This window comes from Flavobacterium sp. GW823-FHT04A11, assembly GCF_058796535.1.
In genome coordinates this window covers 1,960,831-2,018,501 of the sequence record NZ_CM179503.1, presented here as the reverse complement: position 1 = coordinate 2,018,501, position 57,671 = coordinate 1,960,831, and the positions used below count along the sequence as shown (strand labels likewise).

The following is a 57,671-nucleotide window of genomic DNA, read 5'->3' as shown; positions in this document are numbered from 1 at the left end:
AAAGTTCACTCATTTGCACAGACAATGCCATTCGGCCGCCCATCCAGCTTACTGTTCTGGAGTTTTTTTTAGGATCGGCTTTTCGAACCAAAACCTGCATATTTTTTACCCGAAATAACTCGAGTCGCTTTCCGGCAAAAGTAAATACATCTCCAGGTTGCAGTTTTGAGGCAAACCATTCTTCGATCGTACCGATAAAACCACCGCTTAAAAATTTGACATTGAGAGCCGCATCACCCACTATAGTTCCAATTTGCATTCTGTGATGCATGGCAATCATTCTGCTGTTGATTTTAAAGCGTCCATCTTCTTCAACCTCAACTTTTTTGAATTCATCATACGCCTGTAAACTCTGACTGCCGTTGGTAATAAAATTAAGAATCCAGTTCCAGTTTTCTTTTGTTATATTTTGATAACAGAATGTTTTTCTCACTTCTTCAAAAATTTCATCCGGATAAAAACCATCAGAAACCGCTAATGTATTTAGGTATTGAACCAAAACGTCCCAACTACTCAAATACGGAATTCGATCTTCGACAATAGTTTTGGCTGCTGCTTTTTTTAGTGCCGAAGCTTCGATTAATTCTATGGCATGTGTAGCTAGAAAATAAATTACACTTTCTTTTCCGGGTTGATGACCGCTTCTTCCGGCTCTTTGCAGAAATCTTGCGACACCTTTCGGTCCGCCAATTTGAATAATCGTTTCAACCGGTGCAAAATCAACTCCTAAATCAAGACTTGATGTGCAAACTACCACTTTTAATTCTTCATTTCTAATGGCATTCTCTACCCATTGTCTGGTTTCCCTACTAATACTTCCGTGATGCATCGCCATTTCTCCGGCAAATTCAGGATATTTTTCCAGAATGGCCTGATACCACATTTCGCAGGCAGAACGCACATTGGTAAATATTAAAGTCGTTTTGCTTCTTCTTACTATTTTCGCAACTTCATCAATTAAATGCAAACCCATATGACCGCGCCACGGATAACTGTCCATTTTTTCAGGTAAAATAGAAAGCACTTTTATTTTCTTGTTGATATTGGCTTTTATCAAAACCGAATTTTGATAAGCCTCAGAATTCAATCCTAATAAAACCTGTTGTGCTAATTCGAGATTTCCGATTGTTGCAGAAATTCCCCAGATTCGCATTTTTGGAGCAACCGTTTTTAATCGCGATAAAGACAGTTCCATTTGAACACCGCGTTTTGTACCTAATAATTCGTGCCATTCGTCAACCACAATTGCAGAACAATTGGCGAAAGTTTTTGCAAATTCTTTTGAGGCCAGAAGCAATTGTAAACTTTCCGGAGTCGTAATAAGTAAATCGGGCATTTTTTTGCTTTGCTTCGCTCTTTCGCTTTGAGATGTATCTCCGGAACGAATTCCAACAGTCAACGGCAAATTCAAATCTTCGACAATTCTTTCGGCAGCCTGTTTTATTTCTACCGAAAGTGCGCGTAAAGGCGTAATCCAAATAGCTTTTAATCCCGGTTTGTGTTTATTTTTAAAATCAGGATTTTTTTTCATGTAATCGAGAACTATCGGAAACCACAAAGCATAGGTTTTCCCGCTTCCGGTTGGCGCGTTTAATAAGCCATTTTTCCCTTGCAGAAATGCTGTCCAGGTTTGGGTTTGAAACGGAAATGATTTCCAACCCTGATCCTGAAACCATTTTTCGGCAATTATATATAGTTCTTCTCTGTTCATTTTATATTTTGACTTATTCGGTGTAATTCTAATGCAGTTTTTTTGCCACAGATTAAAAGATTCAAATGATTTTTTGCTTATTTTTTTTTCACGCAGATTTAGCAGATTCAGCGGATTTTTAATTTTTAATTCTCAATTTTTAATTCTTTTATTATGAAATCATACTTTTTAAATCTTCTATTGAATTGGCTTCATCTATTTTCTTATCATGTCGCCATCTCAAAATTCTGGGAAAACGCGTTGCAACACCGCTTTTGTGCCTTTTTGAAAGTGCAATTCCTTCAAAACCAATTTCAAAAACCAGTTGTGGCGTTACACTTCTAACAGGACCAAATCGCTCCAAAGTATTTTTCTTTATAAAATCATCTACTCTTCTGAATTCAGCATCGGTTAAACCGGAATAGGCTTTTGCGAAAGTTACCAGTTCTTTTTCGCCTTTATCATTCGTTTGCCAAAGCGCAAAAGTATAATCGGTAAATAAGTTCGAACGTCGTCCGTGACCGCGCATGGCGTAAGTTAAAACGGCATCAATTACTAAAGGTTCAATTTTCCATTTCCACCAATCGCCTTTTTTCCTTCCCACCAAATAAGGAGAATCATTTCTTTTTAACATCAAACCTTCACTTTTCATCTCGCGGGCACGCATTCTTTCGGTTGTTACATCTTCCCAGGAATGGAGTAAAACTCTTTCTGATAATTGAAAATAAGGCGTTTTATCTTTTATGGAATCATATAATTGTTCTAATAACAATCTACGTTCTGCATAAGGTAAATTGCGAATATCCTGTCCTTCCCATTCTAAAATATCATACGCTTTTAAGATTACGGGAACCTTTTCGAGCAAACTTGCCGATATTGTTTTGCGTCCAATTCTGGTTTGCAAATCATTAAAAGTTCCGATTTCACCTTCGGGAAAAGCTAAAATTTCTGCGTCAATTACGGTTCCGTCCGGAATTAAACCAACGAAATTTTTGAATTCAGGATATTTATCAGTTACCAGCTCCTCGCCTCTTGACCATACATAAATTTCGCTTTCGCGGATGATCGTCTGTGACCTGATTCCATCCCATTTATGTTCGATAGACCAATCTTCGGGATTTCCCAAATTATCCACTTCACCTTCAATAGGATATGCCAGATAAAACGGATAAGGTTTTGATAAATAATCACTGTTTTTTTCGTCAAGAATCAATTCCTGAAAAGTGATTGTGTTGGGATCCCAGTTTCCCATTAATTTATAAGCCAAAGCATCTTCATCAACATTTTCAGCCTTAGAAAGTGCTCTTGTCATTAGTTTTTGGCTTACGCCGATTCTTAAACTTCCGGTAATTAATTTGGTAAAAACGAAGCGTTCGTAATAATTCAGCGCCAGCCAATTCTGATGCAAGTATTCTTTTTTCTCAGCATCTGATTTCTTTTTTAAAGCAATAATTTCCTGAAGATATTCGGTTAAACTTTTATCTGAATGTTCTTTTGTGGTGGGAATTATCAAAGCAATAGTTTCGGCCAAATCACCTACAATATGATAACTTTCTTCAAAAAGCCAAAGTGGAATATTAGCCAATTCGTTTGCCCAAATTCGCAACAAAGTAGTATTAACCGGTCTAGGCGGACGACGGTGAGAAAGAATCGCTATGGTCCATACTTTATCTTCCGGCGATGCATTTTTAAAATACATTGTCAGCGCATCGACTTTTACATTCGTTTTATTCGAACTATCGAGTGTTTTTATGAGTTGGGCAAAGTTTTTCATCTACAATTCATTATTTTCAGAAATAAGCGAAGTTTCACTTTGATCTGCTTCGGCTTCCTTTTCATCTTTTTCCATTTCTGCTGCTTCGCCTTCGTATTGCGTTTTTTCAGTTCTGGCATCGTAACCCAATTCTCTCAGATATTTAGAGAAAATATCGGTATAACCATGCGTGCAGATTATTTTTTCTGCTCCTGTTGCTTTTATGCTGTCGAGCAAAGAATACCAATCGCAATGATCGCTTAATACAAAACCTTTGTCAATAGCGCGTCTGCGTCTTGCTCCGCGAAAAGCCATCCAGCCACTTGCAGAACCAGTAACGAAAGGTGTCATTTTTCTGATCCAGATACTTCCGTGTGCGCTTGGCGGAGCGAGAACCATATTTCCTAATAAATCTTCTTTTTTGGTTTCGCGGGTCACCAAAGTTGTTGGCGGAAAATCAACCATAGGCCTTAAAACATTTGTCATATTTTCGATTGCGCCATGTGTGTATATTTTACCTATGTCGGTGTCCAGATATTTTAAAAGTCGCTGTGCTTTTCCTAAAGAATAACCAAAGAGAATAGAAGTTTTTCCTTCGGCTTTGTTTTCTGCCCACCAATTATTTATTTCTGATATTACTTCTGCTTGCGGAGTCCAGTTAAAAGCAGGTAATCCAAACGTACATTCGGTTATAAAAGTGTCACATTTTACCACTTCGTACGGAGTTGAAATTCCATCGTCTTCTGTTTTATAATCTCCTGTAAAAACCCAGACTTCTCCTTTGTGTTCTACACGAATTTGTGAGCTGCCAATAATATGTCCTGCAGGATGAAGCGAGAATTTTACATTGTTTATTACAAAGGTTTCATTCCACTCTTTTCCGGTTACATTTATTTCTCCCAAACGATGGCGAATAATAGGAATATTGGTATGATGTGTAATATAATTTTGATGTCCCCAACGCGAGTGATCGGCATGACCGTGTGTAATAATGGCATTTTTTACCGGTCGCCACGGATCGAGATATACATCGGCCTGCTGGCAGTAAATTCCTTTATCATTAAAAGCTAAAAGAGGGATTTTCATAGTATTACCATTTTAAGAATTTCTAAAATATTATGGCAGAATTGTATCAAATTTAATTATTAAATAATTGAGGCTCTTTACAATTTGGCCCGATTAGTTTATTTAATTACAACTTTTAATATTGTGTTATGATATAATCAAAATATCATTTGTACTTTTGTAAAAAATTAAATAATTCGTAATTTTAAATACTTTCAACCCATGTTAAAAGGATTCTTTCATGTACCAAAAGCGGTAAACGAGCCAGTAAAAGGATACGCACCGAACTCACCAGAAAAAGCAGCTGTTCAGGCAGCATACACTTCAATGTGGAACTCTAAAATTGATGTTCCATTATACATTGGTAGTGAAGAAATCAAAACCGGAAATACTAAAAACATTACAGCGCCTCACGATCACAAACATATTGTAGGAACTTACCATTTAGCTGAAAAACAACATATCGAAAAAGCAATTGCAAATGCTCTTGAATCAAGAAATGCATGGGCAAACATGGCATGGGAACAGCGTGCTGCTATTTTCTTAAAAGCTGCTGAACTTATTGCAGGACCATACAGAGCACGTATTAACGCTGCTACTATGATTGGTCAATCTAAAAATATTCACCAGGCTGAGATTGATGCTTCTTGTGAATTGATCGACTTTTTACGTTACAACGTAGAATTCATGACTCAAATTTACAACGATCAGCCAAAATCTGATTCTACAGTTTGGAACCGTTTAGAATACAGACCTCTTGAAGGATTTGTTTATGCTATCACTCCTTTCAACTTTACTGCTATTGCTGCAAATCTTCCTGCAAGTGCTGCGATGATGGGTAATGTTGTAGTTTGGAAACCAAGTGACAGTCAGGTATTTTCTGCAAAAGTTATTATTGATGTTTTCAAAGAAGCGGGAGTTCCTGATGGCGTTATCAACGTTGTTTTTGGAGATGCTTTAATGATTACGGATACTATTTTGGCAAGCCGTGATTTTGCCGGAATTCACTTTACAGGCTCAACTCACGTATTTAAAGATATCTGGGCAAAAATTGGTGCAAACATCAATAACTATAAAACATATCCAAGAATTGTTGGTGAAACTGGTGGTAAAGATTTTATCATTGCACATCCAACTGCAAACGTAAAACAAGTGGCTACAGGAATTACTCGTGGAGCATTTGAATTTCAGGGACAAAAATGTTCTGCAGCTTCAAGAGCTTATATTCCTCAAAGTTTATGGCCAGCTGTAAAAGAGCAATTAATTGCTGATGCAAAATCAATGAAAATGGGTTCTCCGGAAGATTTCGGAAACTTTATTACAGCCGTGATTCACGAAGGTTCTTTTGATAAATTAGCTAGTTATATCGATCAGGCTAAAAAAGATGCTGATGCTGAAATTATCATTGGCGGTAATTATGATAAATCAGTTGGATACTTTATTGAGCCAACAGTTATTGTAACTACAAACCCAAAATATACTACAATGGAAACTGAGTTATTTGGACCAGTTATTACTATATATGTATATGAAGATGCAAAATGGGAAGAAACTTTAGAATTAGTTGATACTACTTCTGAGTATGCTTTAACAGGAGCTGTATTTAGCCAGGATCGTTATGCTATTGAGGTAGCTACAACTAAATTGCAAAATGCTGCCGGTAACTTCTATATTAATGATAAACCAACCGGAGCTGTTGTAGGAATGCAGCCTTTTGGTGGAGCAAGAGCTTCAGGAACTAACGATAAAGCAGGTTCTGCATTGAACTTATTGCGTTGGGCTTCTCCTAGAACTATCAAAGAAACTTTTGTAACTCCTGAAGATTACAGATATCCGTTTTTAGGATAATCTTTAATTAGGTTAATCAATTATAATACACAATCCCCAATTATCATTTAGATAATTGGGGATTTTTATTCTTAAAACACTAGTATACAAATCATTATATTTTTTGTAGTATTTTTCTTATTCAATTAATATTCAATGAGTTAGCAATTTAAAAAAGCTTAATTTATCATTATAAAAACTTTTAGTATCTAATTAAAAATAGGCTTGTATTTACTTTTGTCCCGTATTAAATCGCAAGAAAACAGAAGAATAAATTTTTACAGATTTAAAACATGACAATCTAAATAACAGCTTATGAAAAATTTAAAAAATGTTCCCGAAATAATTCTCAAATCAAAATCGATAGGTCATCGAATTGATTTTAAATGGAGCAAAAGCAAAATGGAAAAATTTCTTGATCCGGAGGAAGAAAATGAAGAACTTGAAAATGCACTGGCTCAAATTGGACACAAAGCGTCTGTTGGGTTAACAGCCGCACTTTTAGAATGGATTCACTGGCGTTTTACAGGTTATACAAAGGCAGCAAATGATATAGAAAAACGTATTGAAGCTATTTGGTGCTCTGTTAATAATCCGGAAAGTGCAAAACCTTTAGATTTCGACACTGATTTAGATCTACCGGTAAGAAGTTGCGTAAACGGACCAGTATGGCTGGCACTAATGACTGCAAAAATGGTTGATGTGAGATACAGAAAAGGATCTTATTTTTTACAAAGTGAAATTGTCGGCTTAGTACTATTGGCTCGTCATGTTTCTCCAAGAAAGAAAGTTTTTGACAGATGGTTCAGCAATACAATAATCGAATTAATGCGCTTATATCCATGTCAATATAGAAACGAAAAGCTGGATGAAAGTGACGAAGCGGTTTACGATTCATCAAATGAACCTTTGATTTGCAGAGAATTTTTCTTTGATTCTAAATTCAGATATTCTGTTGAATCTACAAAAGAAGCGCTAAACAATTTCATTCATAATGTAGATCATAAAGCCAATTCATTTCTTCACCTACCAGAAATGACTCATTAAAACACCCTTATTGCCCTCAAAATAAAAAAACCGAATCTAAAATTTAGATTCGGTTTTTTTATTTTCTGTTTCAACAACCTGAAATTGTTAAGGTTTAAACTTTAAAGGAAGATGAACAACCTTTTTGGTTTCAAAAAATTCATCATCAAATATTGTGGCTAAATCGTACAGAGACGCATTTGGAAAATCCTTTAATTCTTCTGCAAGATCTCCGCCTTTAAGATAAAGAATTCCGTTTTTCAATGTATGTTTATGCTGTTTCTTTATTTTATCTTTAATCCAGGAAACAAAATCCGGCATATTGGTTACGGCACGGCTTACAATAAAATCAAAATCGCCTTTTACCAATTCAGCACGCTTTTGTTCTGCTTTTACATTTTTCAATTCTAAGGCATCAACAACTCCCTGAACCACTTTTATTTTTTTGGCGATCACATCAATTAAATAAAAACGGGTTTCCGGAAAAAGAATTGCTAACGGAATTCCGGGAAAACCTCCTCCGGTTCCAACATCAAGAACTGTTGCACCTGGCTCAAATTTCATGACTTTTGCAATTCCTAACGAATGCAAAATATGTTTTGTATATAATGAATCAATGTCTTTGCGCGAAATCACATTGATTTTTTCATTCCAATCGTGGTATAAAAAGTCTAATTTTTGAAATTGTTCGATTTGAAGTTCGGTCAAATCCGGAAAATATTTCAATATCTCATCCATTGCTGTAAATTTTTAACAAAAGTACTACTTTACGATTGAAATATTTAACTCAATTTTGCAAATCGAGAATTTATAATAATTACCTTTGAAATCTATTTAAAATAATTATGAATAACACTGCACCTACATTTGCAAGGCAAGACAATCTGAAGTTCTTTAGAACACTTAACTCTCGGGTAAACAATTATTTCAAAGAAAATAATATTCAGAAAACCGGAAACTGGAAGTTACATCTAAAAGCTGTTATTCTATTTGCTGTTTTTCTGACTCCTTATTTTTTAATCCTTACACTCGACATGCCGTTCTGGGTTATGATGCTTTTATCAATCGTAATTGGTATTGGAATGGCAGGTGTTGGAATGAATGTTATGCACGACGGTAATCACGGTTCTTATTCGACTAAAAACTGGATCAATAAATTCATGGGCGGAACAATTTATGTTTTGGCCGGAAACGTTTATAACTGGCAGGTTCAGCATAACGTTTTGCACCATACATATACAAATATTCCGGGACACGATGAAGATCTTGATGCCGGAAGAATTATCCGTTTTACAAAAGATGCAAAATGGCATAGTTTTCACCGTTTTCAGCATTATTACTCTGTTTTCCTGTACGGATTACTGACTTTTAATTGGGCTATTACTACCGATTTTAAGCAAATGAGAAACTATCTTAAAAGAAAATTATCATACGGGGAACCAAAAAGTCCAAAAATTCTTTGGACAACTCTAATTATTACTAAAGTAATTTATATTTCGATCTGGATTGTTCTGCCAATGGTAATAGGAATTACATGGTGGAAAGTTCTAATTGGCTTCTTTATAATGCATTATACTGCAGGATTAATTTTAAGTATTGTTTTTCAATTGGCACACGTTGTGGAAGAAACGACAAATCCTTCTCCAAACGAATTAGGCGAAATGGATAACACATGGGCAATTCACCAATTGTTTACTACAACCAATTTTGCACCAAAAAATGCAATCGTAAACTGGTACACAGGCGGATTAAACCACCAAATCGAACACCATATTTTCCCGAATATTAGTCATATTCACTACGGTAAAATTGCAAAAATCGTAAAAGAAACTGCAAGAGAATGCAACTTACCATATTATGAATACAAAACAATGACAAGTGCTGTAATTGCTCACTTTAAGCATTTACGCGAACTGGGAATGAAACCTGAACTGGCATAAAAATCAAAAATCTATTAATAATTAACCTTCCTTAATTAAAGTTGAAATTAAGGACATTCAAAATTTTTATAATGAATCATATTCTTTCAGACAGAATCAACAACTTAGCGACATCACAAACTTTAGCAATGGCTGCTTTAGCACGCGAATTAAAATCGCAGGGAAAAGACATTATCAGTTTAAGTTTAGGTGAACCTGACTTTAATACGCCGGATTTTATTAAAGAAGCTGTTAAAAAAGCAGTTGATGAAAATTACAGCACCTATTCTCCGGTAGAAGGTTATTTAGAATTGAGAGAAGCAATTTGCAGAAAATTCAAAAGAGACAATGATTTAGATTACAAACCAACTCAAATTGTAGTTTCGACAGGAGCAAAACAATCTTTATACAACATTGCTCAAGTAATGTTAAACGATGGTGACGAAGTTATCTTGCCGGCACCTTACTGGGTTTCTTATTTCGAAATTGTAAAACTTTCAGGCGGAGTTCCGGTAGAAGTTCCAACATCTGTAGATACTGATTTCAAAATTACACCAGAGCAATTAGAAGCTGCTATCACACCAAAAACAAAAATGATGTGGTTCAGTTCTCCTTGTAACCCATCCGGATCTGTATACAGCAGAGAAGAGTTAACAGCTCTTGCAAAAGTTTTAGAAAAACACCCTAATATATATGTAGTTGCAGATGAGATTTATGAGCATATTAATTTCTCAGGAACTTTCTGCAGCATCGGTTCAATTCCTGGAATGTTCGAAAGAACAATTACTGTAAACGGAGTTGCAAAAGCATTTGCAATGACAGGATACAGAATTGGTTACATCGGAGCTCCGGAATTTATCGCAAAAGCGTGTACAAAAATTCAGGGACAAGTAACTTCAGGAGCAAACTCTGTGGCACAACGCGCTACTATTACTGCTGTTGATGCTGACCCAAGCGTATTAAACCACATGGTTCAGGCTTTCCACCAACGCAGAGATTTAGTTGTTGGATTATTAAAAGAAATTCCAGGCGTAAAAATCAACGTTCCGGAAGGAGCATTTTACGTTTTCCCGGACGTTTCTTCTTTCTTCGGAAAAACATTAAGAGGAACCGAAATCAAAGATGCAAACGACGTTTCGATGTATCTTTTGGCAGAAGCTAACGTTGCAACTGTAACAGGAGATGCTTTTGGAAATCCAAACTGTATTCGTTTCTCTTACGCAACAAGCGACGATTTATTAAAAGAAGCTTTACGCAGAATCAAAGAAGCTTTGGCTCTGTAATTAAAATAAATTATTAAAACGGCTTAAGGTTTAAAGTTTCATCACTTTTTACTTTAAGCCGTTTTTTTATGCAGTTATTTTGGGCGTGTCCGCCGCGGCGGGTCGGGCTATTCGCTGCAAGTCCTCGCACTTCCTTCGTCAGGCTGTGGGCTTTCCACTTCTATCCCTCACGCAAATTGTAAAACGAGAAAATTTCATCAATTAAGCAATCAAATAATTCGTGAAAATTGATGTAATTCGTGGCCAACAAAAAAATCATTTCAAAATTCCCATTCCACAATTTTATAAATCCCTCATGTAATTCTATAATACATAAGGCTTTATAAAATCCCAACTTTGTATTATACATTAATTTAAATATTATTTATTATGATACATACAGATGAAACTACGACAGAAGCAGTTAGTACATTAAATGGATTAATCTCTATTTTGGAAGATGGAAAACTAGGTTATACAAACGCCGCAGAACATGTAGAAAATCAAGCAATCAAAGCTGAATTTTTAGATTATGCACGTGAAAGAGCTTTATTTATTGTTGAACTGCAAGACGAAATCAACAGACTTGGAAAATCAACAGATACATCCGGAGGCGGACCATTAGGAGCTTTACACCGTGCATGGATTGATATTAAATCATCTTTTACAAGTGGTGACACAGAAGCAATTATCAATGCATGTGTAACCGGAGAAGAAGCCGCTATTGAAAAATACAAAATGGCTTTAGAAAAAAATGAACTTGACGGAAGTCAAATTGCAATTGTTTCAAAACAATTAAACAGTATTCAATCTACTTTAGATAGAATTAAAATGAAATCGAATTAATTTATAGATATTTTCGAAAGAAAACCTTCTCAGTTAATAATTGGGAAGGTTTTTTTATTAAAATGTTTTTATTAAATTTGCGAATCGCGAATCGCGAATTAAAAACATAATTATGAAAAAACATAATGGAATGCGACCTCATGATATAGTTATATTATTAAAAATAATTAGCTATGGTGATGAAAATTGGCTGATGAAAGATTTAGGGTATGATCTCTACATTAGTTTAAGCGAAATTAGCGAATCACTGAATAGAAGTGTGCTTAGTGGTTTAATTTCAAGCAATAAAAAAAGAATTATGAAATCTTCCTTATTAGATTTTCTTATTTTCGGATTAAAATATGTTTTCCCTCAAAAGCCCGGACCATTAGTCAGAGGCATTAAAACCTCTCATAGTTCATTACCGTTATCAAATATAATTTTAAGTGAAGAAATTTATGTATGGCCTTATTTGGAAGGAAACAGTAGAGGCTTCTCCGTAGAACCTTTACATCCTAATGTCCCTAAAGCCTGCCTTAAAGATCCAAATCTGTATGAATTATTATCATTGGTTGATGCAATAAGATTAGGCAATAAAAGAGAATTTAATATTGCAGTTGAAGAATTAAAACAAAGAATTTCATAATGAAAAATACAATTATAAATAAAGAAATTATTAAAAAGATTGCTAATGCTTTAGGCGATTTAAACAATGAAGTTATTTTTGTTGGTGGCGCAACTGTAAGTCTATACATTAATGATGAAGCTGCCGAAGATGTAAGACCAACTAAAGATATAGATATTAGTGTGAGCGTTGTATCTATTAATGAGCTAGAGAATATAAGAGAAAGATTAGCTTTTAAAGGATTTTTACAATCCGCAGAATTAGATGTAATTTGCAGATTTAAATTTGAAGAAATATTAGTAGATGTGATGAACACAAACCCAATTTCATGGGCGCCAGCAAATAAATGGTTCAAAAAAGGATTTGAAAATATGGAGAGAATTAAAATTGAACAAAACACAATTCAAATCATGCCCTTCAATTATTTTTTAGCAAGTAAGTTTACTGCATACGAAGACAGAGGTGGTAATGACCCTCGATTCAGTCATGATATAGAAGACATCACCTATATCTTGGACAATAGAACAGATTGGGAAAATTTATTAATAAACGAAAAAGATGAAGAAGTTAAAAGCTATATTATTGAAAATCTAAAACTGATTAAAGAAAATTCTAAATTTCAGGAAGCATTTTTAGGCAATTTATTTTATGAATCAGCGGAAGAACGTTTCAAATTAATTTTAAATAAAATTGATTCAGTCTTAAATTAACTTTTTTTTGCTAAATCAAAATACAATCATTCCATATAAATTAACTATTTCAAAAAAAGTCACTTCAGCATTAGCAAACTCGAAATATTTATAAGAACTTTGCAAACTTTTTTCCGTGAATACCACAAAGCCTAAAGTTTTAAAAATGAAGAAGAAAATTGAAATATTAGCTCCTGCTAAAGATTTAATTGGAGGAATGGCAGCCATCAATAGTGGCGCCGATGCAGTTTATATTGGTGCACCGCAATTTGGCGCACGATCAAATGCCAATAACTCAATTGAAGATGTTGCGGCATTAGTAAAATATGCACACTTATTTAACGCTCAGGTTTTTGTGGTAATGAATACCATTTTATACGACAATGAACTCGAAACATGTCGTCAAATGATCTGGGAATTATACGAAATTGGAGTTGATGCCCTGATTATTCAGGATATGGCAATTATGGAAATGGAACTTCCTCCTATCGTACTTCATGCCAGCACACAAGCCAACAATCGTGACGCCGATAAAATTAAATTTCTTAAAGATGCCGGAATCAAACGTGTGGTTTTAGCCCGAGAATTAAACCTGCATCAAATTAAAGAAATCTACGATCATGCAGATGTTGAGTTAGAATTTTTCGTAACCGGAGCTTTATGTGTTTCTTTTAGTGGAAACTGTTATATGAGTGTAGCAAACGGAGAACGCAGCGCCAATCGTGGTTCTTGCGCTCAAAACTGCCGTTTACCTTATAACTTAATCGACGGAAACGGAGAAACTTTAATTAAAAACAGCCACTTACTTTCTATTAAAGATTTAGATATTTCAGATCAAATTCCGAATTTGATTGATGCCGGAATTGTATCCTTTAAAATCGAAGGTCGATTAAAAGATGTTGTTTATGTAAAAAACAATGTATCGTTTTTACGTCAAAAACTAGACAGTTTCTTAGAAGGAGAAGGAAGGGATAAATATATGAAAGCTTCATCAGGAAACTGTACCTATACTTTTGACTCTTCTTTAAGCAGAACTTTCAACCGCGGTTATACTGACTATTTTGTAAACGACAGAAATAAAAGTATCGGATCTTGGGAAAGCCCAAAATCAAAAGGACAGTACATTGGTAAACTAGTTAAAACGATAGGAAACGCTTACGAAATCGAAAATGGTAAATTCCTAAACAACGGTGACGGACTTTGTTTTATCAACGAAAATAACGAAGCAGACGGAATTTATGTAAACAAGGCAGAAAACGGAATAATATATCCAAATGTTTTAAAAGACATTAAACCGGGAACTTTTATTTACCGTAATAACGACGCTGCTTTCATCAAAATTGTAGAAAGAGAAGACAGTGCCGTTCGAAAAATCAGCACAACATTATTGCTTACAGAAAATGAAAACGGTTTTGAATTAATCGCAACCGATGAGGACGGATACGTAAGCACCGTAAATTTAGAGCATTCAAAAGAGCAGACTAAAACAGGCGAATCAATCGAGGAAAACATCAAAACGCAATTGGCAAAAACAGGTTTTACACCTTATACGGCTAATGAAATCAATATAATGTTTTCTCAAAACTGGTTCCTTCCTATTTCTAAAATCAACGAAATGAGAAGAACGGTTTACGATCAATTAACCGAAATTCGTCTGGCAAATTACAAACGCGAAGAGCACCAATTGGTAAAAACGTCGCATCCGTATCCTGAAACAAAATTGGATTTCATGTACAACGTTTCAAACAAAACAGCTCGTAAATTCTACGAACGTCACGGTGTAACAGAAATCGAAAAAGCATTCGAATTGCAATGGGATCCTGGAAAATCTCGTGTTATGACAACTAAATACTGCATTAAATACGAATTAAAAAAATGCCCAATACATCAAAAAGACATAATGGGTGTTAAAGTAAAAGAACCATTGGTATTAAAACAAGGCGAACTTGAATACAAATTAAAATTCAACTGCAAGCCCTGCGAAATGGAAATTTGGGAAAAAGACGCCGAATTTGAAATCGAGGAAGATCATTTTCATTAATAGCTAACCGCAAAGTTCGCAAAGAATTACGCAAGGTTCGCAAAGGTTTATTTTAAAATCTTTGCGAACCTTTTTATTTTGGGCGTGACCACAAGGGTCGGGCTATCCGCTGCAAGTCCTCGCACTTCCTTCGTCAGGCTGTGGGCTTTTCACTACTATCCCTCACGCAAAACGTAAAACAAGAAAATTTTTGTTTACAATTTAAATCTCCGCAATCTGCAAAATCTGCGTGAGAATAAAATCCATTTTTTTATCTTTACTCTCAAAACTAAATTTAAATGGAAGTCAAAAACAAGATTCAAAAACACGCCATTATTGCTGGGATTTTTGTGACCGCTTTTTTTCCACTTCTTATTTTTTCAAAAACTCTTTTCATCAATTTATGTATCCAAATATGCGATTTCGGCATTTTTTGGAATCCAATTTTCTGGGGCATCTTATTTCCTCTATTTATAATTTTTCTCTTTTGGAATACAGCTAAAAAGCTAAGCTACTCATTAAATCAAATCACTTATTTTAAAGCTTGCTCTCAATTTTCTTTCGTAGTAAGTTCAAAAATCATATTCGCTCTTTTTACGCTTTATATAATCGGACAATTTGTTAACGGATTGTCTGTTGCACTAGAATCACAAATTCCCTATATAATTTTATTTTCAATATTAATGATTTTATTTCTATCATTTTTATTGATGATTTTAACTTTTATAAGCAGTTTACTTATTGTAAAAGCAAGCCAAAACCCTCAAACTTTAAATCAAACAAAATGAAAATACTACTCCTAGGTTCAGGCGAATTAGGCAAAGAATTTGTCATTGCCGCACAACGAATCGGACAAACCATAATTGCTGTTGACAGTTACGAAAATGCACCCGCAATGCAAGTCGCACACGGCTTTGAAGTTATCAATATGCTTGATGGCGAAGCACTTGACCGAATCGTAGCCAAACACAAACCAGATTTTATAGTTCCTGAAATTGAAGCCATTCGCACGGAACGTTTTTACGATTATGAAAAGCAAGGAATCACAGTTGTTCCATCTGCGAAAGCGGCCAACTTTACGATGAATCGTAAAGCCATTCGTGATTTAGCTTCAAAAGAATTGGGTCTAAAAACAGCTAAATATCAATATGCAACTTCGGCAGAAGAATTACAAAAAGCCGTTCAGGAAGTTGGAATTCCATGTGTAGTAAAACCTTTAATGTCTTCTTCCGGCAAAGGACAATCGACTATAAAAACTGAAAGTGATATCGAGAAAGCGTGGCAATATGCCGTTGCAGGATCTCGTGGTGATGTTATCGAAGTAATTGTAGAAGCTTTTGTTGATTTTCATTCAGAGATTACACTTTTAACGATTACGCAAAATGGTAATCCAACGTTATTTTGTGCGCCTATTGGGCACAGACAAGAACGCGGCGATTATCAGGAAAGCTGGCAACCTGCTTTAGTTTCAGAAAGAGACTTGTACGAAGCGCAGGATATGGCAGAAAAAATTACCGAAGCGCTTGGCGGTGCAGGACTTTTTGGAGTGGAATTTTTCCTGACTAATGAAGGTGTTTATTTCTCTGAACTTTCCCCTCGCCCACACGATACCGGAATGGTAACTTTGGCCGGAACGCAAAATTTCAACGAATTTGAATTGCATTTACGTGCGATTTTAAGCTTGCCAATTTTCGAAATTACATTAGAAAAAGCCGGCGCAAGTGCCGTAATTTTAGCTTCTGAAGATTCAACAAATCCAACTTTTACCGGAATCGAAAAAGTGGCTGCTTTACCAAAAACTGATTTCAGAATCTTTGGAAAACCAACTTCAAGACCTTATCGCCGAATGGGTGTTGTTTTAAGCCATGATTCATTGGCAACTCCAATCGAAGAAGTAATCGAAAGAGCAAAATCAACTGCAACACTAATAAAAGTACATTCATAAATGGAGTTAATTCTTGAAAATATTGCCAAACACGTTTCGCTAACACCTGAAGAACAGGCTCATTTCTTATCCAAATTAGAAACAAACACCTACAAAACCAAAACCATTTTATTAAATGCCGGCGAAGTTTGTAAACATTCGTATTTCGTAAATTCCGGAATTTTAAGAAGCTTCAATATTAATGATAATATTGTCGAACATGTTTTATCATTTGCCTGTCAAGGCTGGTGGATGAGCGATATGTATAGTTTTTTTTCGCAAAAACCGGGACAACTTTTTATAGAAGTTTTAGAAGACGCAGAAGTAGTTTCGTTATCTAAAGAAAATCAGGAACAATTGTATCATGATATTCCAAAATTAGAGCGCTTTTTCAGGATTTTAATCGAGAATTCTTTAGTCGCTAATCAACAGCGCTTAATGGATAATTTAAGTTTACCGGCAGAAGAACGCTTTGAAAAATTTACGACAAAATACGGAAACCTGGTTCATAAAGTACCTCAAAAACAAATCGCTTCTTTCATTGGCGTAACGCCCGAATTTTTCAGCAAAATGAAAGCTCGATTATTGAAAAAATAAAGTTTTCCGCCACGAATTCACGAATTATTTTTTGACAATCTTTGTGAATAAAATTCGTGAATTCGTGGCGGAAAAAAAAATTAAAATTGCTCAACCTCTGTAGAATGTTTCATAGCTGTTATGGTTGATTTTCCGATCATAACGGTATTTTGAACGGCATCAAAATAAGAAGTCCCTACAAAAGCCTGATGTTTTACAGCTCGGAAACCGTTTTTCTGTAAAGCGAATTCTCTTTCCTGCAATTCAGAATATCCCGCCATTCCGCGCTCTTTGTAAGCTTTAGACAATTCAAACATACTAGTATTTAAAGCATGGAATCCTGCCAAAGTAATAAATTGGAATTTATATCCCATTTTAGCCAAGTCTTCTCTAAACGTTTCCATTTCGGCAACTGATAATTTTGCCGCCCAATTAAAAGAAGGCGAACAATTATAAGCCAGCATTTTATCCGGAAATTCTTTTTTCATGGCATCGGCAAACTTTTTAGCATAAACCAAATCCGGATTACTGGTTTCCATCCAAATCAAATCAGCATACGGCGCGTAGCTCAAACCTCTGGCAATTCCCTGATCAATTCCGTTTTTTACATAGAAAAAACCTTCAGCCGTTTTTTCGCCAGTTATAAATTTTGCGTCTCTCGGATCTGCATCGCTGGTTAATAAATTAGCGGCATCAGCATCCGTTCTTGCAACAATTAAAGTTGAAACTCCCATAACATCTGATGCCAAACGCGCTGCAATTAATTTATTGATAGCTTCCTGAGTGGGTACCAAAACTTTACCGCCCAAATGCCCGCACTTTTTAGCAGAACTCAATTGATCTTCAAAATGAACTCCGGATGCTCCGGCTTCAATCATAGATTTCATTAGTTCGAAAGCATTGAGGTTTCCGCCAAAACCGGCTTCGGCATCAGCCACAATCGGAACCAGATAATCTTTTTTATCTTCAACTCTGTTTACAGTCTGAATCTGATCAGCGCGCAACAAAGCATTATTTATTTTTTTAACCACCATTGGCACGCTATTTACCGGATAAAGCGATTGGTCAGGATACATTTCGCCAGCCAAATTCGCATCGGCCGCCACTTGCCAGCCACTCAAATAAATCGCTTCTAAACCAGCGTCGACTTCCTGAATCGCCTGATTTCCTGTTAACGCGCCCAAACCAGCAACATAATCCTGATTTTTTAACTTTTTCCATAATTTTTGCGCTCCCATTTTGGCAATAGAATACTCAATTTGATAAGAGCCCTGAAGTGTAACTACTTCTGTAGCCGTATAAGGACGCTCAACACCTTTCCATCTTGGGTTCGTAATCCAATCGTTAATCAATTCCTGAATTCTGTCTTCTGTTGTTTTCATAAATAGTTTAAGTTAAAGTGGTTAGTAAGTAAATAGTTCTCAGTCTCAGTTTTCAGTTTTCAACTCAGACTCTAAATTTTATTCTTTGAGTTTAATTTTTAAACACATAGAGACATAGTTTTTCTTTGTGGTTAAAGGCATTTCATTTGTTTTAAACAAACATAGCTATGTGTTAAAAACTAGTTTTTTTTATAAACTTTTTTTAATTGAAACTTAAACCTATGTCTCTATGTGTTAAAAAAGTATTCTAATTTCATCTGCCTAATCTGCGTGAAAAATATTTTTAATTTTTAATTCCCAATTTTCAATTGTTACAGGTATTTGTAACAAGGAATAGTTAGGAAATCAACGAAATCAGTATTTACGACTAATCTTTCCAATACTTTTTCAGCCAATGGAAATTGCTTTTTTTCGTGAATTTCTTCGCCTAATCCGTCTTTTATTTTTTTGAATTCATCTAAAGCCAATTCGTGATAATAAGCCAAATCTAGCTTCCTGCCATTATCCAAAAGCACTTTATTCTGAAGCCATTGCCACAATTGCGATCTCGAAATTTCGGCTGTTGCAGCATCTTCCATTAAATTATGCAATGCAGCTGCGCCTTGTCCGTTTAGCCAGGAAGCCAAATACAAAACGCCAACATTGATATTTTTTCGAACGCCGTTTTCAGTAATGATTCCAATTGGTGGTTCAATCAAATCAGCTTCTGTAATTTTGCGGTGTTCTCTTTTTATATGAATTTGATTTGGAGTCGGCATTCCTTTATCAAAGATTACTTTTGCTATTGAAACCAAATCCGGATGCGCGACCCAGGTTCCGTCGTGACCGTTTCGAACTTCACGCTCTTTGTCGGTTTTTACTTTTGCGAAAGCAATAGCATTAGCTTCTTCATTATTCTTAATCGGAATTTGAGCCGCCATTCCGCCAATGGCATGAATCCCGCGCTTATGACATCTTTGAATTACTAAATTGGAATACGCATTCATAAAAGGCGAAGTCATATTTACCTGATCGCGATCCGGAACAATGAACTTTGGATTTTTTCGGAACTTTTTAATGTATGAGAAAATATAATCCCAACGTCCGCAATTCAGGCCCACAATATGTTCTTTCAATTCATAAATAATTTCATCTAATTGAAAACTGGCTGTTATCGTTTCAATTAAAACTGTCACTTTTATTGTTCCTCGTTTCAGTTTCAAATAATCTTCTGTAAAATCAATTACATTATTCCACCAACGCGCTTCCAGATAATGTTCCAATTTTGGAATATAGAAATACGGTCCCGAATTGTTTTCTAAAAGCTTTTTATGATTATGAAAAACATACAATCCAAAATCTACCAACGAACCGGAAACCGGATTTCCTTCAACTGAAAGATGTTTCTCCGTTAAATGCAATCCTCTTGGGCGAACAATTAGAGTTGCAATTTTTTCATTCAATTGATAACTTTTGTTTTTGGCTTCATCTGTATACGAAATTGTTTTATTTACAGCATCAATCAGATTCATTTGCCCATCCATCAAATTTTGCCAGGTTGGCGAAGTACTATCCTCAAAATCAGCCATGAAAGTTTTTGCTCCCGAATTCAATGCATTTATTATCATTTTGCGATCGACTGGCCCGGTAATTTCTACTCGGCGATCTAATAAATCTTTCGGTATTTCTCCAGCTGTCCAATTACTTTCTCTAACGGTTTTAGTTTCTGAAGGAAAAGCCGGCATTATACCCTGATCAAACATGACTTGTTTTTGATCGCGTTGCAGCAACAGCAATTTTCGTTGCGATTCGAATTTTCGATGCAAATCAGTTATAAAATTGATCGCTTCTTCTGTCCAGATTACTGGATAAGAAAGCTTCTTTTCGGCTAAAAATTCCATTGCCGTTTCGGTAATTTCTAATTGGTTTTTCATAGCTGTTAATTTTAATTATTATCAATTTGTTTATTCAATTTCACAAACAAAACATAACAATCTGATAGTTAATATTTTCTACACCACAATATTAGAAAAAAGTTTTTTACAAAACAAGCGAACGTTCGCTAAATATTAAAAATAATTTTTTGGCGATTATTTACAAAATGGTTATATTTGAATTATGGATATCGAAAAAGACTATATAAAGCTGATATTTGGGCTAAAATTGAAGCAAGTCCGCACACAAAAAAATCTTTCTCTTTTTGGTTTAGCCAAATTGACAAATCTTTCAAAATCGTATTTAAACGAAATTGAAAAGGGCAAAAAATATCCAAAAGCAGACAAAATTTTGCTTTTATGCAAACATTTGGATGTCTCTTACGACCAAATGGTTTCCCTAAAACTCGATAACAACCTCGCTCCCATTGGAGAAATCTTAAAATCAGGCATTTTAAAAGAAATCCCGCTGGAACTTTTTGGCATTCAGGAAGCTGATTTAATAGATATAATTGCCAATGCTCCTGCAAAAGTCAATGCGTTTATTAGTACGATTATTGAAATCGCACAACATTATAATTTAAGCAGAGAGAGTTTCTTTCTTGCTGCTTTACGATCTTATCAGGAAGCACACAGTAATTATTTTGAAGATTTAGAAGAAAAAGTAATTGCGTTTTCAAAGTCCTTCCAAATTAATTTAGATTCTAAAATTACTATTGGAGAATTAGAAGCCATTCTAAAAGAAGAATTCGAATATACCATTAAAGAAATCGCCTTTACAGATCAGGAAGCTTTAGAAGATTTGCGCTCGATTTATGTTCCGAAAAGCAAGACTTTGCTGCTTTCAACCGAAATCGACAATCCTCAAAAAGCTTTTATTTTAGCGAAAGAAATCGCCTATAATTATTTAAAAATCTCTGATCGTTTACTGACTTTCAGCTGGATTAAATTTGACAATTTTGACCAGGTTTTGCATAATTTTTACGCTTCTTATTTTGCGGGCGCTTTATTATTACCGAGACAATTGGTGGTTAATAAAATCAATAATTTTTTAAATAATGAAAATCCAAATCCGGAAGAATTTGTCACTTTAATAGAAAGTTTTGAAGTTTCTCCGGAATCGTTTTATCAAAGATTAACGAATTTACTGCCGAAAGATTTTCAGCTGAAAAATCTATTCTTTTTAAGAATGTCACATCCTATTGGCTCTGATATTTATCAGATTAAAAAAGAATTACACATTACAAATCAGCAGGAACCGCACGCTAACGAAACCAATGAACATTATTGCAGAAGATGGGTTTCGGTAAAAACCATAAATGAAGCTATCAGACAAAACAAACCTCACTTTTTTGATGCACAAATTTCAAGTTATGTGCATAGCGGAAATGAATATTTGGTTTTTTCATCGGCCACAAAAGATCCTTTTATAAAAGATAATATTCGCAGTATTTCTGTTGGAATTCTAATTAATCCAACCATGAAAAAGAAATTTAAATTCATAGAAGGAAAACCTCTCGTTAAGAGAATTGTTGGCGTTACCTGCGAAACCTGCGATGTAAAAAATTGCATGGAAAGAGCTGCGCCGCCAATTGCGTTAGAGAAAAAAAGACGTCATGATAATACGGATTTTGTTGTACAGCAGTTTATTAGTCAATATAGTTAGAATTTTAGATTGCAGAGTTTAGATTTTAGATTTTTCTCGATTTTGTCATCTCGACGAAGGAGAGATCGCACTAGAAATTCCAATCCTATAATCGTCAATCTTTGTCGAGCCACTTGCGCAGAATGGATTGAAATCTATCCCTACAATATAATTCGTTCCTCTGGAACTTTTATACATATTGGAAATATGCATTTCTTATGAAAATGAAACTTCTAGCATAGCCCCGATAGAAGTGAAAATCCTTTTGTGCCGGGGTTCGGCAGAAAAGATTGAAACGAATAGCGGGACGTCACGTCTTTTGAAAACCAAAAATTTCTGCTTCAAAAAAAGCTCAAAACTTTTCTTAATCTAGGTTAAGTGCGTTTTGATTACTACCGCCGTAAATTTGTACTATAAAAATAAAGAAACAATAGATCATGGAAAATATAGTATTACACAAAGCAGAAACAAGAGGAAACGCAAATCATGGATGGCTTAATGCTTATCACAGTTTTAGTTTTGCGAGCTGGTACAATCCGGATAGAATTCAGTTTGGCGCACTTCGTGTTTTGAACGATGACACAATTGCGGGCGGAATGGGTTTTGGTACGCATCCTCACGATAATATGGAAATCATTACGATTCCGTTAGAAGGTGATTTAGCACACAAAGACAGTATGGGAAATACTGAAATTATCAAAAATGGCGATATTCAGGTAATGAGTGCCGGAACCGGAGTTCAACATAGTGAGTTTAATCCAAATGCAGATCAGCAGACTAAATTATTGCAAATTTGGTTGTTTCCTAACAAAAGAAATGTTTCGCCTCGTTACCAACAAATTACTTTGGATGTGGCGGACAGACATAACAAACTATCTCAAATTTTATCGCCAAATGCAGATGATGAAGGAGTTTGGATTCATCAGGATGCCTGGTTTAATATGGGAAATTTTGATGCCGGAACTGCAACAGAATATAAATTAAAAAAAGAAGGAAACGGGGTTTATGCTTTCATTCTAAAAGGAAACGTAACGATAAACGATCAGGAATTAAATACTCGTGACGCGATGGGAATTTCTGATTTTGAAACTTTAAATATAAAGGCAAATACGGATGCAGAGTTTCTTTTAATGGAAATTCCGATGAACTATTAATCAATAGCAATTTTTCAAACAACAAAAACAAAACAAACCGGGAATCAAAAGTTATTTCATTTTTATTTCTTAATCTAGGTTAAGTGCCAAATGAAGACTGTCGAAGTAACTTTGTCCTATCAAAATGAAATTAATATTTTAAAAATAAAAATTATGGCAACTACAAAATGGTCAATTGACCCAACTCACTCAGAAATTGGTTTTAAAGTTAAACACATGATGTTTACAAATGTTTCCGGTAAATTTGGAACTTACGATGCTTCAATCACTACGGAAGGAAATGATTTTGAAAACGCAGCAATCGAATTTTCAGGCGATATTGCTTCTATCGATACTGCAAATGCAGACAGAGACGGTCACCTAAGAAGCGCTGATTTCTTTGATGCTGAAAACAATCCAAAATTAACTTTCAAAGCTTCATCTTTCAAAAAAATTGATGATGGAGATTATGAATTAACTGGAGATTTAACTATTAAAGGTGTTTCTAAATCAGTTAAATTTCCTGTAGAATTTAGCGGAATCATGACTGATCCTTGGGGAAATACTAAAGTAGGTTTAAGCATTGAAGGCAAAATTAATCGTAAAGATTGGGGTTTAAACTGGAATTCTGCTCTTGAAACCGGGGGAGTTTTAGTTGGAGAAGAAGTTCGTTTAAACATTGAATTGCAATTTGTAAAACAAGCTTAATCTTGTAATAAATAGGTTTAATTTGGTTGGTTAAAAAGCCTGTACTTTTTCGGAAGTGCAGGCTTTTTTTTATAGCCACGAATTCACGAATTATTTTTCCAAACTTTCTCTATAAAAATTCGTGAATTCGTGGCTAAAAACTCATCGCGATATATTTCTAAATTCAGTTGGAGAAAGTCCCGTTTGTTTTTTGAAGAATCTGGAGAAATACGAATAATCTTCGTAGCCTACTTTGTAAGCAATTTCATTTACCGCTAATTGTTTATCGATTAACATGCGTTTGATTTCGAGAATTACACGATCGACAATAACTTCTGTTGCAGTTTTTTGAAGGATTTCATTGCAGATTCGGTTTAAGTGTTTTAACGTAATATTTAGTTTTTCTGCATAAAAAGAAGGCAATTTTTCTTCTCTGAAATATTGTTCTAAAAGTGTTTCAAAAGTATTGATTTTAATATTGTATGAATGGGTTTGATGTGAATAGGTTTCACTGTACTTTCTGGAAATTTCGATATGAATGCAATCCAGCAAATTCAGCATTTTATCTAATTGCTGTTTATGATTCTGACTGTTTTCCTGAATTAACAAATCAAAATAAGGCAGGATTTTTGGAATTTCTGTTTCTTCAAAAACCATTTCCGGCCGGTTATGAATGGAATGGTAAAAATTATAATCGTTGATTTTTTTCTGTCCGAAATACAAATTGTAAAGTTCCTGCGAAAAGATAATCACAAAGCCTTCAATATCTTCAGACAAACTCCAATGGTGCATTTGTCCGGGCTGCAGCACAAATAAACTTCCTCTTTTTATTTCGAATTGGTCAAAATCTACCTCATGTTTTCCTGAACCATTTGTAAAAAAAACCATTAAGTAGGAATCATGGCGATGCGGTTCTTCGACAAAACTGTGGCTTTTTAAATGTTCTGCAAAAGTATTGACGTAAAAATCACGATGAATGTCATTGCAGCTAAAATTCTGAACACTATAAATTGGATATTTTTTCATAACAAATGTCTTTATTGTGCTATAATAAGCGAAGATATAAAAAAGACTTTTATCCTACTCTGATTTACCTTTGTATAAACAAAAAACATCAAAATCATGTCAAGTGCATTAACTCATATTTTAAGCAACGAATGTCCGGTTTGTCATAAAGGAAAAGTATTTAAAGACAAAAATATCTTTCTGAATTTCGGATTACCAAAAATGAACGAATATTGCAGTCATTGTCATTACAAATTTCAAAAAGAACCTGGTTATTTCTTTGGTGCGATGTACGTAAACTACGGATTAACTGTTGCGCAAGGTATTGCTACTTATTGTGTTGCGCAGTTTTTCTTTGAACAAAATTTCGATTTAAGAATTATTCCAATTATTGCAGTTGTCATTACTTTACTAACTTCTTTCAATCTGAGATTTTCAAGATTAGTGTGGATTTATATGTTTAAGGATTATACGAGCTAAAAAAAATGCTATTTTTGCCTTTCAATTGAAACTAATTTTCAATTCCAAAAAAACAAAAAATAAATTAGACAAATGAAAGCATACGTATTTCCGGGTCAGGGCGCACAGTTTACAGGAATGGGCAAAGACTTATATGAAAACTCGGCTCTAGCCAAAGAATTATTCGAAAAAGCTAATGAAATTTTAGGTTTTAGAATTACAGATATTATGTTCGAAGGTACTGCCGAAGAACTAAAAGAAACTAAAGTTACACAACCGGCTGTATTTTTACATTCAGTTATTTTAGCCAAAACTTTAGGCGAAGATTTTAAACCGGAAATGGTTGCAGGACATTCTTTAGGAGAATTTTCAGCATTAGTTGCAAACGGGACTTTATCTTTTGAAGACGGTCTTAAATTGGTTTCTCAACGTGCTTTAGCCATGCAAAAAGCTTGCGAAATCATTCCATCAACAATGGCTGCGGTTTTAGGTTTGGCTGATAATATTGTGGAAGAAGTTTGCGCTTCTATAGACGGAATTGTGGTTGCAGCAAATTACAATTGCCCTGGACAATTAGTAATTTCAGGAGAAACTTCTGCAGTTGAAAAAGCTTGTGAAGCGATGAAAGCTGCCGGTGCAAAACGCGCATTGATTTTACCGGTTGGAGGTGCTTTTCATTCTCCAATGATGGAACCTGCAAGAGAAGAATTAGCCGCTGCAATTGAAGCAACGACTTTCTCTACTCCTATTTGCCCGGTTTACCAAAACGTAACAGCAAGCGCTGTTTCTGATGCAAACGAAATCAAAAAGAACTTAATTATACAATTGACCGCACCAGTAAAATGGACACAATCTGTACAGCAAATGATCGCTGATGGTGCTACTTTATTTACTGAAGTTGGCCCAGGAAAAGTGTTAGCTGGTTTGATTAATAAAATTGACAAAGAAGCAGTTACTGCGAATGCTTAAATTTTAGTGTTCAGTCGCAGTTTTAGTTTACAGTTTAAAAACTATATCAATAAAAAATCCTCATGAACAGAGATTGTTTATGAGGATTTTTTGCTTTATAATTCTTTTGCTTCAATACAATGATTATTAGTAATTCCGGTAATCAGAAAATTTTGATCTCTTCTTTCAAAAAACACATACCAAGTTGTTCTAGTATTAACTTTATAAAAAACATAATTGGAGCCTAAATATTTAAGAGGTTTTGGAGTTTTTTTATGAGGAGATTTTTTAATTCTTTCTGGAATGGCATCGTAAATTTCATCAACATATTCATCTGCAGATTCTATAAAACCAAAGTATTGTTTTTTATATAGGATTACAACCAAATCATTAAGATAACTAATTACAGATGATGTATAAATAACTTCTATTTTCCCCACCATTCCCTAATCCTCCTTTTAGATTCTGCTTTTGCTTCCTCTGGCGTTAAGCCTTTTGCAAACTCAGCACCAAAATCAAAAGTTTCCGGATCTATTCCTTTAAATTTTGGTTTTTGAACTTCATATTCAACTCTGGGCTCTTCAACCTTATTATTTTTCGGATCATCTTTTTTCCTATTCATAATTCCTACAATTTAATCTTACAAATTTACAAAATAAAATCTTCTCTAAAATAAAAATCCCAATTAATCTAAACCGATTATTTGGGACTTTTCATATTCTATAGTTAGTCGCACTGCTGCGCGTCTCCACCTGAAAACTGCGACCTAAAACTGAAAACTATTTAAGAACGAACTTTCTGTTCCCATTTCCAGGCGCTTGCCATTGCTTCGTCAAGACTTAATTCTGCTTTCCAGCCTAAAACATTGTTTGCTTTATCTGTGTTTGCATACGCTTCGGTTATATCACCTTCGCGACGTGGTATTATTTTGTATGGTAATTTTTTATCACTTACTTTTTCAAAACTGTGAATTACTTCCAGAACCGAACTTCCTTTTCCGGTTCCTAAATTAAAAGTTTCTACTTTTTGCAAATTCTTTTTATTCAACAAGCGCTGTAATGCAATTACGTGCGCTTTTGCTAAATCTACAACATGAATATAATCACGAACAGCAGTTCCGTCCGGTGTTGGATAATCATTTCCAAAAACTGATAATTCCTGACGCAATCCCATTCCGGTTTGTGTAATAAACGGAACTAAATTCTGTGGAACTCCTAAAGGCAATTCTCCAATTTCTGTACTTGAATGCGCTCCTATCGGATTAAAATAACGCAATAAAACAGCACTGATATTAGTAACTTTTGCTGTATCAGTAATTATTTCTTCGCCTATTTGTTTGGTATTTCCATAAGGAGACATTGCTGTTTGCACAGGCGCGTCTTCTGTAATTGGCATTTTTTCAGCCTGACCGTAAACCGTACAAGACGAGCTGAAAATAAAACTTGCTTCCTGCTTTTCTTTTAATTCCTGCAAAAGATAAACCAAAGCATTAATATTGTTTTCGTAATACAACAAAGGATTTTCGACACTTTCACCAACTGCTTTTGAAGCTGCAAAATGAATTACACCGGTAATATCATTGTGTTTTTTAAAGAAATCCTGAACTGACGCTTTTTCTCTTAAATCTATTTTTTCGAACAAAGGCGTTTTTCCTGTGATAGCTGTAATTCCTTTTAAAACATCTTCTGAAGAATTGGAAAGATTATCAATTATCACGACTTCAAAGCCTTCATTTTGCAATTCGACTACGGTGTGAGAACCAATAAATCCTAATCCTCCGGTTACTAATATTTTCATTTTTTGGTTGTTTTTTTTATGTAGTTAATTTGTAAGCCTGTCTCGCAATAAGAATCCAGTTATTTTTCTGTTTTTGCCAAACAAGCATTATTCCGATTTTAATATCTCTGTCAATTCCGTCATCTTTGGTATGAGCAGACAAAACATGCCTCACAATAGCAACATCATTTTGAATTGTTATTGTTTGGTTTTGAAAATCTATCGTGACGAAATCAGATTTTCCGCTAACAATTCCGTCTATAAATTCTACCTGATTTTGAAAATTACCATTCGAATGAACATAACTAAGTTTTTCAGAAGTTAGCGCTTTTAATTTAGCTCCATCAGCATCAATCATGGCTTTACGCAAAATTTCAACCTGATTATTGACAGCAGCTTCATCTTTAGTGTTCGATTTTTGAGCAAAAGCCGAAAATTGAATCAGAATCATTAAAATTAAAATACGGAAACTTTTCATCTTTATTTATTTAGGAATTCTAAAACAGAATCTGTAATAAATTTAATTTGCTCATCATCCAATTCTGTGTGCATTGGCAAAGCAATTACTTCTTTTACTAATTGGTTTGTAACCGGAAATTGCTCTTCTTTATAACGAACATCCACATAAGCTTTTTGCGAATGTAACGGAATTGGATAATAAATCGCACACGGAATTGCTTTGTCTAACAAATGCTGCATTAAGGCATTACGATCTGCATCAATAATTCTTAATACATATTGATGAAAAACGTGATCATTTTCGTCGGCATCAAATTTTGGTGTAATGATGTGAGTATTTCCTGCAAAAGCTGCATTATATTTTGAAGCTGCACGACGGCGCGCTTTATTGTATTCGTCTAACAAAGGTAATTTTGCATTTAAAACTCCCGCCTGAATACTGTCTAAACGTGAATTTACACCCACAACATCATGATGGTAACGCTCGTACATTCCGTGATTTACGATTCCGCGGATGATGTGTGCCAGTTTATCATCGTTTGTAAAAATTGCTCCACCATCTCCGTAACAACCTAAGTTTTTAGACGGAAAAAATGACGTTGCCGCAACGTGCCCAATTACACCAACTTTAGTTTTTTCTCCTGATTTAGAAACATAATCGGCACCAATAGCTTGTGCATTATCTTCAATTACATACAAATTATGCTCAGCTGCAATTTCCATAATCGCATCCATATTTGCAGCACGGCCAAATAAATGTACCGGAACAATTGCTTTTGTTTTTGGTGTAATTGATTTTTTAATAGCTTCTATATCAATGTTCATATTCGTGATATCAACATCAACCAAAACCGGCGTTAATTGCAATAAAGCAATAACCTCAACTGTTGCTGCAAAAGTAAAATCTGCTGTAATTACCTCATCACCAGGTTTTAAATCTAATCCCATCATGGCAATTTGCAAGGCATCTGTACCATTTGCACACGGAATTACGTGTTTTGCTCCTAAATATTCCTCAAGATTCTTTTGAAACTGGTGAACCAAAGGTCCGTTTATATAAGTATTTGTATCTAAAACTTCTTGAATTGAAGCATCAACAGTAGCTTTTATTTTTTCGTATTGACTCTTTAAGTCAACCATTTGGATTTTTTTCATTTCTATTTATTTATTTAAAACTGTGAGATTGTATTTTTAAAACGAATCTCTAAAACGAAGAACAAAAATAGTTATTTAATACCTTCAAACAATGAAAATAATTTAAAGAAGCGTAATTTAGCGCCAAAATTATATATATGCTTTTTCTATACAATTTAGTTATTTCTATTGCTGGTTTTTTTCTGAAAATTGTAGCGCTTTTTAGTCCAAAAATCAAACTTTTTGTCGAAGGCAGAAAAAATGTTTTTGCCATTTTAGGAGAAAAAATCAAACCTTCAGATAAAACTATCTGGTTTCATTCCGCGTCTTTGGGTGAATACGAACAAGGTTTACCGGTAATTGAAAAAATTAAAGAAAAATATCCGTCACATAAAATAGTAGTTACTTTTTTTTCTCCTTCAGGTTATGAAGTACGCAAGAATAATACTGTTGCCGATGTGACTATTTACTTGCCTTTGGATACTAAAAAAAATGCAAAACGCTTTTTAAAATTAGTTCATCCGGAAAAAGCTTTTTTCATTAAATATGAGTTTTGGCTGAATTATTTAAAAGAATTAGAAAACGCTAAAATTCCAACTTATCTGGTTTCCGGAATTTTCAGGGATAGTCAAATGTTTTTTAAATGGTATGGAGGTTTTTATAGAAAAGCACTAAAAGCGTTTACTTATTTCTTTGTTCAGAATGAAGCTTCTAAACAAAAAATTGAAGCTATTGGATTTCATAATGTGATTGTTTCCGGCGATACGCGATTTGATCGTGTAAATGCAATTTTAGAAAGAGACAATTCACTTGATTTTATTGAAAAATTCAAAAACAATCAAACTACAATTGTTATTGGAAGTTCCTGGCCAAAAGACGAAGCTTTATTAGCAGAATATATTAATCAGGCGCCTGATACCGTGAAATTCATTATTGCTCCGCATAATATTAAAGCAGATCAAATAGCAGCGCTTCAGTCTCAAATAACAAAATCAAATATATTGTTCTCTCAGAAAGATGGAGCAGATGTATCCAACTATCAGGTTTTTATTATTGACACAATTGGCTTATTAACAAAGATTTACAGTTACGGAACAATAGCATACGTGGGCGGTGGTTTTGGAAATCCCGGGATTCATAACATTTTAGAACCGGCAACATTTGGAATCCCAATCGTTATTGGACCCAATTATTCTAATTTTGCTGAAGCAGTACAATTAGTTGAACTGGGCGGATGCCTTGTAATAAATAACAAAGAAGAACTAAAATTTAATTTTGATCAATTGATTGATGATCCAATTTTATTGAACGAAAAAAGCTCCATTTGCAAGAAATATATTGAGGATAATATTGGTGCTACAAACAGCATTATGAAAATCGTTTCTTAGACATTTTTAAGATCCAAACCTTACTTTGACGTCGTTATTAATAAAAAATGCTTTTAAATCGCTTAATTTTAATTGATTTACCGCACAGGAATATCAATTAAAAACGAAATAATGTGCAACTAACTAAAACAAAATAGCCAATTCTCTTATTGAATATTCAATGAAAAATAATTTATACAAAAAATACAATAATATCATAATTTTTATGTATTTTGGCATTATTCTTGATAAGTAAGATAATCGTGAGCAATGAAAATATTTTAAAAAAAAAATAAAAAAATATTTTACATATTAAAAAATTTATATCTTTGCCACGAATTAATAATTAACCTTTTATAATAAAGTAAGATGAAAAAAGTATTTTTAAGTTTAGCTGTTGTTGCTGTTTTAACTGTTGTATCTTGTAAAAAAGCTGATGCTGCAGCTCCTGAAGCTGTAGATTCTACTGCTGTTGCTGTTGATTCTGCTGCTGCTGTAGTTGATTCTGCTGCTGCAACTGTTGATTCTGCTGCTGCAAAAGTTGATTCTGCTGCTACTAAAGTAGAAGACGCTGCTAAAGAAGTAAAAAAATAATTAGAACCTAAGTTCTAAAAATTTTAAAACCATCCTAGCGATGGTTTTTTTTATGCTCAAAATTTAAATAAAAAAATTCCGATATTTAAATTCCAATAAAAAAATCCCAAATTCCAATGACACTAGGTGTATTAGAATTTGGGATTTTTTTTCCAGATTTATTTAAACAAAATCAAATAGCACAATCATTGGAATTTGGAATTTTAAATTATTTGGATTTCAATTTTTCTTTATTCCATTTCTTCCTCATAAACATCCTCAACAACTTCCTCATCTTCAAAAATCATATCATTTGAAGAGAAGTCTAAAATTTCCGCTTTTGAAGAGTACGTTACAATTTCTTTTATTCCTTTCTGTAAAAGCAATTCTGTAGTATATTTTCGGCTTGTTGCGAAGTGAACTTCGCCTAACATCAATTTAAAAAAATACTTTCCTCCAGAGCCTTTAAATTTTAAAAATTTAGCCTGATCAATATTTGCTTTAAATTTCTCAATATCTTCTTCGCATTCAAATTTCAATTCATAACTCAAACTTGTAAATATCACTTTCCCTTTGCGGGAAGTAAATACAAATTTATATTCATCATTAAATCTTTTACTAATTACAAAAGCACCCATAGTTATATTTCAGATTTAAGATTTGTGGATTTTAGATTATTGATATGCGATTCTTAGATTGCTAGATTCTTTAAGATAAATTTACTGCGCAAATTATTTTAAACTGAGTTTACACAATAAAAAAAGCCTCTTCAAAAAGAAGAGGCTTTAGTACTCAGAGCGGGACTTGAACCCGCACGAACATTGCTGTTCACTGGATTTTAAGTCCAGCGTGTCTACCAATTTCACCATCCGAGCATTATATGGTTTTGAGCGAAAAACGGGGCTCGAACCCGCGACCTCGACCTTGGCAAGGTCGCGCTCTACCAACTGAGCTATTTTCGCGTTTCAAATTCTTGTAAGAACTACAATACCTGACTTGTTCTGTATTGCGAGTGCAAATTTAGGACATTTATTCAATTATACAAGCCTTTTTATAAAAAAAATTATACTTATTTTATAACTTTCTGATAACCTAAACTTTAAATCTGAAATTATTTTCCCACTAACATTCTTTTAATCTCATTGAGCTTCATTAATGCTTCAACGGGTGTAATGGCGTTTATATCAAGACTCAGGATTTCTTCTTTTATCTCTTCTAATAAAGGATCATCAAGATTAAAAAAGCTCATTTGCATTTCATCATTTGCCGCTTTTACGCCATTTAACGCATCGCTTGAATGATTTTTTTCTAATTTCTTTAATAACTTCTGCGCTTTCAAAATTACAAGTTGAGGCATTCCTGCCATTTTTGCTACGTGAATTCCAAAACTATGTGCACTTCCGCCTTTTACAAGTTTACGAACAAAAAGAACAGTGTCTTTTAATTCTTTTACTGCAACATTATAATTTTGGATTCTTGTTAACGATTCTGTCATCTCATTTAATTCGTGATAATGAGTTGCAAACAACGTTTTTGCTTTTGATGGATGCTCGTGCAAAAATTCGGCAATAGCCCAAGCAATCGAAATTCCATCATATGTGCTGGTTCCTCTTCCAATTTCATCCAATAAAACCAAACTGCGATCAGAAATATTATTCAAAATCGAAGCGGTTTCATTCATCTCGACCATAAAAGTAGATTCTCCCATCGAAATGTTATCAGACGCTCCTACTCTGGTGAAAATCTTATCTACAATCCCCATTCTTACGCTGTCTGCCGGTACAAAACTTCCCATTTGAGCTAGCAATACAATCAAAGCAGTTTGTCTTAATATCGCCGATTTTCCAGACATGTTGGGTCCGGTAATCATAATAATCTGCTGCGTTTCTCTGTCTAAATAAACATCATTGGCAATATAAGGTGTTCCAACAGGCAATTGTTTTTCGATTACAGGATGCCTTCCGTTTTTGATTTCCAATTCGAAAGTGTCATCAATTTCAGGACATATATATTGATTTTCGATAGCCAGTTGGGTAAACGAACACAAACAGTCTAATTGCGCTACCAAATTGGCGTTCATCTGAACCGGTTTGATATACGTTGCAATCCAGGCAACCAATTGTTCGAAAAGATCTGATTCTATCTTATAGATTTTTTCTTCGGCACCTAAAATTTTGGTTTCGTATTCTTTTAATTCTTCGGTGATATAACGCTCTGCGTTTACCAGCGTTTGTTTACGAATCCATTCTTCAGGAACTTTATCTTTGTGTGTGTTTCGAACTTCGATATAATAACCAAAAACATTATTGAAAGATATTTTCAATGAAGAAATCCCTGTTCGTTCTGATTCTCTTTTCTCAATTCCTTCTAAAAATTCTTTTCCGGAAGTAGAAATAGCACGCAATTCATCTAATTCTTCATTAATTCCCTTTGCAATTGCATTCCCTTTTGAAATAGAAACCGGCGCATCCTGATTTAATGTTGTTTTGATTTTTTCTCTTAATAAATCACAGGCATGCAAACTATCTCCAATCACTTTTACTGCTTCCTGCGGACTTTCGAGCGCTAATGTTTTTATTGGAATTATCGCATCCAGAGATTCTTTCAAATAAACAATCTCTCTAGGCGAAACTTTTCCCGCTGCAATTTTAGAAATCAAACGCTCTAAATCAGAGATTTGCTTGATTTGATATTGAATTTTATGTAAAACTTCCGAATTTGATTTCAGATATGAAACTACATTATGACGTCCTTTTATTTTATTACTGTCTTTAAGCGGAAGTGCCAGCCAACGTTTCAACAAACGACCTCCCATTGGCGAAAGCGTTCTGTCAATAACATCTAAAAGTGTAACCGCATTTGGATTATAACTATGATATAATTCTAAGTTTCTTATCGTAAAACGATCCATCCAGACATAAGCATCTTCTGCAATACGCTGAATTGCCGTAATATGCTGTACACGATTGTGCTGCGTTTCGGATAAATAATATAAAATAGCTCCGGAAGCAATAATACCTTCTGTCAATTCTTCAATTCCAAAACCTTTCAGAGAAACGGTTTGAAAATGTTTAGTCAGTGTTTCTAAAGCATAATCTTCTTTATAAATCCAGTCTTCCAAATAAAAACTATGGAAATCTTCTCCAAAAGCGCTTTTAAAATCACCTTTATTATTTTTTGGAACCAGAACTTCACTTGGATTAAAATTCTGCAATAATTTATCTATATATTCTGCATTTCCCTGAGCTGTTAAAAACTCACCGGTCGAAACATCCAGAAAAGAAACCCCAATATTTTTATTGGCAAAATAAACTGAGGCTAAAAAGTTATTTGATTTTGATTGTAAAACTTCATCATTTAAAGAAACTCCAGGAGTTACAAGCTCTGTTACGCCTCTTTTTACAATAGTTTTGGTCATTTTTGGATCTTCAAGCTGGTCACAAATAGCCACACGAAGCCCTGCCTTTACCAATTTTGGCAAATAGGTATTAATAGAATGATGCGGAAAACCGGCCAAAGCGGTCTCGGTTTCAGAACCTGCACCTCTTTTGGTCAATGTAATTCCAAGAATTTTAGAAGCTCTAATGGCGTCTTCTCCAAAGGTTTCATAAAAATCACCCACTCTGAAAAGCAGACATGCATCAGGATATTTTCTCTTGATTTCGTTGTACTGTTTCATTAAAGGTGTTTCTTTCACCACTTTCTCTTTCGTTGCCAAATTATTGTATTTTAAATGAAATTTTATGACAGCGAATTTATAATATTTTGAAGGAATATCGAAGTGCTATAAAAATTAAAATATTTTAAGAATATTTTAAGTTCTGATATAAGAATTTTATCTAGATTTGTGATAATTAAAAAGACTCTTAAAAGATGAAAAAAATAATTTTATTCGCTATGTTAGCTGTGGTTGGAATTACTGCTTCTAACGCACAAAGCACTAAAAAAGCTAAAGCTGCAAAAGTTGCTAAAATTGAAGGAGCTGGAATGGCTTTTGAAACTGAAACTATCGATTACGGAACTATCGCACACAATGCTGATGGTAAACGTGAATTTGTTTTCGTAAACAACGGAACAAAACCATTAATCATTACAAATACACAAGGATCTTGTGGTTGTACTGTACCAACTACACCAAAAGAGCCTATCGCTCCTGGTGCTAAAGGAATTATTGGTGTAAAATATGCTACTGACAGAGTTGGTGCTTTTACAAAAACGGTAACGGTTACTTCTAATGCTGAAGGACAACCAACAAAAGTACTTACTATTAAAGGTACTGTTTTACCAGATCCTGTAAAAAGCTAATCTGAAAAACAATAAAATAATCGAAAAAGCTTCCTTATCTTTGGAAGCTTTTTTTATGACCTGAATTCAACACAATGAGAAAACTTGAAAATAGTGAGCTGGACAGAAAATCAATTGAAGATTTTAAAAAATCAGAAAAAACACCTTTAATTCTGGTTTTGGATGATATTCGAAGCTTACACAATATTGGATCTGTTTTTAGAACTGCCGATGCTTTTTTGATCGAAAAAATTATCTTATGCGGTATTACAGCAACTCCTCCAAACAAAGAAATTCATAAAACCGCTCTTGGCGCTACCGAAACTGTTGCATGGGAACATCACGAAAGTGTTTTGGAAGTTATTGAAAATCTTAAAAAAGAAAATGTGATGACGCTGGCTATCGAACAGGTTGAAAGTGCGATTTTTCTTCAGGATTTTAAGGTCGAAAAAAATCAAAAATATGCTTTAATTTTCGGGAATGAAGTATATGGTGTTTCTCAGGAAGCGGTTGCTATTTGCGACGGATGTATTGAAATTCCACAGTTAGGCACAAAACATTCCTTAAATATTTCTGTAAGCGCCGGAATTGTAGTTTGGGATTTGTTTCAAAAACTGAATTTTTAATTAGAGAATTAGAAAATGTGTCAATTAGATAATTTGTGTTGTAACCTATAAAATTATCTAATTTTCTAATTCTCCAATTGCCACATTAATTCAATTTCTTCTGAATTTCATTTAAGATAAAAAGATAATCTTCGTGGTTTTTTACAAAGTCACGATTTGAAACGTCGATGATTAAAACATTCAAATCGGTTTGGGATTTAATATATTCTAAATAACCGTTATTGATTTTATCTAAATATTCTCCTTCGATATTCTGCTCGTAATTTCTTCCTCGTTTTTTGATATTTTCCAATAAACGACCTGTATTTTGGTACAAATAAATATACAAATCTGGTTTTGGCATTTCTTTATAAATAATATCAAATAAGTTTCGATACAAACGATATTCATCTTCGGCAAGTGTGATTTTAGCGAAAATCAATGATTTAAAAATATGATAATCGGCTACGATAAAATCTTTGAATAAATCAAATTGCGCCAAATCATCTGATAATTGTTGATATCTGTCGGCAAGAAATGACATTTCGAGCGGAAAAGCATATCGGTTTTGATCTTTATAAAACTTTGGCAAAAAAGGATTATCTGCAAAACGTTCTAAAACAGTTTTTGCGTTAAAATCTTCTGCAATTTTATGTACCAAAGTTGTTTTTCCGGCTCCAATATTCCCTTCAAAAGAAATATAATTAAAGTGCTGCAGCGGAATTTCCTTTAACGGACTTTTTAAATCCTGAACAATAGTACAAATACTATCATCTGGCGTAATGGCAATTAAGTCACTTATAGTTTTATGAAAAACAGGATGTTTCCAGTTTAATTTCAAATCCTGCATGGGCAATAAAACAAATTTTCGATTTTGCATTAAAGGATGCGGAATCGTCAATTTTTCTGATTCGATAATTTCGTTATCAAAAACAATCAAATCAATATCAATAATTCGGGATTGATATCCTTGCTGATTGGAACGGATTCGGCCCAACTGTTTTTCGACTTTTAAAACCTGATTTAGTATTTTTTGTGCCGATAAATTAGTGTGCAAAACTAACGCACAATTGTAAAAAGCATCGCTCTCAAATCCCCAGGCGGGCGTTTCGTATAATTTTGAAACCTCGATTACGGTTCCCACTTCCTGATGTATTAATGCAATACAACTTTCGATGTTTGCCAATCGGTTTCCCTGATTACTGCCTATAGATAAAACGACCTGATGCTGTGATTTCATAATTAATGCAAATTAACTAAATCTATTTTAGAATTAGCAATATATTTGTGAAACGAGTTCTGAATTTAATTGTGAATTGTACGTTAAAATTTGTAACTTCTTACCTTTTTTCGCTACATATTAAAAAATATATTTTATGAAATTTCTAGGAAATGTAATTGCCACCGTCATTGGTATTTTTGTTTTTATCATGTTATTCTTTTTTGGAGTAATTCTTATTAGTGCTGTTTTTGGCGGAGAAGATACTGTTTCTGTAAAAGCAGATTCTGTTATAGAATTAGATTTGAAAAAAATCAATAACGATTATGCCGGAAAATATAAAGATCCGTGGGTAACCGTTTTTTCAGATAAAAAAGGAGTTGGTATAACCGATGTGATAAATGCAATCGAGGCGGCAAAAACTGACGATAATATTAAAGGAATCTCCATCTTAAACGATGAATCTTCGTTAGGACTGGCTCAATATAAAAGCTTAAGAAATGCGCTTGAAAGCTTTAAAAAATCAGGAAAATTTGTCTGGGCTTATGCCAATTCATTTTCTCAAAAAGAATATTATTTAAATTCTGTAGCCAATACAATTTACTTAAATCCAGCTGGAGATCTTGATTTTAAAGGACTTTCTTCTGAGGTGATGTTTTTTAAAGATTTTCAGGATAAATCAGGAATTCATATGGAAGTGATTCGTCACGGAAAATACAAAAGTGCCGTTGAGCCGTTTTTAGAAAATAAAATGAGCGATGCCAACAGAGAACAAATTACGGCTCTTTTAAATTCTATCTGGACAAATGTTTCTGAAGATATCTCAAAAAGCCGAAATATTCCGGTTTCCAAATTAAACGAAATAGCAAATGGTTTACTGGCAAGAACTCCGGAAATGGCAAAAAGAGAAAATCTAGTCGATATTGTGGCTTATGAAGATGTGTATCATAACGCTATTAAAAAACAATTAAAAGTAACCGGAGACGACGATTATAATAAAATTTCGATTCTGGATTATACCCAAAATAATATTACAACGGCTTTGACCAATTCATCAAGTGATCAAATTGCGATTATTTACGCTCAGGGCGAAATTGAAAGCGGAGAAGGCGATGTTACTGTAATTGGCGAAGGCGCTATGCGTCGTTCTTTGCAGGAAGCCCGTAAAGACGAAGATGTAAAAGCAATTGTACTTCGAATTGACAGTCCGGGCGGAAGCGCTTTGACTTCTGATTTGATCTGGAGAGAAATTGAAATTACCAAAAAAGTAAAACCTGTTGTGGTTTCTATGGGTAATTATGCTGCTTCCGGAGGTTATTATATTGCTTGTAATGCCAATAAAATTTTCGCAGAAAAAAATACAATTACGGGTTCAATTGGCGTTTTCGGGATTTTGCCAAACTTTAGTCCGTTAGCCAATAAACTTGGAATTAATACAGAACAGGTAAAAACACACGAAAACTCGGCTAATTATAGTCCGTTTGTTCCTGTTGATGAAAAGTTTAAAGCATTTACTTTAGAAGGAGTAGAAAAAATTTACAACACTTTTGTAACTCATGTTGCAGAAGGTCGAAAAATGACTTTTGCACAAGTTGATTCTATTGCACAAGGTCGCGTATGGTCAGGATCTCAGGCGTTAAAAATTGGATTGGTAGACAAAATTGGTGGTCTTGATGATGCAATTGCCGAAGCTGCTAAAATTGCTAAAATAAAATCATACAGCACGCAAAACTACCCTGAATACGAAAAAACATTCAACGATGTTTTATCCGGTTTACCTTTTGCAAAATCAAAAGAAGCTTTTATAAAAGAAGAAATTGGCGAAGAAAATTATCTTTTGATAGAACAGATAAAAAGACTTCAAAAACAAAAAGGAGTTCAGGCGATAATGCCTTTTGGGTTAAATATTCAATAATTTACCTATGAAAAAAATAGGCTTCGTTTTATTGGTCGTGTTTGTAAATTTCATTCAGGCGCAAAGCAAAAGTGAAATAACATTTAAGGAAAGCAGTTCTGTTTTAAAAATCAATTTAGATCAGATTTACGGAACTTTGACAACTCCGGATTTAACAAAAAAATATCCTGTTGCCTTGATTATTTCCGGTTCCGGACCAACGGACAGAAACGGAAATAATCCGATGATGAAAAACAATTCCCTGAAAATGCTGGCAGAAGCGCTGGCAAAAAACGGAATTGCTTCTTTACGATTCGACAAACGCGGCATTGGCGAAAGCAAAGCAGCTGCAGGATCTGAATCAGGCTTGGTTTTTGAAAATTATACAGAAGATGTAAAAAGCTGGATTAACTTATTGAAACAAGACAAACGTTTCTCGAAATTAATTATCATTGGACACAGCGAAGGTTCTTTAATTGGAATGATTGCCGGAGCAAAAGCAGATAAGTTTATTTCGATCGCAGGTTCCGGAGAATCTGCAGATAAATTGCTTAAAACGCAAATTTCATCAAAATCAAACAAACGTATTGAGGAAATGACCTTTCCTATTATTGATAGTTTAAAGAATGGAAACAAGGTAAAAAAAGTAGATCCAATGCTGAATTCTCTTTTTAGACCAAGTATTCAGCCGTATTTAATATCCTGGTTTAAATATGATCCTGCAATAGAAATTAAAAAACTAAATGTCCCTGTTTTAATTCTGCAGGGAAATAAAGATTTGCAAGTGACCATAAAAGATGCTGAAAATTTAGCGCAAGCCAATAAAAATTCAGAACTGGTAATTGTTGACAAAATGAATCACATTATGAAAATTATTGAAGGTGATCAACAAGCCAATTTTGCAAGTTATACTAATGAAACATTACCCGTTTCAGAAGAATTAATCCATAAAATTGTTTCCTTCATTCAGAAATAATTCACACTTAACGATATGGAAAAATCCGTTTGAAACTTCTCAAACAGATTTTTTATTTTATAAAAACAATTTCTTAGCATACGTAACATTAACCTTCTTTTTAATTAACCCAAAGTTAATTTCTGCTTAACAGGTTTAACCTGCTGTAGTATTTATTTTAGCAAAAAATTACAGGATCAGATAAATGAAATACATATCATAAAGTTTTAAAAATATTTAAGAATAATTTATTTTTTTTTGATAGCTTGCCCATAATCGAAAATTCGATTTACGGCAGGCTATTGTTTTTTATGATATATTTGAAATCTATTGAACGATAAAAGTTTATTTTTGCAAGAATATTACGTATAAATTAAGAACCCTAAAACCTCAAATCTATAATTAATTATGTTAAAGAAAATTTTAAAAATCACCGCCATTGTTCTTGTGGTTATCGTTGCCGCATTATTTGCAATTCCTTATCTATTTAAGGATCAGATAAAAACAAAAATCATAGAAGCTATTAATGAGAGCGTAGATGCAAAAGTGAGTTTTGCAGATGCTGATTTAAGTTTGTTTAAAAACTTTCCTAACGCTACTGTTGGAATCGAAAAATTACTGATCATCAACAAAGCACCTTTTGAAGGTGATACTTTAGTTTCGTTAGGTGAACTGAACCTGAAAATGAGTATCAAAGAACTTTTTAAAGGAAAAGATGAACCTTTAAACATTCAGGGAATCAGTTCTGAGAATGGTTTAATCAATATCATTTTTAATAAAGATGGTGTTGGAAACTTTGATATTGCTTTAAAAAATAAAGAAGAAGAAACAAAGAAAGACGAAGCAAGCAAACCGCTTTCTTTAAAAATCCAGAACTATAAAATCGAGAATTTCACCTTTAGATATATCGACCAGGGTTCTAAAATAAAAATGGTAATTGACAGCTTAAATCACGAAGGAACGGGAGATTTTACAAATTCTAAACTTGATTTAACCACAAAAACTACCGCCAAAGTTTCTATGGATATGGATAAGATGAATTACATGAAAAATGTAAAACTAACTTTGGATGCTGTTTTAGGAATTGATTTGGATAAAAGCAAATATACTTTTAAAGAAAACAAAGCTTTAATTAACCAATTGCCTTTAGAATTTGACGGTTTCATTCAAATGGTGGAAGCAGGTCAGATTTATGATTTGAAATTTAAAACGCCAACTTCATCATTTACCAATTTCTTAGGGTTAATTCCGTCTGCTTATTCTTCGAGTTTAGAAGGTGTAAAAACAACCGGAGATTTTACTGTTGTTGGTTTTGCAAAAGGTCAATTAACAGATACAACGGTGCCAAAATTCAATATTGCAATTGCATCAAACAATGCTTCCTTTCAATATCCGAATTTGCCTAAATCGGTTCAGAATATTGTAATTGATACTAAGATTATCAATGAAACAGGTATTTTGAATGATACTTATGTTAATCTGGATCAGCTATCTTTTAGAATCGATCAGGATGTTTTTAGCGCTAAAGCAAATGTTAGAAATATTACTGTAAATCCTTTGGTAAAAGCAGCTTTAAAAGGAACTATTAATTTAGCTAATCTTTCAAAAGCATATCCTATAAAAATGGATAAACCTTTGGCAGGTATTTTAAAAGCCGATGTTACCACAGAATTTGATATGGCTTCTGTTGAAAAAAGTCAATATGAAAACATCAAAAATGCCGGAACGATGAGTTTGTCAGGATTTAAATATACTGATGAAAACAATAAATCAATGAATATTAGTACGGCTTTGGTTGAATTCAATACCAGTACGATCAACCTGAAAAAATTTGATGCTACTACAGGAAGAAGTGATATTAGTATTAATGGAATTCTGGAAAATTTCTACGGTTTTATGTTTAAAAAACAAGAGCTAAAAGGAAACTTCAATATGAGCTCAAACCAATTGGCAGTTGATGATTTCATGACTTCCGGAGAACCTGCGAAAACCGGAACCAGAACTACAGCTGGAAAAGAAACAGAAACAAAAGCGACGCCGGCAAAACCTGCTGAAGCAATGAAGATTCCTGCGTTCTTAAATTGTACATTAAATGCAAAAGCAAATACTGTTTTATATGACAACCTGAAACTAAAAGATGTTTCTGGAAAATTGATTATAAAAGATGAAAAAGCGCTTTTAGAAAACTTTAAAACGTCAATTTTTGGAGGAACAATTGGTTTAACCGGAGCCGTTTCGACAAAAGCAAAAGTGCCAACATTTGACATGAACTTAGGTTTCAATCAAGTTGATATTGCACAGACTTTTACGCAATTAGACATGATGAAAAAAATTGCTCCTTTGGCAGGAATCATCAATGGAAAATTGAATTCGACTATCAAATTAAACGGAAATCTTGATGCAAATGAATTAACTCCGGACTTAAAATCACTTTCAGGAGATTTAATTGGTCAGTTGCTTTCGACTACGGTAAATGCTAAAAATTCGACTGTATTAAATTCATTGACATCTAATATTAAGTTTCTTGATATGAGCAAACTGAATCTGAATGATTTAAAAATGGCGCTTACTTTTGACGATGGAAAAGTAAACGTAAAACCATTTGACATTAAATATCAAGACATTAAAGTTACTGTTGGCGGAACACACGGTTTTGATCAAACAATGAATTACAATTTGAAACTAGATGTTCCGGCTAAATATTTAGGAAGTGAAGCCAATGCATTCTTATCAAAATTATCTCCTGCCGATGCTGCGAAACTGGATAATATTCCAATTAACGCAATGATTACAGGTAATTTTTCGAACCCAAAAATATCTACAGATATGAAAAGTGCTGTTAGCAGTTTAGCTTCTCAGGTTGTCAATCAGCAAAAAGAGAAACTGACTCAAAAAGGAACAGCCGCACTTACTGATTTGATCAATAAAAACACAAAAGCAAAAGATACTACCAAAGCTGCAGCAACTGAGAAAGAAACAAAAACTCAGGAAGCTACCAAAAAAGCTAGTGACTTGTTAAATGGTTTGTTTAAGAAGAAAAAGTAAGAAGAAAATAGAATAAAGAAAAAGGCCATTCGTTGTGACGAATGGCCTTTTTTATATTGTATGTTTTATATTTAAACTGCTTTTGAATATATTTTTACTTTGCCATTATTTAAAATACCGTTTATGATTTTAAAATAATCGTTTTTTGAAAAAGTTTCAATATCAATCCCAATGCTGCAATTATCATACGGTTCATATTTTTTAAGAATTGAAACCGAAAATAAACCTATCGTTGGTGTTTGGGCAGAACTTGCCAAATGCATCATTCCACTATCTGCGCCTATAAACAATTCTGTATTGGCTATTAACGAACCTATTTCCCTGATATCTTTACTATAAAATGTTGGCGCCTGAAAAGCAATTTGCGATACATTTTCAATAGGCAAAACTTCAATAATGTTGTAATCTTTATATTGTTCTTTTAATGAAGTATAAAAATCTTCCCACCAGTCCGTTGATAAACATTTTGTACCGGTGGCAAATGTAAATATGCAAATCGTTTTTTTAGAATTATTACTGTTTAATGTATTCAATATTTTTTTACCTTCTGATAATTCAAAGGGAGATAATTTAAGATCTAAAGGTGCAATTATTTTATTGCTCTTTGTTAATCCTAATTGCGTCAAATAATTTCTGAAATTATAAACCGGGTATTTTGCAATATGATCATAATCAGATTTTACTTCCTGAGATTCATCATGTAAATCTCCGTAAAATTTATATTTTGCTTTTGAAAAACGAACAGCCAATCGACCGGAAGAAGAATTTTGATCGACATTTATTGCCATATCATAAGGTTGTTTTCTGATGGAAATCCAAACCTGAATGTATTCCAGTAAATTTTTGAAGGGTTTTTTAGGTAAATGAATTGTTTTATAAACAACATCGTAATTTTCAAAGATAATCGGTGCAAGCGGACCTTTAACAAATAAATCAATTTTACAATTTGGAAATGTTTCTGCAACTTCCTGAACAAGTGGCGAAACCAATAAAAGATTTCCTAGTCTTGCATTTGGTCTACAAATTAAGACTCTCTTAATTTCGGTTTTATCCACTAAAATAATTCCGGATTCATTTTTTGGTTTTCCAATGTTCTTAGTCAGATTACGCATTAAACCCCTTCTAAAAACATTTACTTTGCTTAAAACACCCATTTATTAAATAATTTAAAAATTATAAATTTTCATTTAATTTTAAAAAAGTCCTATAATTTGAATTATTCAAATCTAGCTACTTTTTATCCATAAAATTAAAATCTTCCAATAAGCAATCATTACAGAATTGTTACTAAATGTATCAAATTTCACACATTTTGCTTATTAAAAATATAATCTAAATTACAAAAATAAATGGTAAAGTCTAATGAATCAGACGAATAGCCCAAAACAATCGACTTACACCTCGATTGTCACGACGTAGCCTTCCGAACCTCGAACGTTAAAAACTGTTCCGTCTTCGAAAATCAGGTATTGTCCTTTAATTCCAATCAATTTTCCTTTAAAAGAAGGTGTTTTATCCAAATTTAAACTGGCGACTTTAGCGGGATAATTTAAAACAGGATAATTTAATTCGTATAAATCATTTTTTTGACTATAAAAATAATCTTTGACTTCAGCCGGAATTAAATTCTCTACTTTAGATTTTTCAAAAATCAAGTCACACGATTCTGCCGTACATTGCAGCATTTTTCTCCAATTGGTTTTGTCTGCATAATAATCCTTTAATGCCACCTCCGTAATTCCTGCCAAATATCTGTTTGGAACCTCAACAATCACAATTGCCTGTGTAGCACCCTGATCGATCCATCTTGTCGGAACTTGTGTTTTACGAGTAACTCCTACTTTGATTTCGCTTGACAAGGCCAAATATACAACATGAGGCTGCAATTGTACTTTTTGTTCATAATCTAAATCGCGATCTGCGATTCCTAAATGTGCGGTACTTAATTCAGGTCTCATAATCCAGTCTCCTACAGCCGGACTTGAATAAAAACAATCGTAGCAAAAACCTTGTCTGAATATCTTTTTTTTCTTTGTGCAGTTTAAACATTGGAAACCTGTAAAACTAATTTCAATTTCTTTATCCAACAACTGATTCATAATGAGAAAACTATCTTCAAAAACCAAATAATACTGAATTGGATTTCCGATTTCTGTCTGCATTTTTGAAAGTACGCCTTGATATGTCATTATATTTTTAAATTGCTGTCCCGAAGCTTCGGGATTGATATTAGATTTTAGATTTTCTTCTGAGAGTTATGAATCTTAATTCTTAAAATTCATTTTTTGAAGTAGAATCTTACCCAAAATAGGATTGTTTTTTTATAAAAAAACACTATTTTTGATACAAAGGCAAAGTTAGTATTTGTCTGTCGATATTCAAATTTTTAAGTTTTTTGTTTTGCATAAGTAATCATAAAAACTAAAATCAGTAATCTAAAATTCAAAATTATCCATGCCAATTTCAATCATAAACTCCTTTGCTTCCTGGGTTCTTAAACAAAGAATTCACCAAATTGAACTTTTTCTAAAATATCCGAATGAAGTTCAGGAGGAATTGTTGCATAATTTATTGATGGCATCTGAAAATACGGTATTTGGAAAACAGTATGATTTTGCTTCGATTAGTTCGTATCAAACTTTTGCAGAAAGGGTTCCTATTGCAAGTTATGAAGAATTACAGCCGTTAATTGAACGTACACGTCAGGGTGAACAAGGTGTTTTTTGGGAAACTCCAATAAAATGGTTTGCAAAATCAAGCGGAACAACAAATGCAAAAAGTAAATTTATTCCCGTTAGTAATGAAGCTCTTGAAGATTGTCATTATAAAGGAAGTAAAGATTTACTTTGTTTGTATTTGAATAATAATGAAGACTCTGAATTGTTTTTGGGAAAAAGTCTTCGCTTAGGTGGAAGTTCTCAGATTTACGAAAACAACAATACTTATTTTGGAGATTTATCGGCCATTTTGATTGAAAACATGCCTATTTGGGCTGAATTCAGTAGTACTCCAAGCAATAAAACTTCGTTGATGAGCGAATGGGAAGCTAAAATTGCTGCCATTATAAACGAAACGAAGGTTGAAAATGTAACCAGTTTTGCGGGAGTTCCGTCCTGGATGCTGGTTTTAATGAATAAGGTTTTAGAAAATACAGGCAAGGAAAGTCTTTTGGAAATCTGGCCAAATTTGGAAGTTTATTTTCATGGCGGTGTGAGTTTTTCTCCTTATAAAGAACAGTACAAGAAAATTTTACCCAGCAAGGATTTTAAATATTACGAAATATACAATGCTTCTGAAGGCTTTTTTGCAATTCAGGATTTGAATAATTCAAGTGATTTATTACTAATGCTGGATTACGGAATTTTCTATGAATTTATTCCGATGGATACTTTTGACACTCCAAACCAAAAAGTAATTCGTCTGGCCGATGTTGAACTGAATAAAAATTATGCTATTGTAATTACGACAAATTCCGGTTTATGGCGCTATTTGATTGGCGACACTATTCGTTTTACATCATTAAATCCATACAGAATCAGAGTTACAGGAAGAACCAAACACCATATTAATGTTTTTGGTGAAGAATTAATGGTCGAAAATACAGATCAGGCTATTGCAAAAGCATGTCAGATTACGCAAACGGAAGTTATCGATTATACCGTTGCTCCGATTTTCATGCAGGACAAAGAAAAAGGCGCTCACGAATGGATGATTGAATTCAAGAAAAAACCGGCTGATGTGGGTCTTTTCCAAAAAGTTCTGGACGAAACTTTACAAACGCTAAACTCTGATTACGAAGCCAAACGCTACAACAATATGACGTTAAATCCTTTGGTGATTAATGTGGCTCGTGAAAACTTATTTTATGATTGGCTTAAAGAACGCGACAAATTAGGCGGACAGCATAAAATCCCGAGACTTTCGAACCAGAGAGATTATTTGGAACAGCTGAAGGAGATGTAAAATTATCTATACAATAGTAACCAATCAGAATGAAATTCGAAAAAATAGAAAACTCAGCATTTCTTCCATTTTACACAAATGAATTATGGGCAATCTCTAAGTCTATTGTTAGTTTGGGAAATCAACTCTATAATACAGACTTATATCTTAAATATGCAAATGATAACAACACCCGTGAATTAAGTCCCACTAGTGAAACACATGAAATTATCTCTTTAATTTTAAGCCTTACGTCAAGACTTGATAAATTATTACGAGCTTCAAATAAGAGAGAAAATGAGGATGACGAAGTTTACTCTTTTAGAAAGGAGCGCTGTGACTTTCTACGAAATAATTTCTTACCGAAAAAGAAAAGAGGGCATGAAATATTTAAATCAAATATTAGAAATGCAATTGAACATTTTGACGAAAGATTAGATCTCATGTGCGCTCAAATAATTTCTCAGAATCAATCTATTAATACAAAAACACTTTTCTCCAATCAAACCATCACAAATATTAATATTTTTAATGATAGATGGGAATATATTCTGCCTTTTAAAGTTTTTGTTATAAATACAGGAGAATATTTTATGACTGATAAAAATTTTGAAAAGCAGTCAATTTTCATTTATGATATCTTAGATGAAGCAGATAAGCTTGAAAAAAAATGTTATGAATGGTCGGAAAGCAGAAAAGATATAAATGGAAATTTTGCGAAAAATCCATCTGGATTACTAAAAATCCCGCCACATCCGGTAGAATAATCCAACAGAGTGTATCTAGTTTAATTCCACTAGATCGCATAAGGGATAGAAGTGGAAATCCTTTTTGTTTTTTCTTTAAAAACAAAAAGATTGAAACGGATAGCCCGACCCGGAGGGACATGCCCATAAAAAAACCTTAATTCTGATTTGAACTAAGGTTTTATATATTATTGTCAGGCTGAGCGGAGTCGAAGCCCTTTTCAGCATGAAAGCCCTTCGACTTCGCTCAGGGTGACAGTTGTACTTTCTACATCATATCAATATAACGATCGTGATATCCTAAAAGGTATAAAACGCCATCAAGTCCTAAACTTGAAATAGAATTTGAGGCGCTTTCTTTTACTTTTGGTTTAGCGTGAAAAGCGATTCCTAAACCAGCTAAATTGATCATTGGCAAATCGTTAGCTCCATCTCCCACAGCAATTGTCTGGTTGATATGAATTCCTTCTTTTGCTGCAATAGCGGTAAGGTATTCGGCTTTTTTTAAACCATCGACAATATCACCTATATATTTACCGGTTAGTTTCCCGTCTTTAATTTCTAACTGATTGGCGTGAACGTAATCTATTCCCAGTTCTTTTTGCAGATATTCTCCAAAATAAGTGAACCCTCCCGATAAAATTGCGGTTTTGTAACCGTAGTATTTTAAGGCTTTCATTAAACGGTGCGCTCCTTTTGTTATCGGCAGGTTTTCGGCTACTTTTTGCAAAACATCTTCACTCAAACCTTCTAACAAAGCCATGCGCTGTTTGAAACTTTCGTTGAAATCAATTTCACCATTCATGGCAGATTCCGTGATGGCTTTTACCTGCTCACCTACTCCGTTTAGTTCGGCCAATTCGTCTATAACTTCAGCCTGAATTAATGTAGAATCCATATCGAAACAAACCAAACGGCGGTTTCGTCTGTAAATATTATCTTCCTGAAAAGAGATATCAACATTTAAAGTTCTGGAAATTTCCATGAAACTTGCTGTCATGACGATCTTATTTACAATTTCTCCGGTTACGGATAATTGAATGCACGAACGTGGATATTCTTCTTTTTCAACAATAGAAGTTCTGCCTGTTAATCGTATAATAGAATCGATATTCAGGTTTTGATCTGACATTATCTTAGTAACTGCTGCCAATTGTGAAGCCGCTAGTTTTTCGCCTAAAATATTGATTATATAGCGTTGTTTTGATTGGGATTTTACCCAAGTTTCGTAATCTTCTACAGAAATTGGAATAAATTTAACCTTAACTCCCAATTCGTAAGCCTTGAATAATAAGTCTTTTAACACAGGTCCTGAACTGGAACCGGCTTCTATCTCAAACAAAATCCCCAGAGAAAGTGTATCGTGAATATCGGCCTGACCAATATCCAGAATATTAGCATCATAAGTCGCCAATACAGCTGTTAAACCTGCTGTCACTCCTATTTTATCATGTCCTGAAACTTTTAATAAAATAATCTCTTTATCTTCTATTGCCATTTTATCTTTATTGATTTTAAGAAGCGACAAAAATCGACAATCTATTATTGATAAAAAAGAATAATCATTGTTTTTTTAAAGAGAAAAAACACAAATCAGTATATATTATTTAATTAATTTAACATTTAGTTTCAAGTTATCTAAAATAGTAATATACAAAAAAAGACTCCCGAAAAAAGAGTCTTTCAAAGTTGATTCGTTTTTTATCAGCCAAGAATTCACGAAATTTTTACTCAGATTAAGTATAAAAATAATTCGTGAATTCGTGGCTAAAAAAATAACTGATTACATTTTATGCTGTTCGTTTTGGTCGAAATTGACCATCCAGCTTACGCCGAATTTATCTTTAAACATTCCGAAATAAGCGCCCCAGAAAGTTTTATTCATTGGCATATAAACAGTTCCTCCAGCTGAAAGTCCGTTGAAAATCCTGTCTGCTTCTTCCGTACTTTCAACATTGATGGAAACTGAAAAATTTCCGCCAAAAGCCACATCGCCAGATTGTTCGTTGCTGTCGCTTCCCATCAAAATGGTATTTCCTATTGGCAGTGAAACGTGCATTATTCTGTTTGCATCTTTATCTGATACATCCGGACAGCTTCCGTTTTCGTCTTTTGGCATGTCTTTAAATTTTCCCATATAAGGAAATTCTCCTCCAAAAACTGATTTGTAAAATAGAAATGCTTCTTCGCAATTTCCATTAAAAATTAAATAAGGGTTTACTGATGTTGCCATGATATTTTTGTTTTTTGTTTTTTGTTTGTTAACAATATTCTTTAATCTTTAATCTTTAATCTTTAATCTTTAATCTTTAATCTTTAATCTTTAATCTATTCTCTTTAATCTATTCTCTTTCCTCTAATTCTCTGAAAGCTCCTTCACCGTTTCCAGTCCTTTTGGAAAAGCCTCTTTAAAAAAATCGATATGTTTTTCTACCACATCTACCTGCGCGACTAAATCTGTGAATTCATCGTCAGGAGTTAGTCGATATGTTTCCATAGCACCACTCCATTTTTGAGTTTCCTCATCAACAGGCAATTCTTTAAAATTTTTTATTTCTCCGATATGCTTAAAAGCCATGTATTCATTTGGAATTTTCTTTTCGATAATACTATTCATTCCTTCTCCACCAGGAGACATGAAATGTATTTTATCACCTTCCTTCCAATCACTTACTGCGTACGATCCTTCGCAAAAAGCTCCTGTCCATTTTTTATAGGTTTCATCATCCCATAAAACAGACCAAACGGTTTCTACCGGAGCTTTGATTCTGATTTTAAATTCTAATGTTTCCATATCTATTTCTGTTTAGGCATTTTACTAAAGTCCATAAATAATATATTCCAGCGATGACCATCTAAATCTGCAAAAGCGCTGCCGTACATCCATCCTTCACTTTCTGCAGGTTCGCTAAAAATAGTTCCACCGGCTTGTCTTACCTTTTCTGTTAGTTGATCAACTTCTTCTCTGCTTTCTGCATCAAACGAAATTAAAATCTCTGAACTTGATTTTGTATCTGTCAGTTTGTTTTGAGAAAAACTGGCAAACAAAGATTCTTCAAAAAGCATTACTGCAAATTTTCCTTCGCCAACAATCATACAAGTTGAACTTAGCGTATCGTGCTTTTCATTAAAAGAGAAACCTATTTTTGAGAAAAAAGCTTTTGATTTTGCCACCTCTTTTACCGGCAAATTCAGCCAAATTTGTTTTGTCATAGTTTTAATTTTTTAAACCATATAAGTGATATAAGAAAATTTAAGCGGAATTTTTTTTTGCCGCGAAGACACTAAGTCGCAAAGTTTTTCCATATTTCAAAACTTTGAACCTTTGTCACTCTGAACCTTTGAACCTAAAAACTAATTAGTTTCTACATAACTTTTAAAATTATCCAAAATTGCCTGCCAGCCGCCGCGTTGCATTTCTTCCGGATTTTGTGTTTCAGGATCAAAACTTTCAATTACTTCTACTCCGTTTGGAGTTTCTTTAAAGCTAATTTCGACCTTTCTTCCATCTGCCATTACATATTCAATGGCCTTATTATTTTCTACCAAAGTATATTCTCCTTCAAAATCAAAACTCATGCTTCCGTCTTTTGCGGCCATTGTCGATTTGAATTTACCGCCTTCTCTTAAATCATTTTCTGCAAAAGGTGTATGCCAATCCGGAGAAGCAAAACTCCATTTTGTAATATGTTCCGGCAAACTCCAGAATTTCCAAACTTTATCTATTGAGGCGTTTATTGTGTTTTTTACTGTTATCATTTTATATTTTGTTTTATGAATTATTGGTTAAAATTTTCGACATAGTTTTTAAAATTTTGAATAATGGCAGTACAAAACTCTTTTTGCATACTTTCATCATTTTTGGTTTCAGGTTCAAATGTTTCTGTCAGTATAACCTGGTTATCCTTTTTTTCGAAACGCACATTTGCAGTTCTGTTATCAAAAAGCTTATATTCTATCAATGAAAATTTTTCAATTTTAGTATATATGCCTTCAAAATCAAATCCTTCCTTTCCATCTTTGGTTCCCATTGTAAATTTAAATTTTCCGCCCGCCTTCAAATCATTTTCTACAAATGGAGTATGCCAATCCGAAAAAGGATTATTCCAATTCATAATATGTTCCGGCAAGGTCCACAGATCCCAAACCTTTTCTATTGATGCATTAATTGTATTTTGGACTTGTACCATTATCTCATTATTTAAATTCTGTTTATAAATAAATTCTAGCTCATTTGCGGAATCTGACTTTCATCCATAAAGAAAATTTCCCAATGATGCCCGTCTATATCCAGAAAATTACCCTGATACATCCAGCCATAATCCTTTTTCTCCATATGTTCTGTTCCTCCGGCTTTAACCACTTTTTCAATCATTTCATCTACTTTCTCACGAGTTTCAACTGATATTGAAATAATAACTTCGCTCGTCGTTGTAGTATCACAAATTTGTTTGTTGGTAAAGGTTTTATAAAATTCTTCAACAAGAAGCATCACATTTATATTTTCGCCTATAATCAAACATGTTCCTTTTTCATTTGTAAATTTTGGATTGAACGAAAATCCTAATTGGGTAAAAAATGCTATCGACTGATTTAAATCTTTTACAGGAAGATTTAGGAATATTTTTGTTTGCATGATCTCTTAAATTATAATTATATAAACAAATTTAGAATATTACAATTCACAAAACCATACATTAAAAGTCAACTTTAGGGTCATTTAAGACAAAATAATTACATTTGTTTCGAAGTAACTTTTCCAAAAACCACGAAACCATGAGTAAAAAAATAGCTTTAATTGTACCGCACGACTATAAATTATTGAGTATAGCAGCGATTTTAGAAGTTTTTGAAACGGCTAATAAATTAGTAAAAGGCTTGCAAAAACCATTTGAAATAATGGTTTTTCAATCGGCAGAACAGATAATTCAAAAGCAGTTATTCGGTTATGACGTAAATTCAATTGAAGATTCTGATATAAATTTAGAATTGATTTTGATTCCTGCTTTTACAACCGATAATATGAGTGAGATGATTGCGAAGAACCGAAAATTTATTCCCTGGTTACAAAAACAACATCAGGCTGGAGCTGAATTGGCCAGTTTTTGTACCGGTGCGTTTTTGTTTGCAGCTTCAGGTTTATTAAACGAAAAACTGGCTACTACACATGTTGATGCCTGCAGCGCGTTTACAAAAGCTTTCCCTTTGGTGAAATTAAAATCGGAAGAAACTTTAACAGCAGATGGCAGTTTATATACAAGTGGTGGTTCGACTTCGAGTTTTCATTTGTTGATTCTTTTGGTTCAGAAATATTGCGGAAATGAAATCGCCGTGCAAATTGCCAAGATTTTTTCTATTGATTTAAACCGATACAAACAAAGTTATTTCAGCACTTTCAGACCGAATCATTTACACAATGACACTTTGGTTGCAATGCTTCAGCAAAAAATCGAAAGCCAATATCATTCTATTGAAAAATTAGAAGAAATCACGAAAGATATTCCCACAAGTGCCAGAAACATGACACGAAGATTCAAACAAGTTACCGGAATTCCGCCAATTGAATATTTGCAAAATATACGTGTAGAAAGTTCTAAAAAATATCTGGAACAAACACAGCTTTCAATTTCTGAAATTATCGAAAAAACCGGTTATAATGATCCCAAAGCTTTTAGGAAAGTATTTTATAAAATGGTGGGTATGAAACCTATTGAATATCGGGAGAAATTTAGGGTTCAGTAATTTTTTTCAGGAGAACAACAAGAAACTAGGCATGACAAATAGTAGTAGCAAGTTTTTCTGAAATGTTTTTAAAGCTTTCTTCGGTGAGAAAAAACATAATTCCATAAAAAAGCCTGCTCAAATAAATGAACAGGTTAAAGTGAACTTTGTTTAGTTATTTAACTAGAAGTGTATCTTTCTTGATTTTATGAAATAAAAAATAGTGCCAATTATCAGAATTGGTAAAACAAAATAGTAATAACTCACAAAATGATAAGTTCCATTATAGGTAGCTAAATAAAAAGAATTCGAAAGGTATAAATAGACAAACAATAAAAGACAGATTATCACAAAGGTTAGATAGTTTCGAGTTATTGGTTTTAATTTCAGATATAAATTGGGCGCTAATAAAAACAATAAACGCTTCGAATAATATCTATCCGATGATTCCGCAACTCTTCTTTTTAATTTTTCTACTAAAACTTTCCTGAGATAAAAAAGAGAACCAATAATATAAAAAACAGGAACAAAAAAGACATAACTTATATGATAATAAGTGTCGTACAAATTAATGGTATAATAATATTGATTAAAATACAAATAGATAAACGACAAGATGCAGATTATCAAGAAAATCAAATAGTTTCTAGTTAATATTTTCATATGTTTTCATTATTAAAAAAAGCATTATACATTTTAAAATGACCTAAATATATTCCTTGAAAACTAATATCGTCGATAACAATATGAATTAGTGTTGTCGGGAATTTTTGATGCAACATTTTTTTTTCAATGATCGCCATTATGTCTAAAATCAAATCTTTCATTTTCTAGTGTCTTTATTTTCGCTATCTAATTCATTTATTCTTGATTGTGAAAATAAGGACTAGCTGAATGTCTCATTGTTGTAACTACATAAGGAATTAAAATATATTACAAATAAAAGACTACATATTCTTATTTCCGCCAAATTATCAAAGATTAAACTGTTAATTGTATAGTTGCGCTAATTAATAACATTAGGGTCTGAGTAAGTTTTAACTGTTTTCCATTTTCCATTTACTTTCTCCATCAATATTGTTCTAGGACTCTCCCCGGTATGACCTCCAATAATATAAGGCGAATAGAAAAATAAGGCATATTTATTATTACTTACTATTGGTTTTGAAATCATTAAACCCTCACCTGCAGCATATTTGCTGAACTCGGAAGTAACAAGGTCTTCTTTAATATTTAAAATCGTAAAATCTTTGTGAGCGAAATTTTTCCTGCTAAAATCTTTTTTGTTCCAATGATAAACTACAGTATCCATTTTATATTTGTTTTTTAGATTTATAATCTCAATTGAATCTATTGGCCAAATATAAGGACCGTGCCCATTAGGTTTAATTCTTACCAAATGGGTTGCTAAACTAATGTTTCTATCCTGATAAGCTTTTTCGTAATACTCTAAAGCAAGTATACGGGATGGTGCTTCTTCTACAACTATATTGTAGTAATTTTTTAAATCTGCTTGTTCTTTTATAAAATCATTTATAACCTTTTTTTCGACACTTTGCGAAGCGCAAGAAATAAATAGCAAACTAAATAAGCAGTATATATAATTTTTCATAATTAATAATTTAATTATTACAGGATTTGCCTTTTGGTACATATTTTCCTTTTTCTGCATCATCGATAGTTTCATTATTATCTTCTGCTGTACGATTGTTTACTATCCTTCTTCTTTCCTCGTATGTAGGAGAATTATAATCTAAAGGATAACGATCTTTAAAAATTTGTGTGCCTCCTAAAGTTGCTAACGCTAAATCGTGATAAAAAGTTCTGCTTTTCCTGCGCTTGAAACTACAGTTCCAGTTTGGAATTCCTGCAAAGTATTTGCCATTATATCTATATAATTTTCAAACATTTGTGTATGTTGAGGATCAGTAGTTCCTTCAAAATTTTTAGAACCATATTCCATAAATAAGCAATCATACTTATCATATGCACAAATATCGCCATTAATTAGGTGGTTTTAATTTTATTAAAAACCAAATATATAAGTTTTTTATTATTAAAAAATATTTTAAGAAAAATATTATGTTAAAGTTTGTTCTAACAAAAAAAGCCTATTCATAAAATGAATAGGCTTTAAAAGATATAAAATTTTAATTAAAATATTTACGAAGCAATTTCCATTCTCTTCAATAAATTTTTATTCAAAGTATGTTTTGCGTAATCTTTATCAATTGTCAAAACTTTATCGTCTGAACTTGGTAATTCATACATCGCATCTGTTAAGATTGCTTCACATAAAGAACGCAATCCACGAGCTCCTAATTTGTATTCTAAAGCTTTATCTACAATAAAATCTAAAGCTTCATCCGTTATAGTGAATTCCACTTCATCCATCATGAATAACTTTTGATATTGTTTGATCAGAGCATTTTTTGGCTGCGTTAAAATCGCACGCAAAGTTTCTCTGTCTAAAGGATCCATATGCGTTAAAACCGGTAAACGACCAATTATCTCCGGAATCAATCCAAAATCTTTGATGTCTTTTGGAATAATATATTGCAACAAATTGTCTTTGTCGATATTGTCTACATTTTTAGAAGTAGAATAACCAACTGCCTGACGGTTTAAACGTTTTGAAATAATACGTTCTACTCCATCAAAAGCTCCACCTGCAATAAACAGGATGTTTTGAGTATTTACCTCAACAAATTTCTGGTCCGGGTGTTTACGACCTCCTTTTGGTGGTACATTAACAACTGTTCCTTCTAAAAGTTTCAATAATGCCTGTTGTACACCTTCGCCAGAAACGTCACGTGTTATCGATGGATTATCGCTCTTGCGGGCAATTTTATCAATCTCATCAATAAATACGATTCCTCTTTCTGCTTTGGTTACATCATAATCTGCAGCTTGCAGTAAACGAGTCAAAATACTTTCAACATCTTCACCAACATAACCTGCTTCTGTAAGTACGGTTGCATCAACAATTGCCAAAGGAACGTCTAACATTTTTGCGATAGTTTTAGCAACCAATGTTTTTCCTGTTCCGGTTTGACCTACCATAATGATGTTACTTTTTTCAATCTCAACTTCGTCGTCTAATTGCTGTTGCATTAAACGTTTGTAGTGATTGTAAACCGCAACTGACATTACTTTTTTTGTCTGATCCTGACCAATAACATATTGATCTAAGAAAGCTCTGATTTCTTTTGGTTTCTTTAAAACTAAATCCCCAACAAGTTTTGCGCTTCCGCTTGATTTTAATTCTTCTAATACAATTCCGTGCGCCTGCTCAATACATTTATCACAAATGTGTGCATTGATACCCGCAATTAATAAATTAGTTTCTGGCTTCTTTCTTCCACAAAACGAACATTCTAATACTACTTTAGCCATTCTTTTTTAGTTACTGAGCTGCAAAGTTACTAAGTTTCTGAGATTTTACACTAATACCTCAGAAACTTAGCAACTTATTAACTATATTTTTGTTTCCAGTTTTTGAAGTTTCAGGTTTCAGGTTAACAAAAAGCAACCTGAAACTTGAAACCTGAAACTAATTTTTAACCTCTTTTTAATAC

General features: G+C 33.5%; 54 protein-coding genes and 2 tRNA genes (2 of these 56 only partly in view). 26 read left to right on the top strand and 30 right to left on the bottom strand.

Features of this window, described 5'->3' with window-relative positions; translation table 11 throughout:
* The 3 genes from AC3QL1_RS08795 to AC3QL1_RS08785 all read right to left on the bottom strand — a co-directional run.
* Positions 1-1,711, bottom strand: the 5' portion of a protein-coding gene (locus AC3QL1_RS08795) for a ligase-associated DNA damage response DEXH box helicase (RefSeq protein WP_492496854.1). It extends 749 nt beyond the left edge of the window; 1,711 of the gene's 2,460 nt are visible here — the first part of the coding sequence; its start codon is at positions 1,709-1,711; the stop codon falls past the left edge of the window.
* A gap of 151 nt (positions 1,712-1,862) precedes the next feature.
* A complete protein-coding gene (locus AC3QL1_RS08790) occupies positions 1,863-3,464 on the bottom strand; it encodes an ATP-dependent DNA ligase (protein WP_492496852.1) in 1,602 nt (533 codons plus the stop codon).
* Positions 3,465-4,529, bottom strand: coding sequence for a ligase-associated DNA damage response exonuclease (locus AC3QL1_RS08785; protein WP_492496850.1), 1,065 nt, complete (start codon positions 4,527-4,529; stop codon positions 3,465-3,467).
* Positions 4,530-4,730: 201 nt separating this feature from the next.
* Here AC3QL1_RS08785 and pruA point away from each other — a divergent pair, with 201 nt between their 5' ends.
* Entirely contained in the window at positions 4,731-6,356 is a 1,626-nt protein-coding gene (gene pruA / locus AC3QL1_RS08780; RefSeq protein WP_492496849.1) for an L-glutamate gamma-semialdehyde dehydrogenase, read from the top strand.
* 294 nt (positions 6,357-6,650) lie between these two features.
* The gene (locus AC3QL1_RS08775) at positions 6,651-7,382 is read left to right on the top strand and encodes a hypothetical protein (protein WP_492496847.1); all 732 of its coding nucleotides are present in this window, start codon (positions 6,651-6,653) and stop codon (positions 7,380-7,382) included.
* Between the two features lie 87 nt (positions 7,383-7,469).
* Here the strand turns inward: AC3QL1_RS08775 and rsmG are convergent, their stop codons facing one another.
* On the bottom strand, positions 7,470-8,099 hold the full coding sequence (gene rsmG, locus AC3QL1_RS08770) for a 16S rRNA (guanine(527)-N(7))-methyltransferase RsmG (RefSeq protein WP_492496845.1): 630 nt from the start codon (positions 8,097-8,099) through the stop codon (positions 7,470-7,472).
* A 107-nt stretch (positions 8,100-8,206) separates the two neighbouring features.
* Here rsmG and AC3QL1_RS08765 point away from each other — a divergent pair, with 107 nt between their 5' ends.
* From AC3QL1_RS08765 to AC3QL1_RS08725, 9 genes are all read left to right on the top strand, one after another.
* Entirely contained in the window at positions 8,207-9,301 is a 1,095-nt protein-coding gene (locus tag AC3QL1_RS08765) for a fatty acid desaturase family protein (RefSeq protein ID WP_492496843.1), read from the top strand.
* Between the two features lie 71 nt (positions 9,302-9,372).
* A complete protein-coding gene (locus tag AC3QL1_RS08760) occupies positions 9,373-10,563 on the top strand; it encodes a pyridoxal phosphate-dependent aminotransferase (protein ID WP_492496841.1) in 1,191 nt (396 codons plus the stop codon).
* 369 nt (positions 10,564-10,932) lie between these two features.
* The gene (locus tag AC3QL1_RS08755) at positions 10,933-11,388 is read left to right on the top strand and encodes a ferritin-like domain-containing protein (protein ID WP_492496839.1); all 456 of its coding nucleotides are present in this window, start codon (positions 10,933-10,935) and stop codon (positions 11,386-11,388) included.
* 112 nt (positions 11,389-11,500) lie between these two features.
* Positions 11,501-12,013 (top strand): hypothetical protein, encoded by a 513-nt coding sequence (locus AC3QL1_RS08750; protein ID WP_492496837.1) that lies wholly within the window; start codon positions 11,501-11,503, stop codon positions 12,011-12,013.
* Positions 12,013-12,702 (top strand): nucleotidyl transferase AbiEii/AbiGii toxin family protein, encoded by a 690-nt coding sequence (locus tag AC3QL1_RS08745; RefSeq protein WP_492496835.1) that lies wholly within the window; start codon positions 12,013-12,015, stop codon positions 12,700-12,702. The genes AC3QL1_RS08750 and AC3QL1_RS08745 overlap by 1 nt, the downstream gene beginning before the upstream one ends.
* Positions 12,703-12,847: 145 nt before the next feature.
* Complete coding sequence (locus AC3QL1_RS08740; protein ID WP_492496834.1) at positions 12,848-14,722, top strand: peptidase U32 family protein; 1,875 nt, start codon at positions 12,848-12,850, stop codon at positions 14,720-14,722.
* Between the two features lie 278 nt (positions 14,723-15,000).
* Complete coding sequence (locus tag AC3QL1_RS08735) at positions 15,001-15,489, top strand: hypothetical protein (RefSeq protein WP_492496832.1); 489 nt, start codon at positions 15,001-15,003, stop codon at positions 15,487-15,489.
* Positions 15,486-16,646 (top strand): formate-dependent phosphoribosylglycinamide formyltransferase, encoded by a 1,161-nt coding sequence (gene purT / locus AC3QL1_RS08730; RefSeq protein WP_492496830.1) that lies wholly within the window; start codon positions 15,486-15,488, stop codon positions 16,644-16,646. The genes AC3QL1_RS08735 and purT overlap by 4 nt, the downstream gene beginning before the upstream one ends.
* The gene (locus AC3QL1_RS08725; protein WP_492496828.1) at positions 16,647-17,222 is read left to right on the top strand and encodes a Crp/Fnr family transcriptional regulator; all 576 of its coding nucleotides are present in this window, start codon (positions 16,647-16,649) and stop codon (positions 17,220-17,222) included.
* An 80-nt stretch (positions 17,223-17,302) separates the two neighbouring features.
* Here AC3QL1_RS08725 and aceA read toward each other — a convergent pair whose 3' ends face one another.
* Positions 17,303-18,583, bottom strand: coding sequence for an isocitrate lyase (gene aceA / locus AC3QL1_RS08720; protein ID WP_492496826.1), 1,281 nt, complete (start codon positions 18,581-18,583; stop codon positions 17,303-17,305).
* Positions 18,584-18,894: 311 nt separating this feature from the next.
* Positions 18,895-20,496: a malate synthase A gene (gene aceB / locus AC3QL1_RS08715; RefSeq protein WP_492496824.1), complete on the bottom strand. Its 1,602-nt coding sequence runs from the start codon at positions 20,494-20,496 to the stop codon at positions 18,895-18,897.
* Positions 20,497-20,680: 184 nt separating this feature from the next.
* On the opposite strand from aceB, the gene AC3QL1_RS08710 reads away from it, so the two are divergent.
* The 3 genes from AC3QL1_RS08710 (at position 20,681) to AC3QL1_RS08700 (ending at position 23,982) form a co-directional block, all read left to right on the top strand.
* Complete coding sequence (locus AC3QL1_RS08710; RefSeq protein WP_492496822.1) at positions 20,681-22,162, top strand: helix-turn-helix domain-containing protein; 1,482 nt, start codon at positions 20,681-20,683, stop codon at positions 22,160-22,162.
* Between the two features lie 416 nt (positions 22,163-22,578).
* Positions 22,579-23,295 carry a pirin family protein gene (locus AC3QL1_RS08705; RefSeq protein WP_492496821.1) on the top strand — a complete coding sequence of 239 codons (717 nt, stop codon included), beginning with the start codon at positions 22,579-22,581 and terminating at the stop codon, positions 23,293-23,295.
* Positions 23,296-23,448: 153 nt separating this feature from the next.
* On the top strand, positions 23,449-23,982 hold the full coding sequence (locus AC3QL1_RS08700) for a YceI family protein (RefSeq protein ID WP_492496819.1): 534 nt from the start codon (positions 23,449-23,451) through the stop codon (positions 23,980-23,982).
* Between the two features lie 141 nt (positions 23,983-24,123).
* Here the strand turns inward: AC3QL1_RS08700 and AC3QL1_RS08695 are convergent, their stop codons facing one another.
* Entirely contained in the window at positions 24,124-24,987 is an 864-nt protein-coding gene (locus tag AC3QL1_RS08695) for a helix-turn-helix domain-containing protein (protein WP_492496817.1), read from the bottom strand.
* Positions 24,988-25,083: 96 nt separating this feature from the next.
* Between AC3QL1_RS08695 and AC3QL1_RS08690 the strand changes: the two genes are divergently transcribed.
* Positions 25,084-25,446, top strand: coding sequence for a DUF983 domain-containing protein (locus tag AC3QL1_RS08690; protein WP_492496815.1), 363 nt, complete (start codon positions 25,084-25,086; stop codon positions 25,444-25,446).
* A 72-nt stretch (positions 25,447-25,518) separates the two neighbouring features.
* A complete protein-coding gene (fabD, locus tag AC3QL1_RS08685) occupies positions 25,519-26,394 on the top strand; it encodes an ACP S-malonyltransferase (RefSeq protein WP_492496813.1) in 876 nt (291 codons plus the stop codon).
* A 95-nt stretch (positions 26,395-26,489) separates the two neighbouring features.
* Here fabD and AC3QL1_RS08680 read toward each other — a convergent pair whose 3' ends face one another.
* From AC3QL1_RS08680 to AC3QL1_RS08660, 5 genes are all read right to left on the bottom strand, one after another.
* A complete protein-coding gene (locus tag AC3QL1_RS08680) occupies positions 26,490-26,816 on the bottom strand; it encodes a hypothetical protein (protein ID WP_492496812.1) in 327 nt (108 codons plus the stop codon).
* Positions 26,801-26,995, bottom strand: a complete 195-nt coding sequence (locus AC3QL1_RS08675) for a hypothetical protein (RefSeq protein ID WP_492496810.1) — start codon at positions 26,993-26,995, stop codon at positions 26,801-26,803. The genes AC3QL1_RS08680 and AC3QL1_RS08675 overlap by 16 nt, the downstream gene beginning before the upstream one ends.
* Before the next feature lie 161 nt (positions 26,996-27,156).
* Entirely contained in the window at positions 27,157-28,170 is a 1,014-nt protein-coding gene (gene galE, locus AC3QL1_RS08670; RefSeq protein WP_492496808.1) for a UDP-glucose 4-epimerase GalE, read from the bottom strand.
* Between the two features lie 16 nt (positions 28,171-28,186).
* A complete protein-coding gene (locus AC3QL1_RS08665) occupies positions 28,187-28,627 on the bottom strand; it encodes a nuclear transport factor 2 family protein (protein WP_492496806.1) in 441 nt (146 codons plus the stop codon).
* 2 nt (positions 28,628-28,629) lie between these two features.
* Positions 28,630-29,763 carry a DegT/DnrJ/EryC1/StrS family aminotransferase gene (locus AC3QL1_RS08660; protein WP_492496804.1) on the bottom strand — a complete coding sequence of 378 codons (1,134 nt, stop codon included), beginning with the start codon at positions 29,761-29,763 and terminating at the stop codon, positions 28,630-28,632.
* 137 nt (positions 29,764-29,900) lie between these two features.
* Here AC3QL1_RS08660 and AC3QL1_RS08655 point away from each other — a divergent pair, with 137 nt between their 5' ends.
* Both AC3QL1_RS08655 and AC3QL1_RS08650 read left to right on the top strand, forming a co-directional pair.
* Positions 29,901-31,130, top strand: coding sequence for a 3-deoxy-D-manno-octulosonic acid transferase (locus AC3QL1_RS08655; RefSeq protein WP_492496803.1), 1,230 nt, complete (start codon positions 29,901-29,903; stop codon positions 31,128-31,130).
* Positions 31,131-31,478: 348 nt separating this feature from the next.
* Positions 31,479-31,703 carry a PG1828 family lipoprotein gene (locus AC3QL1_RS08650; protein WP_492496801.1) on the top strand — a complete coding sequence of 75 codons (225 nt, stop codon included), beginning with the start codon at positions 31,479-31,481 and terminating at the stop codon, positions 31,701-31,703.
* Positions 31,704-31,933: 230 nt separating this feature from the next.
* Here AC3QL1_RS08650 and AC3QL1_RS08645 read toward each other — a convergent pair whose 3' ends face one another.
* From AC3QL1_RS08645 to mutS, 4 genes are all read right to left on the bottom strand, one after another.
* Positions 31,934-32,320 carry a DUF1508 domain-containing protein gene (locus tag AC3QL1_RS08645; protein WP_492496799.1) on the bottom strand — a complete coding sequence of 129 codons (387 nt, stop codon included), beginning with the start codon at positions 32,318-32,320 and terminating at the stop codon, positions 31,934-31,936.
* A gap of 151 nt (positions 32,321-32,471) precedes the next feature.
* A tRNA-Leu gene (locus tag AC3QL1_RS08640) sits at positions 32,472-32,557 on the bottom strand.
* A 14-nt stretch (positions 32,558-32,571) separates the two neighbouring features.
* Positions 32,572-32,644: transfer RNA gene (locus AC3QL1_RS08635), tRNA-Gly, on the bottom strand.
* A gap of 149 nt (positions 32,645-32,793) precedes the next feature.
* Positions 32,794-35,400, bottom strand: a complete 2,607-nt coding sequence (mutS, locus tag AC3QL1_RS08630; RefSeq protein WP_492496797.1) for a DNA mismatch repair protein MutS — start codon at positions 35,398-35,400, stop codon at positions 32,794-32,796.
* Positions 35,401-35,555: 155 nt separating this feature from the next.
* Between mutS and AC3QL1_RS08625 the strand changes: the two genes are divergently transcribed.
* Both AC3QL1_RS08625 and AC3QL1_RS08620 read left to right on the top strand, forming a co-directional pair.
* Entirely contained in the window at positions 35,556-35,987 is a 432-nt protein-coding gene (locus AC3QL1_RS08625) for a DUF1573 domain-containing protein (RefSeq protein WP_042565706.1), read from the top strand.
* A 74-nt stretch (positions 35,988-36,061) separates the two neighbouring features.
* Entirely contained in the window at positions 36,062-36,592 is a 531-nt protein-coding gene (locus AC3QL1_RS08620) for an RNA methyltransferase (protein ID WP_492496795.1), read from the top strand.
* An 85-nt stretch (positions 36,593-36,677) separates the two neighbouring features.
* On the opposite strand, the gene folK is transcribed toward AC3QL1_RS08620, so the two are convergent.
* On the bottom strand, positions 36,678-37,811 hold the full coding sequence (gene folK, locus AC3QL1_RS08615) for a 2-amino-4-hydroxy-6-hydroxymethyldihydropteridine diphosphokinase (RefSeq protein ID WP_492496793.1): 1,134 nt from the start codon (positions 37,809-37,811) through the stop codon (positions 36,678-36,680).
* A 136-nt stretch (positions 37,812-37,947) separates the two neighbouring features.
* On the opposite strand from folK, the gene sppA reads away from it, so the two are divergent.
* From sppA to AC3QL1_RS08600, 3 genes are all read left to right on the top strand, one after another.
* Complete coding sequence (gene sppA / locus AC3QL1_RS08610) at positions 37,948-39,705, top strand: signal peptide peptidase SppA (RefSeq protein WP_492496791.1); 1,758 nt, start codon at positions 37,948-37,950, stop codon at positions 39,703-39,705.
* Between the two features lie 7 nt (positions 39,706-39,712).
* The gene (locus tag AC3QL1_RS08605) at positions 39,713-40,660 is read left to right on the top strand and encodes an alpha/beta hydrolase family protein (protein WP_492496790.1); all 948 of its coding nucleotides are present in this window, start codon (positions 39,713-39,715) and stop codon (positions 40,658-40,660) included.
* A gap of 387 nt (positions 40,661-41,047) precedes the next feature.
* Positions 41,048-43,684 carry an AsmA family protein gene (locus AC3QL1_RS08600; RefSeq protein WP_492496788.1) on the top strand — a complete coding sequence of 879 codons (2,637 nt, stop codon included), beginning with the start codon at positions 41,048-41,050 and terminating at the stop codon, positions 43,682-43,684.
* A 71-nt stretch (positions 43,685-43,755) separates the two neighbouring features.
* Here the strand turns inward: AC3QL1_RS08600 and AC3QL1_RS08595 are convergent, their stop codons facing one another.
* Together AC3QL1_RS08595 and AC3QL1_RS08590 are read right to left on the bottom strand one after the other, a co-directional pair.
* On the bottom strand, positions 43,756-44,838 hold the full coding sequence (locus AC3QL1_RS08595) for a glycosyltransferase family 9 protein (RefSeq protein WP_492496787.1): 1,083 nt from the start codon (positions 44,836-44,838) through the stop codon (positions 43,756-43,758).
* 240 nt (positions 44,839-45,078) lie between these two features.
* Entirely contained in the window at positions 45,079-45,873 is a 795-nt protein-coding gene (locus AC3QL1_RS08590) for a DUF2797 domain-containing protein (protein WP_492496785.1), read from the bottom strand.
* Between the two features lie 265 nt (positions 45,874-46,138).
* Between AC3QL1_RS08590 and AC3QL1_RS08585 the strand changes: the two genes are divergently transcribed.
* Positions 46,139-47,647: a GH3 auxin-responsive promoter family protein gene (locus tag AC3QL1_RS08585; protein ID WP_492496784.1), complete on the top strand. Its 1,509-nt coding sequence runs from the start codon at positions 46,139-46,141 to the stop codon at positions 47,645-47,647.
* Between the two features lie 29 nt (positions 47,648-47,676).
* Entirely contained in the window at positions 47,677-48,393 is a 717-nt protein-coding gene (locus AC3QL1_RS08580; protein ID WP_492496783.1) for a hypothetical protein, read from the top strand.
* A 247-nt stretch (positions 48,394-48,640) separates the two neighbouring features.
* On the opposite strand, the gene serB is transcribed toward AC3QL1_RS08580, so the two are convergent.
* The 7 genes from serB to AC3QL1_RS08545 all read right to left on the bottom strand — a co-directional run bounded on the left by serB (position 48,641) and on the right by AC3QL1_RS08545 (position 53,008).
* The gene (gene serB / locus AC3QL1_RS08575) at positions 48,641-49,870 is read right to left on the bottom strand and encodes a phosphoserine phosphatase SerB (protein WP_492496782.1); all 1,230 of its coding nucleotides are present in this window, start codon (positions 49,868-49,870) and stop codon (positions 48,641-48,643) included.
* A 285-nt stretch (positions 49,871-50,155) separates the two neighbouring features.
* The gene (locus AC3QL1_RS08570) at positions 50,156-50,605 is read right to left on the bottom strand and encodes a VOC family protein (RefSeq protein ID WP_492496780.1); all 450 of its coding nucleotides are present in this window, start codon (positions 50,603-50,605) and stop codon (positions 50,156-50,158) included.
* A 123-nt stretch (positions 50,606-50,728) separates the two neighbouring features.
* Complete coding sequence (locus AC3QL1_RS08565; protein WP_492496779.1) at positions 50,729-51,166, bottom strand: SRPBCC domain-containing protein; 438 nt, start codon at positions 51,164-51,166, stop codon at positions 50,729-50,731.
* A gap of 2 nt (positions 51,167-51,168) precedes the next feature.
* Entirely contained in the window at positions 51,169-51,585 is a 417-nt protein-coding gene (locus AC3QL1_RS08560; protein ID WP_492496777.1) for a VOC family protein, read from the bottom strand.
* 141 nt (positions 51,586-51,726) lie between these two features.
* Positions 51,727-52,131, bottom strand: a complete 405-nt coding sequence (locus AC3QL1_RS08555) for an SRPBCC family protein (protein ID WP_492496776.1) — start codon at positions 52,129-52,131, stop codon at positions 51,727-51,729.
* 20 nt (positions 52,132-52,151) lie between these two features.
* The gene (locus AC3QL1_RS08550; protein ID WP_492496775.1) at positions 52,152-52,562 is read right to left on the bottom strand and encodes an SRPBCC domain-containing protein; all 411 of its coding nucleotides are present in this window, start codon (positions 52,560-52,562) and stop codon (positions 52,152-52,154) included.
* Between the two features lie 35 nt (positions 52,563-52,597).
* Complete coding sequence (locus AC3QL1_RS08545; protein WP_492496774.1) at positions 52,598-53,008, bottom strand: VOC family protein; 411 nt, start codon at positions 53,006-53,008, stop codon at positions 52,598-52,600.
* A 140-nt stretch (positions 53,009-53,148) separates the two neighbouring features.
* Between AC3QL1_RS08545 and AC3QL1_RS08540 the strand changes: the two genes are divergently transcribed.
* A complete protein-coding gene (locus AC3QL1_RS08540; RefSeq protein WP_492496773.1) occupies positions 53,149-54,114 on the top strand; it encodes a GlxA family transcriptional regulator in 966 nt (321 codons plus the stop codon).
* Positions 54,115-55,099: 985 nt separating this feature from the next.
* Here the strand turns inward: AC3QL1_RS08540 and AC3QL1_RS08535 are convergent.
* The 4 genes from AC3QL1_RS08535 to clpP form a co-directional block, all read right to left on the bottom strand.
* Positions 55,100-55,705 (bottom strand): hypothetical protein, encoded by a 606-nt coding sequence (locus tag AC3QL1_RS08535; protein WP_492496771.1) that lies wholly within the window; start codon positions 55,703-55,705, stop codon positions 55,100-55,102.
* A gap of 192 nt (positions 55,706-55,897) precedes the next feature.
* Entirely contained in the window at positions 55,898-56,056 is a 159-nt protein-coding gene (locus tag AC3QL1_RS08530) for a hypothetical protein (RefSeq protein WP_492496769.1), read from the bottom strand.
* A 200-nt stretch (positions 56,057-56,256) separates the two neighbouring features.
* Positions 56,257-57,489, bottom strand: a complete 1,233-nt coding sequence (gene clpX / locus AC3QL1_RS08525) for an ATP-dependent Clp protease ATP-binding subunit ClpX (RefSeq protein WP_492496767.1) — start codon at positions 57,487-57,489, stop codon at positions 56,257-56,259.
* Between the two features lie 164 nt (positions 57,490-57,653).
* On the bottom strand, positions 57,654-57,671 hold the end of the coding sequence (clpP, locus tag AC3QL1_RS08520) for an ATP-dependent Clp endopeptidase proteolytic subunit ClpP (RefSeq protein WP_492496765.1). The gene runs 657 nt beyond the window's last position; only the last 18 of its 675 coding nucleotides appear in the window; its start codon lies beyond the right edge, outside the window; the stop codon is at positions 57,654-57,656.

What these genes read in the sequence shown, in the direction of transcription:
- AC3QL1_RS08605 (WP_492496790.1), top strand. Translation starts at nt 39,713, where the DNA reads ATGAAAAAAATAGGCTTCGTTTTATTGGTCGTGTTTGTAAATTTCATT.
- purT (WP_492496830.1), top strand. Translation starts at nt 15,486, where the DNA reads ATGAAAATACTACTCCTAGGTTCAGGCGAATTAGGCAAAGAATTTGTC.
- AC3QL1_RS08655 (WP_492496803.1), top strand. Translation starts at nt 29,901, where the DNA reads ATGCTTTTTCTATACAATTTAGTTATTTCTATTGCTGGTTTTTTTCTG.
- rsmG (WP_492496845.1), bottom strand. Translation starts at nt 8,099, where the DNA reads ATGGATGAGATATTGAAATATTTTCCGGATTTGACCGAACTTCAAATC.
- AC3QL1_RS08660 (WP_492496804.1), bottom strand. Translation starts at nt 29,763, where the DNA reads ATGAAAAAAATCCAAATGGTTGACTTAAAGAGTCAATACGAAAAAATA.
- AC3QL1_RS08625 (WP_042565706.1), top strand. Translation starts at nt 35,556, where the DNA reads ATGAAAAAAATAATTTTATTCGCTATGTTAGCTGTGGTTGGAATTACT.
- AC3QL1_RS08745 (WP_492496835.1), top strand. Translation starts at nt 12,013, where the DNA reads ATGAAAAATACAATTATAAATAAAGAAATTATTAAAAAGATTGCTAAT.
- AC3QL1_RS08530 (WP_492496769.1), bottom strand. Translation starts at nt 56,056, where the DNA reads ATGGAATATGGTTCTAAAAATTTTGAAGGAACTACTGATCCTCAACAT.
- clpX (WP_492496767.1), bottom strand. Translation starts at nt 57,489, where the DNA reads ATGGCTAAAGTAGTATTAGAATGTTCGTTTTGTGGAAGAAAGAAGCCA.
- AC3QL1_RS08775 (WP_492496847.1), top strand. Translation starts at nt 6,651, where the DNA reads ATGAAAAATTTAAAAAATGTTCCCGAAATAATTCTCAAATCAAAATCG.
- pruA (WP_492496849.1), top strand. Translation starts at nt 4,731, where the DNA reads ATGTTAAAAGGATTCTTTCATGTACCAAAAGCGGTAAACGAGCCAGTA.
- AC3QL1_RS08595 (WP_492496787.1), bottom strand. Translation starts at nt 44,838, where the DNA reads ATGGGTGTTTTAAGCAAAGTAAATGTTTTTAGAAGGGGTTTAATGCGT.
- AC3QL1_RS08765 (WP_492496843.1), top strand. Translation starts at nt 8,207, where the DNA reads ATGAATAACACTGCACCTACATTTGCAAGGCAAGACAATCTGAAGTTC.
- sppA (WP_492496791.1), top strand. Translation starts at nt 37,948, where the DNA reads ATGAAATTTCTAGGAAATGTAATTGCCACCGTCATTGGTATTTTTGTT.
- AC3QL1_RS08620 (WP_492496795.1), top strand. Translation starts at nt 36,062, where the DNA reads ATGAGAAAACTTGAAAATAGTGAGCTGGACAGAAAATCAATTGAAGAT.
- AC3QL1_RS08535 (WP_492496771.1), bottom strand. Translation starts at nt 55,705, where the DNA reads ATGAAAAATTATATATACTGCTTATTTAGTTTGCTATTTATTTCTTGC.
- AC3QL1_RS08600 (WP_492496788.1), top strand. Translation starts at nt 41,048, where the DNA reads ATGTTAAAGAAAATTTTAAAAATCACCGCCATTGTTCTTGTGGTTATC.
- AC3QL1_RS08690 (WP_492496815.1), top strand. Translation starts at nt 25,084, where the DNA reads ATGTCAAGTGCATTAACTCATATTTTAAGCAACGAATGTCCGGTTTGT.
- folK (WP_492496793.1), bottom strand. Translation starts at nt 37,811, where the DNA reads ATGAAATCACAGCATCAGGTCGTTTTATCTATAGGCAGTAATCAGGGA.
- AC3QL1_RS08665 (WP_492496806.1), bottom strand. Translation starts at nt 28,627, where the DNA reads ATGAAAAGTTTCCGTATTTTAATTTTAATGATTCTGATTCAATTTTCG.
- AC3QL1_RS08545 (WP_492496774.1), bottom strand. Translation starts at nt 53,008, where the DNA reads ATGCAAACAAAAATATTCCTAAATCTTCCTGTAAAAGATTTAAATCAG.
- serB (WP_492496782.1), bottom strand. Translation starts at nt 49,870, where the DNA reads ATGGCAATAGAAGATAAAGAGATTATTTTATTAAAAGTTTCAGGACAT.
- fabD (WP_492496813.1), top strand. Translation starts at nt 25,519, where the DNA reads ATGAAAGCATACGTATTTCCGGGTCAGGGCGCACAGTTTACAGGAATG.
- AC3QL1_RS08555 (WP_492496776.1), bottom strand. Translation starts at nt 52,131, where the DNA reads ATGATAACAGTAAAAAACACAATAAACGCCTCAATAGATAAAGTTTGG.
- AC3QL1_RS08760 (WP_492496841.1), top strand. Translation starts at nt 9,373, where the DNA reads ATGAATCATATTCTTTCAGACAGAATCAACAACTTAGCGACATCACAA.
- AC3QL1_RS08675 (WP_492496810.1), bottom strand. Translation starts at nt 26,995, where the DNA reads ATGAATAGGAAAAAAGATGATCCGAAAAATAATAAGGTTGAAGAGCCC.
- AC3QL1_RS08650 (WP_492496801.1), top strand. Translation starts at nt 31,479, where the DNA reads ATGAAAAAAGTATTTTTAAGTTTAGCTGTTGTTGCTGTTTTAACTGTT.
- AC3QL1_RS08700 (WP_492496819.1), top strand. Translation starts at nt 23,449, where the DNA reads ATGGCAACTACAAAATGGTCAATTGACCCAACTCACTCAGAAATTGGT.
- AC3QL1_RS08705 (WP_492496821.1), top strand. Translation starts at nt 22,579, where the DNA reads ATGGAAAATATAGTATTACACAAAGCAGAAACAAGAGGAAACGCAAAT.
- AC3QL1_RS08740 (WP_492496834.1), top strand. Translation starts at nt 12,848, where the DNA reads ATGAAGAAGAAAATTGAAATATTAGCTCCTGCTAAAGATTTAATTGGA.
- AC3QL1_RS08565 (WP_492496779.1), bottom strand. Translation starts at nt 51,166, where the DNA reads ATGGAAACATTAGAATTTAAAATCAGAATCAAAGCTCCGGTAGAAACC.
- AC3QL1_RS08645 (WP_492496799.1), bottom strand. Translation starts at nt 32,320, where the DNA reads ATGGGTGCTTTTGTAATTAGTAAAAGATTTAATGATGAATATAAATTT.
- AC3QL1_RS08580 (WP_492496783.1), top strand. Translation starts at nt 47,677, where the DNA reads ATGAAATTCGAAAAAATAGAAAACTCAGCATTTCTTCCATTTTACACA.
- galE (WP_492496808.1), bottom strand. Translation starts at nt 28,170, where the DNA reads ATGAAAATATTAGTAACCGGAGGATTAGGATTTATTGGTTCTCACACC.
- aceA (WP_492496826.1), bottom strand. Translation starts at nt 18,583, where the DNA reads ATGAAAACAACAGAAGACAGAATTCAGGAATTGATTAACGATTGGATT.
- AC3QL1_RS08590 (WP_492496785.1), bottom strand. Translation starts at nt 45,873, where the DNA reads ATGACATATCAAGGCGTACTTTCAAAAATGCAGACAGAAATCGGAAAT.
- AC3QL1_RS08550 (WP_492496775.1), bottom strand. Translation starts at nt 52,562, where the DNA reads ATGGTACAAGTCCAAAATACAATTAATGCATCAATAGAAAAGGTTTGG.
- AC3QL1_RS08750 (WP_492496837.1), top strand. Translation starts at nt 11,501, where the DNA reads ATGAAAAAACATAATGGAATGCGACCTCATGATATAGTTATATTATTA.
- AC3QL1_RS08695 (WP_492496817.1), bottom strand. Translation starts at nt 24,987, where the DNA reads ATGAAAAAATATCCAATTTATAGTGTTCAGAATTTTAGCTGCAATGAC.
- AC3QL1_RS08790 (WP_492496852.1), bottom strand. Translation starts at nt 3,464, where the DNA reads ATGAAAAACTTTGCCCAACTCATAAAAACACTCGATAGTTCGAATAAA.
- AC3QL1_RS08725 (WP_492496828.1), top strand. Translation starts at nt 16,647, where the DNA reads ATGGAGTTAATTCTTGAAAATATTGCCAAACACGTTTCGCTAACACCT.
- AC3QL1_RS08570 (WP_492496780.1), bottom strand. Translation starts at nt 50,605, where the DNA reads ATGGCAACATCAGTAAACCCTTATTTAATTTTTAATGGAAATTGCGAA.
- AC3QL1_RS08755 (WP_492496839.1), top strand. Translation starts at nt 10,933, where the DNA reads ATGATACATACAGATGAAACTACGACAGAAGCAGTTAGTACATTAAAT.
- aceB (WP_492496824.1), bottom strand. Translation starts at nt 20,496, where the DNA reads ATGAAAAACCAATTAGAAATTACCGAAACGGCAATGGAATTTTTAGCC.
- AC3QL1_RS08585 (WP_492496784.1), top strand. Translation starts at nt 46,139, where the DNA reads ATGCCAATTTCAATCATAAACTCCTTTGCTTCCTGGGTTCTTAAACAA.
- AC3QL1_RS08560 (WP_492496777.1), bottom strand. Translation starts at nt 51,585, where the DNA reads ATGACAAAACAAATTTGGCTGAATTTGCCGGTAAAAGAGGTGGCAAAA.
- AC3QL1_RS08680 (WP_492496812.1), bottom strand. Translation starts at nt 26,816, where the DNA reads ATGGTGGGGAAAATAGAAGTTATTTATACATCATCTGTAATTAGTTAT.
- AC3QL1_RS08710 (WP_492496822.1), top strand. Translation starts at nt 20,681, where the DNA reads ATGGATATCGAAAAAGACTATATAAAGCTGATATTTGGGCTAAAATTG.
- AC3QL1_RS08735 (WP_492496832.1), top strand. Translation starts at nt 15,001, where the DNA reads ATGGAAGTCAAAAACAAGATTCAAAAACACGCCATTATTGCTGGGATT.
- AC3QL1_RS08785 (WP_492496850.1), bottom strand. Translation starts at nt 4,529, where the DNA reads ATGAAAATCCCTCTTTTAGCTTTTAATGATAAAGGAATTTACTGCCAG.
- AC3QL1_RS08540 (WP_492496773.1), top strand. Translation starts at nt 53,149, where the DNA reads ATGAGTAAAAAAATAGCTTTAATTGTACCGCACGACTATAAATTATTG.